At 73.0% G+C, this 56,958-nt stretch carries 48 protein-coding genes, 1 tRNA gene and 4 pseudogenes (1 of these 53 only partly in view); 31 read left to right on the top strand and 22 right to left on the bottom strand.

The window, feature by feature from the left end; genetic code table 11:
* From PV410_RS06190 to PV410_RS06165, 6 genes and pseudogenes are all read left to right on the top strand, one after another.
* Nucleotides 1–367 carry the 3' portion of a sugar ABC transporter ATP-binding protein gene (locus PV410_RS06190; RefSeq protein ID WP_499516839.1) on the top strand. The gene continues 1,154 nt to the left of window position 1, outside the view, so only the last 367 of its 1,521 coding nucleotides appear in the window; the start codon falls outside the window, past its left edge; the stop codon is at nt 365–367.
* A pseudogene (locus PV410_RS06185) lies at nt 357–1,328 on the top strand (ABC transporter permease); the annotation flags it as partial. The gene PV410_RS06190 and the pseudogene PV410_RS06185, both read left to right, overlap by 11 nt.
* A gap of 134 nt (nt 1,329–1,462) precedes the next feature.
* Nucleotides 1,463–2,326, top strand: a pseudogene (locus PV410_RS06180) (D-ribose ABC transporter substrate-binding protein); the annotation flags it as partial.
* 43 nt (nt 2,327–2,369) lie between these two features.
* Nucleotides 2,370–3,272, top strand: a complete 903-nt coding sequence (gene rbsK, locus PV410_RS06175; protein ID WP_500322824.1) for a ribokinase — start codon at nt 2,370–2,372, stop codon at nt 3,270–3,272.
* On the top strand, nt 3,269–3,658 hold the full coding sequence (gene rbsD, locus PV410_RS06170; RefSeq protein ID WP_499511972.1) for a D-ribose pyranase: 390 nt from the start codon (nt 3,269–3,271) through the stop codon (nt 3,656–3,658). Before rbsK ends, rbsD begins: the two co-directional genes overlap by 4 nt.
* A gap of 64 nt (nt 3,659–3,722) precedes the next feature.
* Nucleotides 3,723–4,166, top strand: a complete 444-nt coding sequence (locus tag PV410_RS06165) for a DUF937 domain-containing protein (protein ID WP_500322823.1) — start codon at nt 3,723–3,725, stop codon at nt 4,164–4,166.
* Nucleotides 4,167–4,410: 244 nt separating this feature from the next.
* Here PV410_RS06165 and PV410_RS06160 read toward each other — a convergent pair whose 3' ends face one another.
* The 3 genes from PV410_RS06160 to PV410_RS06150 are packed head-to-tail and all read right to left on the bottom strand — an operon-like array spanning nt 4,411 to nt 7,636.
* Nucleotides 4,411–5,262 carry a sugar phosphate isomerase/epimerase family protein gene (locus PV410_RS06160; protein ID WP_500322821.1) on the bottom strand — a complete coding sequence of 284 codons (852 nt, stop codon included), beginning with the start codon at nt 5,260–5,262 and terminating at the stop codon, nt 4,411–4,413.
* Between the two features lie 2 nt (nt 5,263–5,264).
* Entirely contained in the window at nt 5,265–6,476 is a 1,212-nt protein-coding gene (locus PV410_RS06155; protein WP_500322820.1) for a dihydrodipicolinate synthase family protein, read from the bottom strand.
* 2 nt (nt 6,477–6,478) lie between these two features.
* Complete coding sequence (locus PV410_RS06150) at nt 6,479–7,636, bottom strand: Gfo/Idh/MocA family protein (protein ID WP_500322818.1); 1,158 nt, start codon at nt 7,634–7,636, stop codon at nt 6,479–6,481.
* 611 nt (nt 7,637–8,247) lie between these two features.
* On the opposite strand from PV410_RS06150, the gene PV410_RS06145 reads away from it, so the two are divergent.
* From PV410_RS06145 to PV410_RS06135, 3 genes and pseudogenes are all read left to right on the top strand, one after another.
* Nucleotides 8,248–9,354 (top strand): LacI family DNA-binding transcriptional regulator, encoded by a 1,107-nt coding sequence (locus tag PV410_RS06145; protein ID WP_500322816.1) that lies wholly within the window; start codon nt 8,248–8,250, stop codon nt 9,352–9,354.
* A 105-nt stretch (nt 9,355–9,459) separates the two neighbouring features.
* A complete protein-coding gene (locus tag PV410_RS06140) occupies nt 9,460–10,371 on the top strand; it encodes a bifunctional helix-turn-helix transcriptional regulator/GNAT family N-acetyltransferase (RefSeq protein ID WP_500322815.1) in 912 nt (303 codons plus the stop codon).
* A gap of 10 nt (nt 10,372–10,381) precedes the next feature.
* Nucleotides 10,382–11,035, top strand: a pseudogene (locus PV410_RS06135) (sugar phosphate isomerase/epimerase family protein); the annotation flags it as partial.
* A 10-nt stretch (nt 11,036–11,045) separates the two neighbouring features.
* On the opposite strand, the gene PV410_RS06130 reads toward PV410_RS06135, so the two are convergent.
* Nucleotides 11,046–12,047, bottom strand: coding sequence for an EamA family transporter (locus tag PV410_RS06130; RefSeq protein WP_500322814.1), 1,002 nt, complete (start codon nt 12,045–12,047; stop codon nt 11,046–11,048).
* Nucleotides 12,048–12,158: 111 nt separating this feature from the next.
* Between PV410_RS06130 and PV410_RS06125 the strand changes: the two genes are divergently transcribed.
* From PV410_RS06125 to PV410_RS06110, 4 genes are all read left to right on the top strand, one after another.
* Nucleotides 12,159–13,064, top strand: a complete 906-nt coding sequence (locus tag PV410_RS06125; RefSeq protein WP_500322813.1) for a LysR family transcriptional regulator — start codon at nt 12,159–12,161, stop codon at nt 13,062–13,064.
* Nucleotides 13,065–13,125: 61 nt separating this feature from the next.
* Nucleotides 13,126–14,118, top strand: coding sequence for a hypothetical protein (locus PV410_RS06120; RefSeq protein WP_500322812.1), 993 nt, complete (start codon nt 13,126–13,128; stop codon nt 14,116–14,118).
* Nucleotides 14,119–14,197: 79 nt separating this feature from the next.
* The gene (locus PV410_RS06115; protein WP_500322810.1) at nt 14,198–15,991 is read left to right on the top strand and encodes a glycoside hydrolase family 3 protein; all 1,794 of its coding nucleotides are present in this window, start codon (nt 14,198–14,200) and stop codon (nt 15,989–15,991) included.
* A 98-nt stretch (nt 15,992–16,089) separates the two neighbouring features.
* Nucleotides 16,090–16,710, top strand: coding sequence for a hypothetical protein (locus PV410_RS06110; RefSeq protein ID WP_500322808.1), 621 nt, complete (start codon nt 16,090–16,092; stop codon nt 16,708–16,710).
* A gap of 7 nt (nt 16,711–16,717) precedes the next feature.
* On the opposite strand, the gene PV410_RS06105 is transcribed toward PV410_RS06110, so the two are convergent.
* The 5 genes from PV410_RS06105 to PV410_RS06085 all read right to left on the bottom strand — a co-directional run bounded on the left by PV410_RS06105 (nt 16,718) and on the right by PV410_RS06085 (nt 26,368).
* Complete coding sequence (locus PV410_RS06105) at nt 16,718–18,127, bottom strand: S28 family serine protease (protein WP_500322807.1); 1,410 nt, start codon at nt 18,125–18,127, stop codon at nt 16,718–16,720.
* 135 nt (nt 18,128–18,262) lie between these two features.
* Nucleotides 18,263–22,039: an ABC transporter ATP-binding protein gene (locus PV410_RS06100; RefSeq protein WP_500323049.1), complete on the bottom strand. Its 3,777-nt coding sequence runs from the start codon at nt 22,037–22,039 to the stop codon at nt 18,263–18,265.
* A gap of 237 nt (nt 22,040–22,276) precedes the next feature.
* Nucleotides 22,277–23,884, bottom strand: a complete 1,608-nt coding sequence (locus PV410_RS06095; protein ID WP_500322806.1) for a thiamine pyrophosphate-binding protein — start codon at nt 23,882–23,884, stop codon at nt 22,277–22,279.
* Nucleotides 23,881–24,843: an agmatinase gene (gene speB, locus PV410_RS06090; RefSeq protein ID WP_499511985.1), complete on the bottom strand. Its 963-nt coding sequence runs from the start codon at nt 24,841–24,843 to the stop codon at nt 23,881–23,883. The genes PV410_RS06095 and speB overlap by 4 nt, the downstream gene beginning before the upstream one ends.
* A 52-nt stretch (nt 24,844–24,895) precedes the next feature.
* Entirely contained in the window at nt 24,896–26,368 is a 1,473-nt protein-coding gene (locus PV410_RS06085; RefSeq protein WP_500322804.1) for a sodium:solute symporter family protein, read from the bottom strand.
* 128 nt (nt 26,369–26,496) lie between these two features.
* Between PV410_RS06085 and PV410_RS06080 the strand changes: the two genes are divergently transcribed.
* The 4 genes from PV410_RS06080 (at nt 26,497) to PV410_RS06065 (ending at nt 31,100) form a co-directional block, all read left to right on the top strand.
* The gene (locus tag PV410_RS06080; RefSeq protein WP_500322802.1) at nt 26,497–27,993 is read left to right on the top strand and encodes a PucR family transcriptional regulator; all 1,497 of its coding nucleotides are present in this window, start codon (nt 26,497–26,499) and stop codon (nt 27,991–27,993) included.
* Nucleotides 27,994–28,096: 103 nt separating this feature from the next.
* Nucleotides 28,097–28,906: a phosphatase gene (locus tag PV410_RS06075; RefSeq protein WP_500322800.1), complete on the top strand. Its 810-nt coding sequence runs from the start codon at nt 28,097–28,099 to the stop codon at nt 28,904–28,906.
* A 362-nt stretch (nt 28,907–29,268) separates the two neighbouring features.
* Nucleotides 29,269–29,919 carry a response regulator gene (locus PV410_RS06070; RefSeq protein WP_500322799.1) on the top strand — a complete coding sequence of 217 codons (651 nt, stop codon included), beginning with the start codon at nt 29,269–29,271 and terminating at the stop codon, nt 29,917–29,919.
* Nucleotides 29,916–31,100: a sensor histidine kinase gene (locus PV410_RS06065; RefSeq protein ID WP_500322798.1), complete on the top strand. Its 1,185-nt coding sequence runs from the start codon at nt 29,916–29,918 to the stop codon at nt 31,098–31,100. Before PV410_RS06070 ends, PV410_RS06065 begins: the two co-directional genes overlap by 4 nt.
* A gap of 17 nt (nt 31,101–31,117) precedes the next feature.
* Here PV410_RS06065 and PV410_RS06060 read toward each other — a convergent pair whose 3' ends face one another.
* From PV410_RS06060 to PV410_RS06050, 3 genes are read right to left on the bottom strand one after another with little or no spacing between them, the layout of a single operon-like run.
* Nucleotides 31,118–31,999, bottom strand: coding sequence for an acyl-CoA thioesterase (locus PV410_RS06060; RefSeq protein WP_499511991.1), 882 nt, complete (start codon nt 31,997–31,999; stop codon nt 31,118–31,120).
* A gap of 31 nt (nt 32,000–32,030) precedes the next feature.
* On the bottom strand, nt 32,031–33,188 hold the full coding sequence (locus tag PV410_RS06055; protein WP_500322797.1) for an acyl-CoA dehydrogenase family protein: 1,158 nt from the start codon (nt 33,186–33,188) through the stop codon (nt 32,031–32,033).
* A gap of 38 nt (nt 33,189–33,226) precedes the next feature.
* Nucleotides 33,227–33,850: a TetR/AcrR family transcriptional regulator gene (locus PV410_RS06050; protein ID WP_499511993.1), complete on the bottom strand. Its 624-nt coding sequence runs from the start codon at nt 33,848–33,850 to the stop codon at nt 33,227–33,229.
* Nucleotides 33,851–33,991: 141 nt separating this feature from the next.
* Between PV410_RS06050 and PV410_RS06045 the strand changes: the two genes are divergently transcribed.
* The 6 genes from PV410_RS06045 to glmS all read left to right on the top strand — a co-directional run bounded on the left by PV410_RS06045 (nt 33,992) and on the right by glmS (nt 41,978).
* Nucleotides 33,992–35,620, top strand: a complete 1,629-nt coding sequence (locus tag PV410_RS06045; protein ID WP_500322795.1) for a carboxyl transferase domain-containing protein — start codon at nt 33,992–33,994, stop codon at nt 35,618–35,620.
* Between the two features lie 22 nt (nt 35,621–35,642).
* Complete coding sequence (locus tag PV410_RS06040) at nt 35,643–37,643, top strand: acetyl/propionyl/methylcrotonyl-CoA carboxylase subunit alpha (RefSeq protein ID WP_500323048.1); 2,001 nt, start codon at nt 35,643–35,645, stop codon at nt 37,641–37,643.
* The gene (locus tag PV410_RS06035; protein ID WP_500322793.1) at nt 37,643–38,596 is read left to right on the top strand and encodes a hydroxymethylglutaryl-CoA lyase; all 954 of its coding nucleotides are present in this window, start codon (nt 37,643–37,645) and stop codon (nt 38,594–38,596) included. The genes PV410_RS06040 and PV410_RS06035 overlap by 1 nt, the downstream gene beginning before the upstream one ends.
* Before the next feature lie 8 nt (nt 38,597–38,604).
* The gene (locus tag PV410_RS06030; protein WP_499511996.1) at nt 38,605–39,771 is read left to right on the top strand and encodes an acyl-CoA dehydrogenase family protein; all 1,167 of its coding nucleotides are present in this window, start codon (nt 38,605–38,607) and stop codon (nt 39,769–39,771) included.
* Between the two features lie 73 nt (nt 39,772–39,844).
* Nucleotides 39,845–40,120 carry a hypothetical protein gene (locus PV410_RS06025; RefSeq protein ID WP_500322792.1) on the top strand — a complete coding sequence of 92 codons (276 nt, stop codon included), beginning with the start codon at nt 39,845–39,847 and terminating at the stop codon, nt 40,118–40,120.
* Nucleotides 40,121–40,163: 43 nt separating this feature from the next.
* On the top strand, nt 40,164–41,978 hold the full coding sequence (gene glmS, locus PV410_RS06020; protein WP_500322791.1) for a glutamine--fructose-6-phosphate transaminase (isomerizing): 1,815 nt from the start codon (nt 40,164–40,166) through the stop codon (nt 41,976–41,978).
* A 73-nt stretch (nt 41,979–42,051) separates the two neighbouring features.
* Here glmS and PV410_RS06015 read toward each other — a convergent pair whose 3' ends face one another.
* On the bottom strand, nt 42,052–42,648 hold the full coding sequence (locus tag PV410_RS06015) for an acetate uptake transporter (protein ID WP_500322790.1): 597 nt from the start codon (nt 42,646–42,648) through the stop codon (nt 42,052–42,054).
* A 107-nt stretch (nt 42,649–42,755) separates the two neighbouring features.
* Entirely contained in the window at nt 42,756–43,277 is a 522-nt protein-coding gene (locus PV410_RS06010) for a universal stress protein (protein WP_500322789.1), read from the bottom strand.
* 714 nt (nt 43,278–43,991) lie between these two features.
* Here PV410_RS06010 and PV410_RS06005 point away from each other — a divergent pair.
* From PV410_RS06005 to PV410_RS05995, 3 genes are all read left to right on the top strand, one after another.
* A complete protein-coding gene (locus tag PV410_RS06005; protein WP_500322787.1) occupies nt 43,992–45,512 on the top strand; it encodes a helix-turn-helix domain-containing protein in 1,521 nt (506 codons plus the stop codon).
* Nucleotides 45,513–45,517: 5 nt separating this feature from the next.
* Entirely contained in the window at nt 45,518–46,129 is a 612-nt protein-coding gene (gene orn / locus PV410_RS06000; RefSeq protein WP_500322786.1) for an oligoribonuclease, read from the top strand.
* Nucleotides 46,130–46,220: 91 nt separating this feature from the next.
* Nucleotides 46,221–46,293 (top strand) — tRNA-His (locus tag PV410_RS05995).
* 80 nt (nt 46,294–46,373) lie between these two features.
* On the opposite strand, the gene PV410_RS05990 is transcribed toward PV410_RS05995, so the two are convergent.
* Both PV410_RS05990 and PV410_RS05985 read right to left on the bottom strand, forming a co-directional pair.
* A complete protein-coding gene (locus tag PV410_RS05990; protein WP_499512003.1) occupies nt 46,374–46,883 on the bottom strand; it encodes a flavoprotein in 510 nt (169 codons plus the stop codon).
* 67 nt (nt 46,884–46,950) lie between these two features.
* Nucleotides 46,951–47,160: a hypothetical protein gene (locus PV410_RS05985; protein ID WP_499512004.1), complete on the bottom strand. Its 210-nt coding sequence runs from the start codon at nt 47,158–47,160 to the stop codon at nt 46,951–46,953.
* A gap of 108 nt (nt 47,161–47,268) precedes the next feature.
* On the opposite strand from PV410_RS05985, the gene PV410_RS05980 reads away from it, so the two are divergent.
* Nucleotides 47,269–48,045, top strand: a complete 777-nt coding sequence (locus PV410_RS05980; protein WP_500322784.1) for an isocitrate lyase/PEP mutase family protein — start codon at nt 47,269–47,271, stop codon at nt 48,043–48,045.
* 7 nt (nt 48,046–48,052) lie between these two features.
* Here PV410_RS05980 and PV410_RS05975 read toward each other — a convergent pair whose 3' ends face one another.
* The 3 genes from PV410_RS05975 to PV410_RS05965 form a co-directional block, all read right to left on the bottom strand.
* Complete coding sequence (locus PV410_RS05975; RefSeq protein WP_500322783.1) at nt 48,053–48,556, bottom strand: pyridoxamine 5'-phosphate oxidase family protein; 504 nt, start codon at nt 48,554–48,556, stop codon at nt 48,053–48,055.
* Nucleotides 48,557–48,611: 55 nt separating this feature from the next.
* Entirely contained in the window at nt 48,612–48,800 is a 189-nt protein-coding gene (locus PV410_RS05970; RefSeq protein WP_500322782.1) for a hypothetical protein, read from the bottom strand.
* Nucleotides 48,801–48,962: 162 nt separating this feature from the next.
* Nucleotides 48,963–49,991: a LacI family DNA-binding transcriptional regulator gene (locus PV410_RS05965; protein WP_500322780.1), complete on the bottom strand. Its 1,029-nt coding sequence runs from the start codon at nt 49,989–49,991 to the stop codon at nt 48,963–48,965.
* Nucleotides 49,992–50,149: 158 nt separating this feature from the next.
* Between PV410_RS05965 and PV410_RS05960 the strand changes: the two genes are divergently transcribed.
* From PV410_RS05960 to PV410_RS05945, 4 genes are all read left to right on the top strand, one after another.
* Nucleotides 50,150–51,496: an ABC transporter substrate-binding protein gene (locus PV410_RS05960; RefSeq protein WP_500322778.1), complete on the top strand. Its 1,347-nt coding sequence runs from the start codon at nt 50,150–50,152 to the stop codon at nt 51,494–51,496.
* A gap of 5 nt (nt 51,497–51,501) precedes the next feature.
* Nucleotides 51,502–52,533 carry a carbohydrate ABC transporter permease gene (locus PV410_RS05955; protein WP_500322777.1) on the top strand — a complete coding sequence of 344 codons (1,032 nt, stop codon included), beginning with the start codon at nt 51,502–51,504 and terminating at the stop codon, nt 52,531–52,533.
* A gap of 5 nt (nt 52,534–52,538) precedes the next feature.
* Nucleotides 52,539–53,456 carry a carbohydrate ABC transporter permease gene (locus tag PV410_RS05950; RefSeq protein WP_500322776.1) on the top strand — a complete coding sequence of 306 codons (918 nt, stop codon included), beginning with the start codon at nt 52,539–52,541 and terminating at the stop codon, nt 53,454–53,456.
* 76 nt (nt 53,457–53,532) lie between these two features.
* On the top strand, nt 53,533–55,005 hold the full coding sequence (locus PV410_RS05945; protein ID WP_500322775.1) for a GH1 family beta-glucosidase: 1,473 nt from the start codon (nt 53,533–53,535) through the stop codon (nt 55,003–55,005).
* Between the two features lie 22 nt (nt 55,006–55,027).
* Here PV410_RS05945 and PV410_RS05940 read toward each other — a convergent pair whose 3' ends face one another.
* The 3 genes and pseudogenes from PV410_RS05940 to PV410_RS05930 all read right to left on the bottom strand — a co-directional run bounded on the left by PV410_RS05940 (nt 55,028) and on the right by PV410_RS05930 (nt 56,852).
* The gene (locus PV410_RS05940) at nt 55,028–55,228 is read right to left on the bottom strand and encodes a DUF397 domain-containing protein (RefSeq protein ID WP_500322774.1); all 201 of its coding nucleotides are present in this window, start codon (nt 55,226–55,228) and stop codon (nt 55,028–55,030) included.
* A pseudogene (locus PV410_RS05935) lies at nt 55,225–56,039 on the bottom strand (helix-turn-helix domain-containing protein). Before PV410_RS05935 ends, PV410_RS05940 begins: the two are co-directional and overlap by 4 nt.
* Before the next feature lie 51 nt (nt 56,040–56,090).
* Complete coding sequence (locus PV410_RS05930; protein ID WP_500322773.1) at nt 56,091–56,852, bottom strand: GNAT family N-acetyltransferase; 762 nt, start codon at nt 56,850–56,852, stop codon at nt 56,091–56,093.
* Nucleotides 56,853–56,958 lie beyond the last annotated feature (106 nt).

Here is a 56,958-nt window from a genome sequence, read left to right as displayed (position 1 = left end):
GCGCACCCTGTCGGGCGGCAACCAGCAGAAGATCGTCATCGGCAAATGGCTGCTGGCCGACACCAAGGTGCTCATCCTCGACGAGCCGACCCGGGGCATCGACGTCGGCGCCAAGGTCGAGATCTACCAACTCGTCAACCAGCTCACGGCCTCCGGCCACGCGGTGCTGATGATCTCCAGCGACCTCCCCGAGGTGCTGGGCATGAGCGACCGCGTCCTGGTGATGTCCCAGGGCCGGATCGCCGGTGAACTCCCCGCGCACGAGGCCACCCAGGACTCCGTCATGGCCCTGGCCGTCGGCACAGCGCCCGCCGAGGGCGGCAACACAACAGCAACGAAGGATGTGGAGGGCTCCCGTGGCCACTGACACGATCAAAAGCAGTACGGACACGGGCGGCGTCGCCGCGGCGCGCCGTGTGCTCCTCAACAACGGCGCGCTCAGCGCCCTGGTGGTCCTGCTGGTGGCACTGTCGTTCCTGTCGGGCGACTTCCTGTCCACGCAGAACCTGCTCAACGTCGGCGTCCAGGCGGCCGTCGTCGCCATCCTCGCCTTCGGCTCCACCTTCGTGATCGTGGCGGCCGGCATCGACCTGTCGGTGGGCTCGGTCGCGGCGCTCTCCGCGACGGTGCTGGCCTGGAGCGCGAGTTCGGCGGGCCTGCCGGTGTGGCTGGCGGTCGTGCTGTCCGTCGCCACGGGTGTGGCCAGCGGTCTGCTGAGCGGCCTGCTGATCTCCTTCGGCAAGCTGCCGCCGTTCATCGCGACCCTCGCCATGCTGTCGATCGGCCGCGGCCTCACCCTGGTCATCTCCCAGGGCAGCCCCATCGCCTTCCCCGACTCCGTCTCCCACCTGGGCGACACCATCGGCGGCTGGCTGCCCGTCCCGGTCCTGGTGATGATCGTCGCGGGCGCCGCCACGGCGATCATCCTCGGCCGCACCTACATAGGCCGCGCCATGTACGCGATCGGCGGCAACGAGGAGGCGGCCCGCCTCTCCGGCATCCGCGTCAAGCGCCAGAAGATCATCATCTACGCGCTGTCCGGCCTCTTCGCGGCGGTCGCGGGCATCGTGCTCGCCTCCCGTCTCGCCTCGGCGCAGCCGCAGGCCGCCTACGGCTACGAGCTGGACGCCATCGCGGCGGTCGTCATCGGCGGCGCCAGCCTCTCCGGCGGCGTCGGCAAGGCGTCCGGCACCCTGATCGGCGCGCTGATCCTCGCCGTCCTCCGCAACGGCCTCAACCTGCTGTCGGTCTCCGCCTTCTGGCAGCAGGTCGTCATCGGCGCGGTCATCGCGCTGGCCGTCCTGCTCGACACCCTGCGCCGCCGCGCCTGACCGTGCCGCGCGCACCACAGACCCCCCTCCTCTTCTCCGCACCGCACCAGCAAGGAACCACCATGCGCACCAAGCTCATCTCCGCCACCACCGTCGCCGTCGCCGCCCTGGCGCTCACCGCGACCGCCTGCAACTCCGGCTCCGGCTCGTCCTCCGACGTGAAGGTGGGCCTGTCGGTCTCCACCCTCAACAACCCGTTCTTCGTGCAGCTGAAGGAGGGCGCGCAGGCCGAGGCGAAGAAGGAGGGCGTCGACCTGACCGTCACCGACGCGCAGAACGACGCGTCGCAGCAGGCCAACCAGCTGCAGAACTTCACCAGCCAGAACGTGAAGTCGATCATCGTCAACCCGGTGGACTCCGACGCGGCCGGTCCCTCGGTGAAGGCCGCCAACAAGGCCGGCATCCCCGTCGTCGCGGCCGACCGCGGCGTCAACAAGGCCGAGCTCGCCACCACCGTCGCCTCCGACAACGTCGAGGGCGGCCGGCTCGCCGCCAAGACCCTGGCCGATTCGCTGGGCGGCAAGGGCACCGTCGTGGTCCTCCAGGGCACCGCCGGCACCTCCGCGGCCAACGAGCGCGGCCAGGGCTTCAACGAGGGCATCAAGGCCTACCCGGGCATCAAGGTCGTGGCCCAGCAGGCCGCCGACTTCGACCGCACCAAGGGCCTGGACGTCATGACCAACCTGCTGCAGGCCCACTCCGACGTCACCGGCGTCTTCGCCCAGAACGACGAGATGGCCCTCGGCGCGATCAAGGCGCTCGGCGACAAGGCCGGCAAGTCGGTCAAGGTCGTCGGCTTCGACGGCACCCCCGACGGCCTCACCGCGGTCAAGGCCGGCACCCTGACCGCCTCCGTGGCACAGCAGCCGAAGGAGCTCGGCAAGCTGGCCGTGCAGAACGCGGTGAAGGCCGCCAAGGGCGAGAAGCTCGGCAGCCTGGTGAAGGTTCCGGTCAAGGTCGTCACCGAGAAGAACGTCGCCGACTTCTCCTCCTGACAGACCGCACCGGTACGGCAGGACCCCCGAAGGGAACACGCAGATGCACGGCTACGACCTGCTGGTCGTAGGGTCGGCCAACGCCGACCTGGTGATCCATGTCGACCGCCGCCCGGCGGCCGGCGAGACGGTCCTCGGCTCGGACCTCGCCACCCACCCCGGTGGCAAGGGGGCCAACCAGGCCGTCGCCGCGGCCCGCCTGGGCGCGCGCACGGCGCTCCTCGCGCGGGTCGGCGACGACGCCCACGGGCGGCTGCTCACCGGCTCGCTGAGATCGGCCGGCGTCGACACCACCGGCGTCCTCGGCGGCGACACCCCCACGGGGGTCGCGCTGATCACCGTGGACCCCTCGGGTGACAACAGCATCGTGGTGTCGCCGGGCGCCAACGCCCGGCTCACCGCGGCGGACGTGACCGGGGCGCGCGAGCTGCTGGCCGCCGCCCGGGTGATCTCGCTGCAACTGGAGATCCCCCTGGAGTCCGTGGCCGCCGCGGTGGCGACGGCCACGGAGGCCGGGACGCGGGTCGTACTGAACCCCTCGCCGCCCGCGGCACTGCCCCGGGAGGTGCTCGCCGGCTGCGACCCGCTCGTGGTCAACGAGCACGAGGCCCGCGTCCTGCTGGGCGCGGACGCCGGGGACACCCCTGAGGCGTGGGCGGCGGGGCTGCTCGCCCTCGGCCCGCGCTCGGTGGTCGTCACGCTCGGTGGAGCGGGCGCGCTCGCCGCGACGCCCGACGGCACCGTGCGCATGCCGAGCCCGCGAGTGGTGGCCGTCGACACCACCGGCGCCGGCGACTCCTTCACGGGGGCGCTGGCCTGGCGGCTCGGCGCGGGCGACGACCTGGTGACCGCCGTGCGGTTCGCGGTGCGGGTGGGCGCCGCCGCCGTCACGAAGCCGGGTGCGCAGGAATCCTTCCCCACCCTCGAAGAAGTGGGTCAGCTGTGAAGAAGTCCGGAATCCTCAACCGCCATCTCGCGGGCGCCCTCGCCGTGCTGGGCCACACCGACCTGGTCGTGGTCTGCGACGCGGGGCTCCCGATCCCTCCCGGGCCGATCGTCGTCGACCTCGCCTTCCGGGCCGGCACGCCGTCCTTCTCCGAGGTCCTCGACGGCCTGCTGGAGGAGCTCGTGGTGGAGGGGGCGATCGCGGCCAAGGAGGTCCGCGAGCACAATCCCGAGGTGACCGCCCAGCTCGACGGTGCCTTCCCGGACCTGGAACTGGTGCCGCACGAGGAGTTCAAGGCCCGCACCCGGCAGGCCCGCCTGGTCGTCCGCACCGGCGAGTCCCGGCCGTACGCCAACGTCATCCTGCGCTGCGGCGTGCCCTTCTAGCGCGTACATCCGTCCGGCTGCGGTCGGCGGGCCGGGCGGGCGATTCGCGCGTAGCGTCCCGACCATGAGCGACCGACCGCTGAAGGACGAGGTGCTGGAGGAGCTGGGGGACGACCGGCTCCGGGAGATCACCGAGCTGCTCGGGACCGACGCCGGACAGGCGCAGCGGGTCGTGGGGAGCGCGGTGGCCTCGATCACGGGGGTGCTGACCGACGACGCGGTGACGCCCGGCGGCACCGCGGAGCTGTGCCAGGCCATGGAGCAGGCCGCGAACGAGCCCGAGCCGCTGCCCGCGGCCGCCGTCGGCTTCGCCGGGGTGCAGGGCGGTACGGCACCGGAACCGGGCCGTGGGGTGCTGGCGGCCGTCCTGGCCAAGGTGGCCGCCCCGGCGGCGCGGGCGGTGGCCAAGCGGACCGGCCTCCCGGTCGAGGCGGTCACGGCGGCGCTGGAGACGCTGATCCCCGTGATGGCGTCCGTGCTGGCCCGGCGGGCCCGCGAGAAACGCTGAACCGCGGCGGAGCGGCGGACCGGGCGAGCGGCGGCAAGTGGTCGGACATGGCGAAAGGGGTCCGGCTGAGCCGGACCCCTTTGGCGTTCCCCTCCCTCTGCGCGAGACCCCGAGCCCCCTCCGGGTGCCGCGCTCTCCCCCACTCAAGACCCTTGCGAGGCCCCCCTCTGGGTCTTGACGCTACATAGACACACCGGCCCGGGGGATGGTTGCACGGCTTCCGGAAGAAATTTCCAGGGATTTCTCAGAGCACGTGCCGGCGGTACCTGTCGGCCGTCTCGGCCAGCACCTCGGCGCCGTCGCGCGCCCACAGCGCGGGGTTGAAGATCTCCACCTCGACGGCTCCCGCGTAGCCGGCGGCGTCCACCCGCTCGCGGAACCCGCGCAGGTCGACGCAGCCGTCACCGAGCTGGCCGCGGCCCAGGAGCACCCCCTTGGGGAGCGGGGTGACCCAGTCGGCGAGCTGGAACGAGGCGATCCGGCCGCCGGCGCCGGCCCGGGCGATGCCGCCGGCCGCCCGGTCGTCCCACCACAGGTGATAGGTGTCCACGACCACCCCGACCTGCTCCGCGGGGAAGCGCTCGGCGATGTCCAGTGCCTGGCCGAGGGTCGACACGACACAGCGGTCGGAGGCGTACATCGGGTGCAGCGGCTCGATCGCCAGGCGCACTCCGCGTTCCCGCGCGTACGGAGCGAGCTCGGCGACCGCGTCGGCGACGCGTTCACGGGCGCCGGCGATGTCGCGGTCCCCGGCCGGGAGGCCGCCGGAGACCAGGACGAGGGTGCCGGTGCCCAGGGCCGCCGCCTCGTCCAGGGCCGCCCGGTTGTCGGCGAGCGCAGCGGCGCGCTCGTCCGGGTCGGAGGCGGTGAAGAAGCCGCCACGGCAGAGCGTGGTGACCGTGAGCCCGGCTCCGCGCACCAGCTTCGCGGTCGCCTCGACGCCGTACTCCCGCACCGGCCCGCGCCACAGTCCGACGCCGGGGACACCGAGCGTCACCAGCCCCTCGACCAGCTCGGGGAGGGGCAGTTGCCGCACGGTCTCCTGGTTGATGCTGAGCCGGGCGAGGTCGCCGGAGGTCCGGTTGTCAGTGCGCAATGTCACACTCCGTACACGGAGAGGAGCCGGCTCATACGGGACGCGGCGAGCGCCGGGTCGGGGAACAGTCCGATCCGGTCGGCCAGTTCGTAGGCGCGGGCCAGATGGGGGAGGGAGCGTGCCGAGTGGAGACCACCGACCATCGTGAAGTGCGACTGGTGGCCGGCCAGCCAGGCGAGGAGGACGACACCCGTCTTGTAGTGGCGGGTCGGGGCGCCGAAGAGGTGGCGGGACAGCTCGACGGTGGGGTCGAGCAGCGCCCGGAAGCCCGCCGTGCCACCGGTGCCAGCGGGGTCGCCGGTGCCACCGGGGTCGCCGTCGTCCAGCAGGCGCACGGCCCGTGCGGCGAGCGGCGCGAGCGGATCGAAGACGCCGAGCAGGGCGTGGCTGAAGCCCCGGTCGTCGCCGGCGATCAGCTCGGGATAGTGGAAGTCGTCGCCGGTGTAGCAGCGCACGCCGTCGGGGAGGCGGCGGCGCAGCTCGACCTCGCGCCCGGCGTCGAGCAGGGAGATCTTGACGCCGTCGACCTTGCCCGGGTGGGCGGCGACCACCTCGAGGAAGGTGCTCGTGGCCGCGTCCAGGTCCGTGCCGCCCCAGTAACCCTCCAGTGCGGGGTCGAACATCGGGCCCAGCCAGTGCAGCACGACGGGCCCGGCGGCCTGGCGCAGGAGGTGGCCGTAGACCTCCAGGTAGTCGTCGGGCCCCTTGGCGACGGCGGCCAGCGCACGGGAGGCCATGAGGACGGCCCGCGAGCCGGCGTCCTCGACGACGGCGAGCTGCTCCTCGTAGGCGGCCCGGATCTCCGTGAGGCCGTAGGGGTGGCCGAACTCGGTGGACGCCAGTTGGTCGGTGCCCACGCCGCAGGCGATACGGCCGCCCTCGGCACGGGCCTCGGCCGAGGAGCGGCGGATCAGTTCGGCGGCCCCGGCCCAGTCCAGGCCCATGCCGCGCTGGGCGGTGTCCATGGCCTCGGCGACGCCGAGTCCGTGCGACCACAGGTGACGGCGGAAGGCCAGCGTGGCCTCCCAGTCCAGCGCGGCGGGCCGGTCGGCCGCGGTGCGGAAGGGGTCGGCGACGACGTGGGCCGCCGCATAGACGACGCGGCTGCCCGGCTCGTCCGCCGTCGCGGGGGCCCCGGCGTGGGCCGCGGGCTCGGTGCGCGGCCGGTAGGCGTACAGCTCGCCCGTCTCGGTGGGGAGGTGAAGGAGCGTCACGGTCACAGGGTCAGCTCCGGTACGTCGAGACGGCGGCCCTCGGCGGAGGACCTCAGGCCCAGTTCCGCGAGCTGTACGCCGCGGGCACCGGCCAGCAGGTCCCAGGTGTAGGGCTCGTCGAGGTGGACGTGGCGCAGGAACAGCTCCCACTGGGCCTTGAAGCCGTTGGCGAACTCGCCGTTGTCCGGGACCTCCTGCCACTGGTCGCGGAAGACCTCGGTGGCGGGCAGATCGGGGTTCCAGACCGGCTTGGGGGTGGCGGAGCGGTGCTGGGCACGGCAGGTGCGCAGCCCCGCGACGGCCGAGCCCTCGGTGCCGTCGACCTGGAACTCCACCAGCTCGTCCCGGTGGACGCGCACGGCCCAGGAGGAGTTGACCTGGGCGACCACGCCGCCCTCGAGCTCGAAGATCCCGTATGCGGCGTCGTCGGCCGTGGCGTCGTAGGGCTTGTGCTGCTCGTCCCAGCGCTGCGGCACGTGCGTGGTGGCGAGCGCCTGCACGGACAGCACGCGGCCGAACAGCTCGTGCAGGACGTACTCCCAGTGCGGGAACATGTCGACGACGATGCCGCCGCCGTCCTCGGCGCGGTAGTTCCAGGAGGGGCGCTGGGCGGACTGCCAGTCGCCCTCGAAGACCCAGTAGCCGAACTCGCCGCGGACGGAGAGGATCCGCCCGAAGAAGCCGCCGTCGACCAGCCGCCGGAGCTTGAGCAGGCCGGGGAGGAAGAGCTTGTCCTGGACGACGCCGTGGCGGACGCCGGCGGCGGTGGCCAGGCGGGCCAGCCGCAGCGCTCCGTCCAGACCGGTCGCGGTGGGCTTCTCGGTGTAGATGTGCTTGCCGGCGGCGATCGCCTTGGTGATCGCCTCCTCGCGGGCACCGGTGACCTGGGCGTCGAAGTAGATCTCGGTGGCGGGGTCGGCGAGCACGGCGTCCAGGTCGGTGGAGACCAGGGCGGGGTCCAGGCCGTGGCGGTCGGCGAGGGCGCGCAGCGCGTGCTCGCGGCGGCCGACGAGGACGGGCTCGGGCCACAGCACGGTGCCGTCGCCGAGGTCGAGCCCGCCCTGTTCGCGCAGGGCGAGGATCGAGCGGACGAGGTGCTGGCGGTAGCCCATACGGCCGGTGACGCCGTTCATGGCGATCCGCACGGTCCTGCGTGTCACGTGAGGTTCCTCTCTCCGGCGGGGCGCCGAGCGGCAGCAAGCGCTTTCCTCGCTCTACGCTAACCGCCGCCGAACACCTTCGACAAGGGGAAAGACTTCGGGAAGAAAGCGCTTGCCCACCGCCTGACGTGGAGACATCGTCCCGGTTGCGGGGACGCCGCCGCGTCCGGGGCACCCTCGCCCCGGCGGTCCCGCACACCCCGGCCCGCACGGTGGCCGGGGTGCGTGGGACCGCGACACGGGCGGGCGCCGGACGCCCCGGGGAGCCCTCGGCGAGGGTCGCCGGCAGGGCGCCGCACGGGCGCCCTGCCGCGGCCACCGCTCCCGAGCGCCAGCACGCCTCCCGGGCCGGGACCCTCGGCGCTACCGGATCGCGCGCGACGGGGGAGCCGGGACCGGGATCGCGAGCGGGGCAGGCCCCCGGCCCCGGTCGCACCTCTTGGCTCCCGAATGACGACAGAAAGCGCTTTCACCTAGAGTGACCCCAGGGCGGTGGAACGCCCTGCGCAAGGTGCTGTGCGACTCCGCTCCCCCACCGGCCCCCGAGGTGAGAGCATGTGCGGCTACGGGCGGACGGCCCGGGGAGGACCGACCCGGAGGAAACAGACAAGATGGCAGTGACCCTGGCCGACGTGGCGGCGCGCGCCGGAGTGTCCGCCGCAACCGTGTCGCGTGTCCTGAACGGCAACTACCCGGTCGCGGGCAGTACGCGCGAGCGGGTCCTGCGGGCCGTCGACGACCTCGACTACGTCGTGAACGGGCACGCCCGCGCACTGGCCGCCGCCACCTCCGACCTGGTCGGGGTACTCGTCAACGACGTCGCCGACCCCTTCTTCGGGCTCATCGCCAGCGCCGTGCAGAGCGAGATCAGCGGCGGCACCGAGCATCCGCCCGGGCTGCCCGCGGGCGCCGGGAAACTCGCCGTGGTCTGCAACACCGGGGGCTCCCCCGAGGCCGAGCTCAACTACCTGACCCTGCTGGAGCGGCAGCGTGCCGCGGGCGTGGTGCTCACCGGGGGCGCCGTGGAAGGCACCGGGCACAGCGCCGCCGTCGCCGCCCGCCTCGCCCGGCTCGCCGCCTCCGGCACCCGGATCGTCCTGTGCGGGCGCCCGCCCCTGCCGGAACTCGCCGAACTGGCCGGCCCCGCCGCGGACGCCGTGATGACCGTCGCCTTCGACAACCGCGGCGGCGCGCAGCGCCTCACCGAGCACCTGCTGGCCCTCGGCCACCGCACCATCGGCTACGTCGCGGGCCCCGCGGAGCGCAGCACCACCCGGCACCGCCTGGAGGGCCACCGTGCCGCCCTGGCCGAGGCCGGGCTCGCGGGCTCCCCCGCCGAGCTCGACCGCCTCACCGTGCACGGCTACTACGACCGCTCCTCCGGGTACGACGCGGCGCTGGAACTGCTGCGCCGCGAGCCGGGGCTGACCGCGGTCGTCGCCGCCAACGACACGGTGGCGCTCGGCGTCTGCGCGGCGCTGCGCGAGCGCGGGCTGCGCATCCCCGAGGACGTCTCGGTCGCCGGCTTCGACGACCTGCCCTTCAGCGTGGACGCCGCGCCCGCGCTCACGACGGTGCGCATACCGCTGCAGGAGGCGGGCGCCCGCGCCGGCCGCCTGGTCATGGGCCGCCAGGCACCGCCTCCGGGCGGCCTCGCGACCGTACGGACGGAGCTGATGGTGCGGGCCTCGACCGCGGCACCGCGAAGCGGCACATAAAAGATCCCGGGCCGGGCGGGACACCCGGCGCGCCGGCGCCTGTCCAGAACCACCCTCCACGGATACCTTTGACGCAGTCAAAGAATTTCCGCGAGGGGAACCGCCGTGGCCGTCCAGGAGATCCGGGCGTTCAACCGCTTCTACACCAACCTCATCGGCGCGCTCGACTACAGCCGCCATCTGCACACCCCGTACACCCTCACCGAGGCCCGCGTCCTGTACGAGCTCGCCCACGCCGCCGGCGGCGGGCTGGACGCCGCCGACCTGCGCACGGCCCTGTCCGTGGACGCCGGGCAGCTCAGCCGGATGCTGGCGGCCTTCGGGGAGCGGGGACTGGTGACCCGCGCGCCGTCACCACGGGACGCCCGGCGGCAGCGCGTGGAGCTGACCCCCGACGGCCGCGAGGCCGCCCGGCTCCTGGAGGACCGGTCGCGGGAAGCCGTCGCGACCATGGTCGGCGGGCTCGCCCCGGGCGACCGCGAACGCCTGACGGAGGCCATGCGCACCGTCCGCGACGTCCTCGGCGGTACCGCCGCGACAGGGACACCTCCCGGGCCGCGGGTCCGGCTGCGCGAGCCGCGGCCCGGTGACCTCGGCTGGGTGGTCCAGCGCAATGCCGAGGTCTACGCCGAGGAGTACGGCTGGAACGCCGAGTACGAGACCCTCGTCGCCCGGATCGTCGCGGACGGCCACGAGCGGGCGTGGATCGCCGAACTGGACGGCGAGCGCGCCGGCTGCGTCTTCTGCGTACGCACCGACGAGCCCGGCACGGCACGGCTGCGCCTGCTGCTGGTGGACCCGGCCGCCCGGGGCCACGGCATCGGCCGGCGGCTGGTCGACGCCTGCGTCGGGCACGCCCGCGCGACCGGTCGCCGCGAGCTGGTGCTGTGGACGAACGACGTGCTGGTCTCCGCCCGGCGGATCTACGAGGCGGCCGGTTTCGAGCTCGTCGGGGAGGAGCCGCACCGCAGTTTCGGCCGCGATCTCGTCGGGCAGGACTGGCGGCTGATGCTGTAACGTCCGAAAAGTGAAGCTCGCGTTCTCGACCCTCGGCGTGCCGGGGCTCCCCGTGCCGGACGTGGTCCGGCTCGCCGCGGAGCACGGTTACCACGGCGTGGAGCTGCGGGCGGGCCACGAGGAGCCGGTGCACAGCGGCCTGACGGAGCGGCAGCGCGCGGACGTGGCCGGGGAGTTCCGGGGCTCCGGTGTCGCGGTGCTGGCGGTCGCCTCCTACGTGCAGGTGGCAGCGCCGGGTGAGGACGCTCCGGCGCTGCGCGGCCTGCGCGACCACGTACGCCTCGCCGCCGACCTCGGCGCCCCCTACGTACGGGTGTTCCCCGGCGCCGGTGACGACGACGGGGACGCCGCCGACACCCGGGCGGCCCGCCGGCTGGCGGCGGTGGCCGCGGAGGCGGCGGACGCGGGCGTGCGGGTGCTGCTGGAGACCCACGACTCGCACCCGACCGGCGCGGACGTCGCGCGGATCCTGGGCCTGGTGGGTCATCACCACGCGGGTGCGCTGTGGGACGTGATGCACCCCTGGCTGGGTGGCGAACAGCCCGAGCACACCTACCCGGTGCTCGCCCCCTACCTGGGCTACGTGCAGGTCAAGGACGTCTCCTCGGCGCAGGACACCGCCCCGCTGCCGCTCGGCCACGGGGCGCTGCCGCTGGCCGGCACGGTGGAGGTGCTCAGCCGCGCGGGCTGGGACGGCTGGCTGTGCTGGGAGTACGAGAAGCTCTGGTACCCGCAGGTCCGGGCGCTGCCGGAGCTGCTGTCGCGGGGGCGTTCGCACCTGCTGCAGCTGCTCGGCGAGTCGGCCTGAGCCCGGCGCCCGCCCGGAGCGAGCCCAGCGACGTCACGGCGACGCCGCCCACCAGCAGCACGGCGGCCGCCCAGCGCAGCGGGCCGACGCCCTCGTCCAGCAGCAGGGCCGCCGAGGTCATGCCGAAGACCGGGACGAGCAGGGAGAACGGGGCCACCGCGGAGGCGTCGTACGTCCGCAGCAGGAAACCCCAGGCGCCGAAGCCGAAGACGGTGGTGACCCAGGCGACGTAGACGATCGCGCCGGCGCCGCTCCAGTCGAGGCCGCGCAGCGCGGCGGCGTCCGCGGCGGGGCCCTCGAAGACCAGGGAGAGGGCGAGCAGCGGCAGCGGCGGGACGAGGCTGACCCAGACCATCCAGCTCAGCGCGTCCGGCGGGGCGGCGCGCCGGGTGAGGACGTTGGACAGCCCCCAGAAGGCGGCGGCCGCGACGACCAGCACGAACGCGCCGAGCGGCCCCGAGGTGCCCTCGTCGTACGCGGCGACGCCGATCCCCGCGAACGCGACGCCCATGCCCGCGATCCGCAGCCGGCCGGGCCGCTCGCCCAGCAGGGCGACCGCGAGGAGGGCGGTGAAGACCGCCTGGACCTGCAGCACCAGGGAGGACAGCCCGGCGGGCATGCCCTGGTCCATGCCGATGAAGAGCAGGCCGAACTTGGCGACGCCGAGGACGAGCCCGACGGCCACGATCCAGCGCAGCGCGACGCCGGGCCGGCGGACGAAGAAGACCGCGGGCACGGCGGCGACGAGGAAGCGCAGGGCGCAGAAGAGCAGCGGCGGGAAGTGGCCCAGCCCGACCTCGATGACCACGAAGTTGACGCCCCAGACCGCGGCGACGAGGACCGCGAGGGCGAGGTGTACCGGTCGCATCGCTCCAGCATCGGGCACCGTACCCTTAAGCACCAGCGAGCATTACTGCACTGTCGGCTTCAGCGTTGCTGAATGGTGCGCCTCCGGCGCACGGGATGACGAGGTGAACGGATGCTGGACCTGGCCCGGCTGCGGGCGCTGCACGCCGTGCATGTGCACGGATCGGTGGGGGCGGCGGCCACGGCCCTCGGCTACACCGCGTCCGCGGTGTCCCAGCAGATCGCGAAGCTGGAGCGGGAGACCCGCACGACGCTCCTGGAGCGGCAGGGCCGCGGCGTGGCGCTCACCGAGGCCGCCCAGTTGCTGGCGGAGACCGCGCAGGAGCTGATGGCGATCGTGGAGCGGGCCGAGGTGGCGCTGGAGGAACGGCGCGGCCGCCCCACCGGGCGGCTGACCATGGCCGCCTTCCCGACCGCCGCGCGCGGTCTGCTCCCGCAGGTGCTGGCCGGGCTGACGGCCGCCCACCCGTCGCTGGAGCTGCGGCTGGTGGAGGAGGGTGCGCACCTGTCGGTCGACCTGGTCTCCCGCGGCGTCGTCGACCTGGCCGTGGTGCACGACTGGGACATCGCCCCGCTGCCCGCGCCCGAGGGCCTGGAGCGGGTGGTGATCGGCGAGGACCGCTGCGACGTGCTCGTCCCCGCCGGGCATCCGCTGGCGGCCCGCGCGGCACTGGTCCGCGAGGACGTCGTCGACCAGCGGTGGATCTGCCAGCCGCCCGGACACGTGTGCCACGACTGGCTGGTGCGGACCCTGCGGGAGGCGGGCACCGAGCCGGACCTGGCGTTCCAGGTCGCCGAGTACCAGACGCAACTGGCGCTGGTGGCGGCCGGGCTGGGGATCGCGCTGGTGCCGCGGCTGGGGCGCGGGCCGGTACCGGACGGGGTGGTCGTGGTGCCGCTGGAGCCGGCGCCCGTGCGGCGCCTGTACGCCTTGTGGCGGACCGGGGCGTCGCGACGTCCGGCCATCACGGAGACGGTTCGGGCGTTGCGCGTCCACTACCCCCGGGTCGTTGCCTGACCATGGGCGGATGTCATCCACCCGCAGGGAACCGTTTCCGTACCGATCCCGTCCAACCGGCGTGCTGCTGGGAAGCTTCCGCAAAGCGGTGTCGGTCGCGCTGCTGGCTGCGTCACTGACGACGCTCTCGGCCGCATGCGGCCGGCAGCAGCCCGCCACCGGTCTGCCCCCCTCCGACAGCGCCGGTGGCGGCCCCGCCCCCTCCGCGATCACCACCGTGCCCGCCGGCCCGGGCACGGCGGCCTCCGCACCCGCGGACCCGGCACCGTCCACCGCGGCGTCCCCGCCTGGGAACGGGGCGGTCTCCACCCGGCGCGTGTACTTCACCGAGACCACGCGCGGGGTGCCCGCGGTGCACACGGTCCTCGACGGCGAGCGCGACCTGAGCCGGTTTCCCGGCTACTTCATGAAGTCGGCGCCGCAGATCGCCGACGCCATCGCCCAGCGCGCCGCACGGACCGACTTCTCGCGCTCGGTCCTGGTCGCCTGGAGCCGCACCACCGGCTGCAACAGCACGAAGGACGCGATCCTCTTCCGCAGCGGCGACCGGCTGGTGCTCGGTCTCGCGCAGACCCCGATGGGCCAGTGCCTGGTCGCCAACCAGGTGGTGGCCGTGTTCGAGGTACCGCGCGACCGGATGCCGAAGCGGCCGCGCTTCGCGCAGGAGACGGACCCGCGGGCCGATCCGCCCGCCCCGGGGAGCACGCTGGCGTTCGGCGGTCTCGAGGACACCCGGGAGCCCGGCGGCCGCCGCAGCACCGAGGTCACCTCGTCCCGGCAGCTCGAGGCCTTCCTCGCCGGTCTGCCCCGCAAGGGGGCCGCCGCTCTGCGCGAGCAACTGGCACGGCATCCGCGGCGCGGTGACGAGCGGCGCTTCGGTTTCCTGCTGACGGGCTGCCGGCCCACCGGAGCCGTCCTGACCATCGGCCGGCGGGAGCTGTCGGCGTCCCCCACCGGGGACGAGACCATCCGCTGCATCCAGACCCAGCGCTACGCGGCGGTGCTCGCGGTGCCGTCCCGGCTCGTCCCGGCGCGTGCCCAACTCATTGACTGACAATAACTTTCCGGCTAAGCGTGTCTGCTTGAAGGTTTCTTTCAGCACGCCCCCCACCTCCTGCCGGAAGGAGTCCGTCATGCACAGCAGTCCCCATCCGTCCCGCCGTACGGTGCTCGGTGCCGCCGCGGCCGCCTCCACCGCCCTCGCCCTCGGCGTCCCGGGCACCGCGAACGCGGCCGCGACGGACCGCAGACGCGTCCGTGCGCTCATCGACCGCATGAGCATCGAGGAGAAGATCGGCCAGCTCTTCGTCATGCGCGTGTACGGCCATTCGGCCACCGCCCCCGATCCGGCCGACGTCGCCGCGAACCAGGCCGAGATCGGGGTCTCCAACGCGGCCGAGCTGATCGCCAAGTACCACGTCGGCGGCATCATCTACTTCGCGTGGGCCCACAACACCCGCGATCCGCACCAGATCGCCGACCTGTCCAACGGCATACAGCGGGCCTCCAGGATCCCCCTGCTGATCTCCACCGACCAGGAGCACGGCGCCGTCGCCCGGGTCGGCTCCCCCGCCACGCTCTTCCCCGGCGGGATGGCGCTCGGTGCGGGCGGCAGCACCGCGGACGCCCGGCGGGCCGCGGCCGTCGCCGGGGCCGAACTGGCGGCGATGGGCATCACCCAGGACTACGCGCCGGTCGCCGACGTCAACGTGAACCCCGCCAACCCCGTCATCGGGGTGCGCTCCTTCGGCGCCGACCCGAAGGCCGTCGCCGCGCTCGTCGCCGCCCAGGTGGAGGGTTACCAGCGGGCCGGGATCGTCGCCACCGCCAAGCACTTCCCCGGTCACGGTGACACCGGCACCGACAGCCACTTCGAACTGCCGGTCATCACGCACTCGCTCGAGGAATGGCGGCGTCTGGACGCCCCGCCCTTCCGCGCGGCGATCGCCGCCGGCATCGACTCGATCATGACCGCGCACATCCTGGTGCCCGCACTCGACGACTCCGGTGACCCGGCCACGCTGTCCCGGCCCATCCTCACCGGCATCCTGCGCGAGGAACTCGGTTACGACGGCGTGGTCGTCACCGACTCCCTCGGCATGGAGGGCGTGCGCCAGAAGTACGGCGACGACCGGGTCCCGGTGCTCGCCCTGAAGGCCGGCGCCGACCAGCTGCTCAACCCGCCGGTCCTGGAGACCGCCTGGCAGGGCGTCCTGGCCGCCGTGAAGTCCGGCGAGCTCACCGAGGAACGCCTCGACGAGTCCCTCACCCGGGTCCTCATGCTCAAGGCGCGGCGCGGGCTGCTCGACGACCCGTACGTCACCCACCGCGGCGTGGACCGGGTGGTCGGCACCCGCGGCCACCTGGCGGAGGCCGACCGGATCACCGGACACACCGTCACCCTGCTGGCGAACCAGGGGGCGCTGCCGCTGCCCGCGCACCGCCGGCTGCTGGTCGTCGGCGCCGACCCTGCCGCGCCCTCGGGCACCGGCGGGCCGCCCACCGCGGTGCTCGGCGCGGCCCTGGCCGGCCTCGGGCACACCGCGCAGGTCCTGTCGACCGGGACCGCGCCGGGCCAGGCCGTGATCGACCAGGCGGTGGCCGCCGCGCGGGACAAGGACGCCGTGGCGGTGGCCACGTACAACGTCACCGGGGCGTCGACGGGTCAGATCGCGCTGGTGGCCGCGCTCGTCGCCACAGGTGTGCCGGTGGTGCAGATCGCGATCCGCAACCCCTACGACGTCGCCCGGCTGGACGGGGTGGCCGCCGCGCTGGCCACCTACGGCTGGACGGACGTGTCGATGCGTGCGGCCGCACGGGTGCTGGCGGGCAAGGTACGGCCGAGCGGCAAGCTGCCGGTGGCCGTTCCGGCGGCGGACGACCCGGCGCGGACGCTCTACCCCGTCGGCTGGGGCCTGCGGTACTGAACCCGCCGCGCGCGGGGCGGCCCCTCCCGGGAACGGGTCACGCCACCTATCCTGCCGAAAACGGGCAACTCGCCCGGGGGGACGGGTGGGGGGCCGCCATGCGCGTGTTGTCCGGGCAACTCCTGGGTGCGGCATGGCTGGTCGCCGTGCTGCTCGCCGCCTGCTCGCCGGGCGCGGGCGGCACGGGCAGCAGCGCCGCCGGCCCGGACGTCCCGCCCGCCACGCACGCCGCGGTCTTCCTGGACCAGGGGGAGTGCGCGGCCGGCGACCCGGTGGGCTCCTACCGGGAGGTGGCGTGCTCGGACCCGGGCGCCCGGGCCCGGTTCGTCGGCCGGCTGTACGGGCTGCTGCCCGCCTCGCCGTCGCCCGCTCCCCCGCCCACCACACGGGCCGGCGACCGCTGCCCGCCGACCACGGACTTCCTGCTCACCGTCACCGCCGCCCGTCCCCAGGGGTACGCCTGCATGCGCAACCTGAAGGCCCCGCACCCAGGGGATCCCGGCGGGGGCGGCGGGCCCCGGACGATCGCGGGCGACTGCCTCTACAGCTCCCGGAAGGGACAGGTGAAGGAGACGCCCTGCGACGGGTCCGGGCCGCACGCCCCGCAGTTCCGGGTCGTGGAGCTGGCCCGCGAGCGCCGGTCCTGCCCCCGGGGGACGGCGCTGTACGTCGGGGTGGGCGGCGGGCCGGCGGGCGTGGGATGCGCCCGCCGGCTCTGACACCCGATCAGAAGGGCAGCCGGCCGGCGGCCTCGGTGCTCCGGTCGAGCTTGGCGTCGTAGGCCGCCAGCGGCTTGGCCGCCTCGGGGTCGGCACGTACGGCCGCGGGGGCGACACCGGCCCACTCCAGCACCTCGGCGGTGGCCTTCGCCTTGTCGGCCGCGCCCAGCGCGCCGATGACCGCGCCGTGGTTGGCGCCGGGCGCCCACATCACGTACGAGTCGTGCGCCCCTCGCGAGAGGCGGAACGGCTCGGCCCCCCAGGGGTCGTTCTGCCCGTAGACGAAGAGCATGCGCTCGGCGTGGTGGCGCACCCAGGTGTCGACGTCGTGCATCGCGCGGGGCTGGAAGCGCATCGGGATGGAACGCGGCACGTAGGAACGCGGCTGGTAGATCCCGGGGTAGCGCAGCAGGCCCTTCAGGTGCGGGGTCGCGAAGGTCGGAGCGCCGAGCTGCGTGCCCGCCTGGTAGTAGTACGGCGTGTAGTACTCCAGGCCCTGGTCGGTGTAGAAGTCGAAGCCGGAGACGGAGTCGACGAAGGAGTAGAGGGCGTCCGTGGTGGCGGTCGCCGCGGGCACGTCCGCGCATTCCGACTGCTGGTGGTACTGCCAGAAGGCCCACACCAGGTCCAGCACCACGTTCTCGTACGCCTTGTCCGCGCTGCCGACGGTGGTGAAGGTCAGCCCGTTGTCGGCGGCGTACTGCTGGTAGCGGGCGACGATCTCGCCGCGGCGGACGAGTGCCTCGCGCTGCACGGCGTTCAGCCGCGCCCGGCAGTCGGCGGTGCCGACGGTGCGGAAGAAACGGGTGTAGGCGGAGTCCTCGTCGTTGACCACGTCGTTGGGGGCGACGTAGGCGACGGTGCCGGCCATGTCGTGCGGGTAGAAACGGCGGTAGTACGTGGCCGTCATGCCGCCCTTGCTGGCGCCGGTGGCGAGCCAGTTCCCGGCGTAGATCCGGCTCAGCGCCCGGTGGATGCGGTGCTGGTCGCTGGCGGCCTGCCAGATGTCGAGCTTCGACCAGTCGGCGGGGGCGGGACGGGACGGGGTGAAGAAGCGGTACTCCATGGAGACCTGGTTGCCGTCCACGATCTGCGTCGGCTCGCGGCGGGAGGGGGTCGTGGAGAGGCCGTAGCCGGAGGTGTAGAACACGGTGGGCCGGTCGGTCCCCTTGTGCAGCACGGTGATCCGCTGCTGGAACGTCCCCTTGGACGGGTGCCGGTGGTCCACCGGCTGCGTGTAGTCGAGGACGAAGAAGCGGTATCCGGTGACCGGCTTCTCCTCGATCAGGCTCATCCCGGGTATCGCCAGGATGCGGTCCTTGATGTCCGGCTCGTCAGCGGTCGCGGTGGCGGCTCCACCGCCGGCGGTGCCTATGAGCAACACCAGCGCCAGCAGCCATCTGAGCGCGTTGCGCATGCCCCCTCCTTCGGGGTTCGACGGGCGTCGCCCGTGAACCTATGAGGAGGAAGTGGCCCGCCGCCAGGGGGCGTTGGGCAAAGAGCGGCGGCCCGGACCACCGGGGTCCGGGCCGCAAAAGCGCGAAGGCGGTGCCTAGGCGACGGCCTCGCTGCTCTCGTCCTCGCCGACGAAGGTGCGCCACAGCTCGGCGTAGCGGCCGTCGGCGGCGAGGAGCTGCTCGTGCGTGCCGTCCTCGACGACCCGGCCGTGGTCGAGGAGGACGACCCGGTCGGCGCGGGCGGCGGTGGTCAGCCGGTGGGCGACGACCAGGGTGGTGCGGCGTACGGCGAGCCGGTCGGCGGCCCGGTTGACCAGGGCCTCGGTGGCCAGGTCCAGGGCGGCCGTCGCCTCGTCGAGCAGCAGGACGTCGGGGTCGACCAGCTCGGCGCGGGCCAGGGCGATCAACTGCCGCTGTCCGGCGGAGAGGTTGCGGCCCCGCTCGGAGACCGCGTGCAGGTAGCCGCCGTCCAGCGTGGCGATCATGTCGTGGGCGCCGACGGCCCGGGCCGCGGCCTCGACCTCGGCGTCGGTGGCGTCCATCCGCCCGTAGGCGATGGCGTCGCGGACCGTCCCCTCGAAGAGGTAGGCCTCCTGCGGGACGACGCCGAGCCGCTGACGGTAGCCGGTCAGGTCGAGCTCGCGGATGTCCTGGCCGTCGACGAGGACCGCACCCGAGGTCGGGTCGTAGAACCGGGCCACCATCTTGACCAGGGTCGACTTGCCCGCGCCCGTCTCGCCGACGAAGGCCACCGTCTGGCCCGCGGGGATCCGCAGGTCGATCCCGGACAGCGCCTCGGCGCCCTCCTCGGTGTAGCGGAAGTGCACGTCGTGGAAGGCGATCTCGCCGCGCAGCCGGCCGACGCCGCGCGGGGACCCGGCGGGCGGGGTGGCGGTCGGCGTGCGCAGCAGCTCGCGGATGCGGCCCAGGGACACCGACGCCTGCTGGTAGCCGTCGAAGACCTGCGAGAGCTGCTGCACGGGCGAGAAGAACAGGTCGATGTAGAGCAGGTAGGCCACCAGGGCGCCTGCGGTGAGCGTGCCCGCGCCGACGCGGTGGGCGCCGACGATCAGCACCAGGGCGGCGGCGACGCTGGACAGCAGCTGCACGAAGGGGAAGTACACCGAGATCAGCCACTGCCCGCGCACACGCGCCCGACGGTAGGCGTCGCTGCGGTCGGCGAAGCGCTCGGCGCCACCGCGCTCGCCCCGGAAGGCCTGCACGACGCGGAGCCCGGCGACGTGCTCCTGCAGGTCGGCGTTGACGACGCTGACCCGTTCCCGGGCCAGCTCGTAGGCCTTCACGGACTTGCGGCGGAAGACCCAGGTGGCGACGAAGAGCACCGGCAGGGTGGCGAAGACGATCAGCGCCAGCTGGACGTCGATCACCAGCAGCGCGACCAGGATGCCGAGGAAGGTGAGCACGCTGACGAGCGCGGTGACCAGTCCGGTCTGCAGGAACGTCGACAGCGCGTCGACGTCGGTCGTCATCCGGGTCATGATGCGGCCGCTCAGCTCGCGCTCGTAGTAGTCGAGCCCGAGCCGGTGCAGGTGGGAGAAGATCTTCACCCGGAGCGTGTAGAGCACGCGCTCGCCGGTACGGCCGGTCAGGCGCGTGGAGCCCCACTGCGCGCCCCACTGCGCGGCGACCACGGCCAGCCCCAGCAGCGAGGCGGCCCAGACGGCGCCGAGCGCGGCCTGCCGCACACCGGAGTCGATGCCGTGCCGGATCAGGACCGGCAGCAGCAGCCCGGCCAGCGCGTCGACGGCGACGAACAGCAGGCTGAGCAGCAGGGGGCCGCGGAAGCCGCGCAGCAGACTGCGCAGGCCGAAGTCCTTCTCGACGGAGGCCGCCTGGTCCTCGTCGACGTCCGGGGTGTCCAGGGCCGGGGGCAGCGCCGCCACCTGCGCGAGCAGCTCGGGGGTGGCGGGCATCCCGGCCATGGCCGAGGCCATGCCGCCCGGGCCGCCGCGCGCGGCGGCCGGGGAGGGCGCCGACTGCGTCCGCCCGGTGTCCTCGTCGCGGTGCCGGCGGTCCTGCGGCCACAGGGCCGCCGTCACGCCGCCCTCCGCGGGCGCCTCGGCGGCGGGACGTGCCGCCGGGGCCGCGATCGCGCCCTCGCCGGGCCACTCGGTCAGCGGCACGACCTCGCCCGCGGGGTCGTGGGTGACGACGTCCGAGCCGAGCTCGTCGGGGTCGGTGAGCAGCCGCCGGTACAGCGCGCAGCGGGCCTCCAGCTCCTCGTGGGTGCCCACGTCGACCAGCCGGCCGGCCTCCAGCACGGCGATCCGGTCGGCGAGGGCGAGGGTGGAGCGCCGGTGGGCGATGAGCAGCGTCGTGCGGCCCGCCATCACCTCGCGCAGCGCGTCGTGGATCTCGGCCTCGACGCGGGCGTCCACGGCGGAGGTCGCGTCGTCCAGGACGAGCAGCCGCGGGTCGGTGAGGATGGCGCGGGCCAGGGCGACGCGCTGGCGCTGGCCGCCGGAGAGGGTCAGTCCCTGCTCGCCGACGACGGTCGCGTACCCCTCGGGCAGGGCGCTGATGAACTCGTCCGCCTGGGCGTGCCGGGTCGCGGTGAGGATCTGCTCGTCGGTGGCGTCGGGGTGGCCGTAGGCGATGTTGGCGCGGACGGTGTCGGAGAACAGGAAGCTGTCCTCCGGGACGAGCCCTATGGCGTCGCGCAGGGAGTCGAAGGTGAGCTCGCGCACGTCGCGGCCGCCGACGCGGACGGCGCCGCCGGTCACGTCGTAGAAGCGGGGCAGCAGCAGCGAGACGGTCGACTTGCCGCTGCCGGAGGCGCCGACGACGGCGACGGTCTCGCCGGGCTCGACGGTCAGCGAGAAGTCGTCCAGCACGGGACGGGTGCGGTCGTAGCCGAAGCTGACGTGGTCGAACTCGACGGTGGCCGGGGCCTCGCGGGGCAGCTGCCCGGCGCCCTCCTCCAGGCTGGGCCGGGTGTCGATGAGCTCGGTGACGCGCTCGACCCCGGCCCTGGCCTGCTGGCCGACGGTGAGCATCATCGTGAGCATGCGCACCGGGCCGGTCAGCTGGGCGAGGTAGGTCGAGAACGCGACGAAGGTGCCCAGGGTGATCTGGCCCTTCACGGCCATCCAGCCGCCGAGCGCCAGCATGCCGACCTGCCCGAGCGAGGGCACCGCCTGGAGCGCGGGACCGTAGCGCGCGTTGAACCTGATGGTGCGCAGCCGTCCGGCGAAGAGGCGCTCGCTGACCGAGCGCAGCTTGGACATCTCCTGCTGCTCCTGGCCGAAGCCCTTCACGACGCGGACGCCGGTCACCGAGCCGTCCACGATCCCGGCGACGGCGGCGGCCTGGCCCTGGGCGTACCAGGTGGCGGGGAAGAGCCGCTTGCGGCTGCGGTCGGCCAGGAACCACAGGGCGGGCGCGACGGCGAGGGCGATCAGGGTCAGCATCGGCGAGAGCACGAACATCACGACGATCGACAGGACGAAGAGCAGGACGTTGCCGATCATCATGGGCGCCATGAAGAGCAGGCCCTGGATGAGCTGCAGGTCACTGGTGGCCCGGCCGACGACCTGGCCGGTGTTGAGCTCGTCCTGGCGCGCGCCGTCCAGCCGGGTGAGCGAGTGGAACATGTCGGTGCGCATGTCGTGCTGCACGTCGAGGGCGAGCCTGCCGCCGTAGAAACGCCGCAGGAAGGTCATCAGGTAGACCACGACCGCGGCGGCGATCAGCACGGCCGCCCAGGGGGCGAGCGGCTTGTCGTGCTTGACGATGACGTCGTCGATGATCAGCTTGGGGACGAGCGGCACGAGGGCCATCACGGCCATGCCGGCGAGCGAGGAACCGAGCGCGAGGCCCACGTTCCCCCGGTAGCGCCAGCAGTACCCCATCAGCCGCCGCAGCCAGCCCTCGGCCCTCACGGCCTCGCCGGCCTTCGCTTCGTCGTCCTTCGCCGCCACCCGGTGTCCTCCCGTCCCGTCCTTTTCGCCGGAGGATCACAACGCCCTGGAGTGCGGATTTCATCCTCCCGCAACAAAACTACGACGAGGGTCCGACAACGCTCGGGCGGAGGCCTCGGGACAAAGTCTGACGAAACGTTTCCCCCTTGGCCGGGACCGGGCGCCGGTTCACCCCAGGTGCGTCGGCGCGAACATCCGCAGCAGCACGGGGAGCACGACCACGCAGGGGCCGGGCGCCGCGAGGGCGTCCGCGAGGTCGTCCCGGAGCCGCTCGGGGCTCGTGCGGACCGCCGGGACGCCGAAGGCGCCGGCGAGTGCGACGAAGTCCGGCCGGGCCAGCTCGGTGCCGGTGGCCTCGCCGAAGGCGTCCGTCATGTACTCGCGCAGGATGCCGTAACCGCCGTCGTCGACGATCAGCCAGGTGACGGGCAGGCCGTACTGCCGGGCCGTGGCGAGCTCGGCGATCGAGTACATCGCGCCGCCGTCGCCCGACACGGCCAGCACCGGCCGGGTGCGGTCCGCGGCGGCAGCGCCCAGCGCGGCGGGGAAGCCGTAGCCGAGACCGCCGGCGCCCTGGGCGGAGTGCATCGGGCCGGGCCAGGCGGACCAGGCCCAGTAGGCGAGGATCGTCATGTCCCAGAAGCTGGGGGCGTCCTCGGGGAGGGCGTCGCGGACGGCGGCGAGGACGCGCTGCTCCAGGCCGAGGTCCTGGCCGTCGAGACGCTCCCGGACCCGCTCCAGCAGTGCCGCCACCGCCTCGGGCGCGCCCGCGTCGCGGCGCTCGTCCACGGCCGCGGCGAGCGCGCCGAGGGCGAGCCGGGCGTCGGCGTGGATGCCGAGCGCCGGGTGGTTGGACTCCAGCTTGCCGAGGTCGGCCTCGACCTGGATCACCCGGCCGCGCGGGCGGAAGGTGTGGTAGTTCGAGGAGAGCTCGCCCAGCCCGGATCCGACGACCAGCACGACGTCGGCCTCCTCCAGGAAGTCCGTGGTGTGCCGGTCCTCCAGCCAGCTCCGCAGCGACAGCGGGTGCTCCCACGGGAAGGCCCCCTTGCCGCCGAAGGTGCAGGCGACCGGGGCGTCGAGCCGCTCGGCGAGGGCGCGCAGCTCGGCCTCGGCCCCCGCGCGCACGACACCGCCGCCGGCCAGCACGACCGGCCGCTCGGCGCGGGACAGCAGCGCCGCCGCCTCGGCGATCAGCTCGGCGCGAGGACGCAGCGGCCGGGGCCCGGCCGCCAGTTCCCCGACCGGCGGCACCGTGACGGGGGCGAGCAGCACGTCCTGCGGGATCTCCACCCAGACCGGCCCGTACGGCGCGGTCAGCGCCGACTCCCAGGCGGCGGCGAGGGCCGAGGGGATCTGGGAGGCGGTGCGGACGGTGTGCACCGACTTGACGATGTCGCGGAACGACGCCTTCTGGTCGGCGAGCTCGTGCAGGTAGCCGTGGCGGCCGCCGCCGAGCCCGGCGACCGGCACCTGGCTGCCGATGGCGACGACCGGCGCCGAGGCGGCGGCCGACTCCTGCAGGGCGGCGAGCGTCATCAGCGCGCCGGGGCCGGTGGAGACCAGCAGCGGCGCGGCGCCGCCCGTGACGCGGGCGTACGCGTCCGCGGCGAAGCCCGCGTTGTTCTCCACGCGCAGGCCCACGTACTCCAGCTTCGAGCGCCGCAGCGCGTCGAAGGCGCCCAGCGCGTGCTGCCCGGGCAGGCCGAAGACCGTCGTCGCGCCGAGCGCCGTCAGGGATTCGACGACCAGGTCGCCGCCGTTGCGCCCGCTCATGCGCGGCCGGCCGCGATCTGCCGGGTCATGATCGTGGTCAGCTCGTACGCGGTGTGGGAAGCCGCGACGCTGGTGATCTCGGCGTGGTCGTAGGCGGGGGCGACCTCGACGACGTCGGCGGAGATCAGGTGGCAGGAGGCCAGGCCCCGCAGGATCTCCAGCAGCTCGCGGGAGGTGATGCCGCCGGCCTCGGGGGTGCCGGTGCCGGGGGCGTGGGCCGGGTCGAGGACGTCGATGTCGATGGAGATGTACAGGGGGCGGTCGCCGATGCGCTCGCGCAGCTGCTGGGCGACCTCGTCGGCGCCGCGCCGGTAGACGTCGGCGGAGGTGACGATGCCGAAGCCCATCTTCTCGTCGTCGGTGAGGTCCTGCTTGCCGTACAGCGGGCCGCGGGTGCCGACGTGGGAGAGCGCGGAGGTGTCGAGGACGCCCTCCTCCACGGCCCGGCGGAACGGGGTGCCGTGGGTGTACTCGGCCCCGAAGTAGGTGTCCCAGGTGTCGAGGTGGGCGTCGAAGTGGAGCAGGGCGACCGGGCCGTGCTTGCGGGCCATGGCGCGCAGCAGGGGCAGTGAGATGGTGTGGTCGCCGCCGAGGGTCATCAGGCGGGCGCCGGTGTCGAGCAGGTCGTCGGCGGCGGCCTGGATCGTCTCGACGGCCTCGTTGATGTTGAACGGGTTGGCGGCGATGTCACCGGCGTCCGCGACCTGGGCGAGGGCGAAGGGCGAGGCGTCCTGCGCCGGGTTGTACGGGCGCAGCAGACGGGAGGCCTCGCGGATCGCGTTGCCGCCGAAGCGGGCGCCGGGGCGGTAGGAGACGCCCGCGTCGAAGGGCACGCCGACCACGGCGACGTCGGTGGTGCCGACCTCGTCGAGGCGCGGGAGCCGCGCGAACGTGGCGGGACCGGCGTACCGCGGGGTGCGGGAGGAGTCGATGGGGCCGCGCGGTTCGGTGCTGCTCATGGGTAACTGCCTTCTTTCGTACGCTTCGTTGCGCTCTGCTCGCTTTGTGACTTTATCCGACCGGAACGGTCCCCTCGGCGGCCGGGACGGGAGTCCGTCCGGCCAGCCGCTCCCGCCAGGCCGCCAGCACGGCGGCATCGGTCGGCTTGGTGGCGAGGCTCACCGCGACGTAGACGACGAGGGAGGCCAGCAGGCCGTAGTAGACCGGCTCGTTGGCCAGGATGCCCTTCCAGACCATCAGGCCCACGACGGCCAGGCCGCCGACGGCCACCGAGGCGAGGGCGCCCGCCGCGGTGCCGCGCCGCCACAGCAGACCGCCGAGGATCGGTACCAGCAGCCCGCCGACGAGCAGGTTGTACGCCACGGTCAGCGCCTCGACGACGTTGTTCAGCGCGATGGCGGTGACGATGACGACCACGCCCATGATCAGGATGAAGACGCGGTTGCCCGAGACCTCGTCGTGCGCGCTCTCTTCGCCGTCCCGCCCGCGGCCGACCACGCCGCGCAGCCGCGACCAGATGTCGTTGTTGGCCACGGTGGCGCAGGCGATCAGCGCGCCGGAGGAGGTGGACATCACCGCGGAGAGCGCGGCGGCCAGCACCAGGCCGCGCACGCCCACCGGCAGCGCGTCCTTGACGATGGTGGCGAAGGCGTCGTCGGCCGCGGCCAGGTTCGGGTACAGCACCTTGGCGGCGGTGCCGATGACGGCGCCGGCGATCGCGTAGACGAGGCAGTAGACACCGGCGACGGTGCCGCCGAGCTTGGCGATCCTGTCGCTGCGGGCGGTGAACACGCGCTGCCAGATGTCCTGGCCGATGAGCATGCCGAAGGTGTAGATCAGCACGTAGGTGAAGATCGTCTGCCCGCCGATGCCCAGGGGCGCGAAGTACTCGCTCGGCAGCTGCGCCTTCATCTCCGCGAAGCCGCCCGCCTTGATCACCGCGATCGGCAGCAGCAGGACCAGCACGCCGAGGGTCTTGACCACGAACTGCACCATGTCGGTGAGCGTGATCGACCACATGCCGCCCAGCGTGGAGTACGCCACCACGACGGCGCCGCCCAGGATGATCGCCAGGGTGCGGTCCATCCCGAACAGGACGTCGAAGATCGTCGCGTAGGCGATCGTCGAGGTCACCGCGAGCATCAGCGTGTACGCCCACATGACGATGCCGGAGATGACGCCGGCCGAGCCGCCGTAGCGCAGGTCGAGCATCTCGGAGACGGTGTAGACCTTCAGGCGGGCGATGCGGGCCGAGAAGAAGACGCTCAGCGCCAGCAGGCCGAGGCCGATGGTGAAGACCATCCAGGCGCCGGACAGGCCGTACTGGTAGCCGAGGCCGACGCCGCCGATGGTGGAGGCGCCGCCGAGGACGATCGCGGCCATGGTGCCGGAGTACATCGACGGGCCCAGCCTGCGGCCGGCGACCAGGAACTCGCTCTTGGACCTGGCGCGGCGCATGCCCCACCAGCCCACGGCGAGCATGCCGGCCAGATAGCCGATGATCACGGCGTAGTCGACGGCCATGAACCCTCCTCCATCGGTCGCGCGGGCGGAGCCGCGGGCTTTCCTTTGCGGCGACGATAGGCGGCCGGGAAGAAGCGCTGAAGTGTACGTTTCATCCATCGCACCCGGTCCGGATGGAGGAAACGCACATGACTCCCCCGCGTCAGGACCTGGCGCCGCCCACGCCGCCGATCCCGCTCGCCACCCTGCTCGCCCTGCCCGACCTCGGGCTGCGCCAGGTCGCGGGACCGTCCGCGGCCGACCGGGACGTCCGCGTCCAGTGGGTGCACACCAGTGAGATGGAGGACCCCTTCCCGTACCTGCTCGGCGGGGAGCTGCTGCTGACCGCGGGGGTGCACTTCGCGTCGGCGGCGGGCGCCGGCGCCTACCTGGACCGCTACGTGGCCCGCACGGTCGAGGCGGGGGCGGCGGCGCTCGGATTCGGTCTCGCCCCGGTGCACGACGAGACCCCGGCGGCGCTGGTCGCCGCCTGCGACCGGCACGCCCTGCCGCTGGTGGAGGTGCCGCCGCGGACCCCCTTCACCGCCGTCGCGCGGGCCGTCTGGCAGGCCATGGGCGAGGCCCGGGTCCGTGAACTGCGGCACGTCACCGAGGCACAGCAGGCCCTCGCCGCGGCCGCCGGGCGCCCGGACCCCGTGCCCTCGGTGCTGCGCAGGCTCGCCGGCCGCCTGGGGGCGTGGGCCGCGCTGATCGCCCCGGACGGTTCCGAGGTGTACGCGGCGGGCACCGCCCCGGACCCGCAGGCGCGTGCGGCGGCGGCACGGCTGGCCGGGGTGGTCCTGCCGGCGACGGACGCGCACGCGCCCTCCTCGGCGACCGACACCCACGGCGGGACGCGCCTGTCGGCGTACGCGCTGGCCGGCGGCCCCCCGAGCGAGCGGCCGGCGCTCGTCCTGGTCACGGGCCGCCCCGATCCGGGCGACCACGCGGTCGCCAACGTCGCCGCGGTCCTGCTCTCCCTGCTCACCGGCCCGCACCTGGGCAGCGCGGAGGCGGGCCGGTCGGCGGCGCTGGTGCGGCTGCTGCTGGGCGCGGAGCCGCAGGAGGTGGCCCCGCTGCTGGGACCGGAGTCCGGCTGGGCCGTCGTGCACGCCCGCAAGCGCGGCGGCCCGGCCGGACCGCTGGCGGCGGCCGCGCTCGGCGCGGCGCTGGGCACCGCGCTGATCGAGCCGGGCGGCACCGTCGTACGCCTGCTCCTGCCGGCCGGCCGCGAGGTGACCGCCCAGCCGGGGTGGACCCTCGGGGTGAGCGGCCCGGTCGCGGTGGCCTCCCTCGTCACCGGGGACGGCCAGGCCGCGGGCGCGCTGCGCCGGGCGGTCGCCACCCGTGCGCCGCTGGTGATCCATCGCGGAGCCGGGCCCGGCATGAGCGGACTGGTCACCCCGGACGACGCCCGGTCCAGGGCGCGGGAGCTGCTGGCGCCGGTGGCGGACTCGCCCGCCCTGGTGGAGACGCTGCGCACCTGGATCGGCCTGCACGGGAGCTGGGACCGTACGGCCGTCGCCCTGGAGGTGCACCGCAACACCGTGCGCCAGCGCATCGGGCGCGCGGCGGCCCTGCTGGAGGCGGACCTGGACGACCCGGACGTACGCATGGAGCTGTGGTTCGCGCTGCGCTGGCTGTGAACCCGTACGCCCCGCCGCGGCGGGCTTTCTGACGTCCCGGCAGGAGGTAACGGACCGGCGTCGATCGGCGGCCCCCCGCACGCACGTCCGACAGCAGGCGACAATGGGGGTCATGCTGCCCCATGTCACCGTGCCGTCCCGCAAGGCCCTCGCCGACCACCTCGTACGCACGCGCATCGCGGGCGACGTCGCCACCCCCCGCGAGAACAACCGCTCTCACTACCGCAGACTCGCCGAGGGCGACCGCCACTACTGGTTCGGCCTGGAGTTCGGCGAGCGCTGGACGGACGAGGAGGCGGTGCTGGCGGTCATGGCCGAGCGCTGCGGGGTCGTGGCCGACCCCGGGTACCTCCTGGGGCAGGACACCATCGACCCCGAGCTGACGATCAGCGCCCTGGACCGGGCCGCCCGGATGCTCTGCAAGGCCGTGGAGGGCGGGCAGCGGGTGCTGTTCGCCACCGGCCACCCCGGCGGCCTGCTGGACGTCCACCGCACCCTGGCCGCGGCCGTGCGGGCCGCCGGCGCCGAGGTCGTCGCGATCCCCGGCGGGCTGTCCACCGACGAGGGCGGCGTCTTCCAGTTCTGCGACGTGGCCATGCTGGAGCGCGGCGCCACGCTGTGGCACACCCACTCCCCCGGCCCGATGGCGGCGGTCCTCGACGCGCTGGCCGCACAGGGCCGGCCGCTGCCCGACCTGGTCGTCGCCGACCACGGCTGGGCGGGGTGCGCCGGACAGCGCGGCATCGACGCGATCGGCTTCGCGGACTGCAACGACCCGGCCCTTTTCCTCGCCGAGGCGGAGGGCACGGTCTCGGTGACCGTCCCGCTGGACGACCACGTCACCGACCCGCGCCACTACGACGCGATGACCGCCTACCTGCTGGACGCGGCGGGCCTGACCGGCTCCGCATGACAGGGGGCCACGCCCCCGAGGGGGCGTGGCCCGCCACTCCCGACGGGCCCCGGGCCGCCGTCCTTCCGGCGACCCGGGGCGCGATGTCGACAGGCCGGGGCCTTCGCCCCCGCCCTTGGTCCGCGACATGAGAACCCCCGTTCCCCGTGAGCCCCCGTTTTCCCCCGTGAGCCCCCGTTTCCCCCGTCGACCGACGGGCGCGGCCGCCCGGACATGCGACCCGGCGGCGTGCTCGTTACGATCGCCGTCGATTCTTCCGGTCCGGCGCCGCCGGTGGATCACCCCCGGGATGGAGTTCGCGGTCCACCCTCGGGTGGAGTGGAAGGCCGTCCGGAGAAAGGCGCGGGATCGTGATACGGGTCGTGATCGTCGACGACGAGACACTGGTCAGGACCGCCCTGCGGCGCATCCTGGAGTCCGCGGGCGACATCGGTGTGGTCGCGGACTGCGACAGCCGCGCGGCACTGGCCGCCGTCCGCGCGCGCAAGCCCGACCTGGTGCTCCTGGACACGGTGATGCCGGAACCCGACGGGCTGACCGTGCTGCGGGCCGTACGGGCGCTGCCCGATCCGCCGGCCGTCGCGATGCTCACCGGATTCGACACCAGCGCCCACATCACCGCCGCCATGCGCGCGGGCGCGACCGGCTTCCTGCTCAAGGACACGGCGGTCGCCACCCTCATCGACGCCGTCCGCGTGCTCGCCTCCGGCGGGACGGTCTTCACGCCCACAGTCAGCCGCGCCGTGGTCGACGGCTACCTGGGCACGGCCGACGCCCAGGAGGCCGACCCCGCCGGGGCGCCCCTGGACCGGCTGACCGGACGGGAGCGGGAGGTGCTGCTGCTGGTCGCCGGGGGCCTGTCGAACCTGGAGATCGCCGAGCGGCTGCACATCACCGTCGCCACGGTGAAGGACCACGTCCGCGCCCTGCTGCGCAAGCTCGACGCGCCGAACCGGGTGTCGCTGGCGATCCTGGCGCACCGGGCCGGGCTCTCGCCGGGGAGCGCCGCGTGAGGCTCCCCCGGGCCGTCGCCGACGGGTGCCTGGTCGCCGTCGCGGCGACCGAGGCCTGGGCGACCCGCTCCCTGGGCGGTCCCCTCGCGCTGTCGGCGGCGTACCTGGCCGCCGGCGCCCTCGCGCTGCGCCGCCGGCTGCCGCTGACGGTGCTGCTGGCGACGCTGCCCGCCCTGTCGCTGGGCTATGTGTGGCTGGCCCCCATGGCCGCGCTGTACACGATCGCCGCCGACGGCGGCGCCCTGACCGTGGCCCGCGCCCGGCGGCTGCTGCGGCGGGGGCCGCAGCCGCTCCCCGGCCGGAGGCGGATCCCGCCGCCCATGGTGGTGACGCTGGGCAGCGCGGCAGCCGTCGCCTTTGTGTCGTTCTTCCCCTGGCCGTGGATCGGGGAGGTCGACTGGGCCCCCGCCGCGACCGTGCTCGCGGTGCTGCTGTCGGCACTGCTGGCCGTGGCCCCGACGGCGCTGGGGCTGCTCGCCGCGTCACGCCGGGAGCTCGCGGCGCGGCTCGCCGAGCTGGCGGAGAGCCGGGAGCGGGAACGGCGGCTGGCCGCGGAACGGGCGGTGGTGCGGGAGCGCACCCGGCTCGCGCGGGAGATGCACGACACCGTGGCCCACCACATCAGCCTGATCGCCGTGCAGTCGGGCGCGCTGGAGGCGACCGCCCGGGGCGAGGAGGCGCGGGTCGCGGCCGGTACGGTGCGGCAGCTCAGCCGCGACGCCCTGGACGAACTGCGGCATATGGTGGGGCTGTTGCGGATGCCGGTGGCGGTGGGCGGCGAGGACGCCGGCCCGGGCCTCGCGGATCTGCCCACCCTCCTCGCCGCGGCCGGGCCGCAGGTGTACGGCGATCTGACCGCCCTGGGCCGGCCCGGGTGCCCGCCGCCGGTGCAGCACGCGGCGTACCGCACCGTGCAGGAGGCCCTGACCAACGTGCGCAAGCACGCTCCCGGCGCGCGCACCGAGGTGACCGTACGGCTCGCCGCCGACGCGCTGCACGTCGCGGTGCGCAACGCGCCGTGCGGCGGGGGCGCGCCCGGCCCGGCGCTGCCGTCCGGCGGCCACGGCCTCACCGGGCTGCGCGAGCGCGCCGCCCAGCTGGGCGGCACCCTGGACGCGGGTCCGGAGCCGGACGGCGGCTTCCTGGTGCGGGCGACACTGCCGCTGGCCGCGGACCGGTGACCCGGTGACCCGGCGGCTCAGTCCCGCGGTACGCGGACCACACCCTCCTGGATGACGGAGACGGCGAGCCGCCCGTCCTGGGTGTAGATGCGCGCGGTGCCGAGCCCGCGCCCGCCGGAGGCCGACGGGCTCTGCTGGTCGTACAGCAGCCACTCGTCGGCGCGGAACGGCCGGTGGAACCACATGGCGTGGTCCAGGCTGGCGCCCACCACGTCGCCGACCGCCCAGCCGCCGCGCCCGTGGGCGAGCAGCACGGAGTCCAGCAGCGTCATGTCCGACACATAGGTGGCGAGGCAGACGTGGAGCAGCGGGTCGTCGGCGAGCTTCCCGTTGGTGCGGAACCACACCTGGGAGCGGGGCTCACGCGGCCCGGCCCCGGCGGCGAGGAAGGGCGGGGCGTCGACGTAGCGCAGGTCGACGGCGGCGCGGGCCTCCAGGAGGCGGTCCACGACCGAGGGGTCGGGGAACCGGTCCCTGTGCGGCCGCAGCAGCTCCTCGCCGGTAGGCAGGCTCTCCGGGTCGGGCGCCGGCGGCATCGGCTCCTGGTGCTCCAGCCCGTCCTCGTACGTCTGGAAGGACGCGGACAGGTGGAAGATCGGCTGCCCGTGCTGCACCGCGACCACCCGGCGGGTGGTGAAGGAGCGGCCGTCGCGGATGCGGTCGACCTGGTAGACGATCGGCGCGCCCGGGTCGCCCATGCGCAGGAAGTAGGCGTGCAGGGAGTGGGCGTCGCGTCCTTCCGGGACCGTGCGCCCCGCCGCGACCAGCGCCTGTGCGGCGACCTGGCCCCCGAAGACGCGGGGGACGACGGCGGGGCGGCTGGCGCCGCGGAAGATGTCCTGCTCGATCCGCTCGAGGTCGAGGAGATCGAGCAGGGACTGCAGTGCGTGGTTGGTCACGTGTGTCTCTCGGGGTCGGCGGACCGTCCGGTCACAGCCCCATCGACTTGGCGATGATCGACTTCATGACCTCGCTGGTGCCGCCGTAGATGCGGTGCACGCGGTTGTCCGCGTACAGGCGGGCGATCGGGTACTCCAGCATGTAGCCGTAGCCACCGTGCAGCTGGAGGCAGCGGTCGATGACCTTGGCCGCGGTCTCGGTGCAGAAGAGCTTGGCGCGCGCGGCGTCGGCGGCGGTGAAGTCACCGAGCTCGTGGGCCTCCAGGGCGCGGTCGACGACGGCCTGCATGGCGTCGACGTCGGAGGCGCACTCGGCGAGCACGAACTTGGTGTTCTGGAACTCGGCGACGCTCTTGCCGAAGACCTTGCGGTCGCGCACGTACTGGGCCGCGAAGCGGACGGCGGCGTCGGCCTGGGCGTAGGAACCGAAGGCGATCGCCAGGCGCTCGACCGGCAGGTTGTGGGCGAGGTAGGAGAAGGCCTTGCCCTCCTCGCCGAGCAGGTCCTCGACGGGGACCTTGACGTCGGTGAAGGACAGCTCCGCGGTGTCGGAGGTGCGCAGGCCGATCTTCTCCAGCTTGCGGCCGACGGCGTAGCCCTCGCTCGTGGTGTCGACCGCGAGGATCGACAGACCGCGGCGGCGGTCCTCCGGGGTGGCCGGCGAGGTGCGGCAGACCACCAGCACGCGGTCGGCGACCACGCCGCCGGTGATGAAGGTCTTGGCGCCGTTGAGGACGTAGTGGCTGCCGTCCTCGGAGAGCTTCGCGGTGGTGGTCATGCCGGCCAGGTCGGAGCCGGTGCCGGGCTCGGTCATGGCGATGGCGGTCATCATGTCGCCGCTGATGAAGTCGGGCAGCCAGCGCTTCTTCTGCTCCTCGTTGGCGAACTCCAGGAGGTACGGGAGCACCAGGCCGGTGTGCACGCCGCTGCTGCCGAAGCTGACGCCGGCGCGGGCGCACTCCTCGGTCACCACGGCGCTGAACTTCCAGCCCGTGATGCCGGCGCCGCCGTACTCCTCGGGCACCTCGATGCCGAAGATGCCCAGCTCGCCCAGGCGCCGGTAGAAGTCGCGGGGCGGGTACCCCGCCTCCTCCCACTCGGGGTAGACGGGCACGACCTCGTTGGCGATGAAGTCCCGGATCGTCTCCCGGAAGGCCTCGTGGTCCTCGTTGAATACCGTGCGACGCACTTGGCGCCTCCTCTGCACACTGGGCGATAAGCAAGCGCTCAGTAAGTTACTTCCCGGTTGTGCGCGCTGTCCAGAGCGGCGAAGGCGCCCAGGGCCAGCCGGTGCAGCAGCACGGCGGTCGCCGCGCGGCCGGGCAGCCCCCCGTGCGGGCCGAGGTGCGGGGTGGAGTTGAGCAGGCCGAAGACGGCGTGCACGGCCGCGCGGACCTCGGGCTCGGCCGCCCCCGGGTGGACCTCGCGGACGACCGTGACCCACTGCTCGACGTACTGGCGCTGCAGCTGGCGCACGAGCTTGCGGTCGGAGTCCCGGAGCCGGTCCAGTTCACGGTCGTGGAGGGTGATCAGCGCCCTGTCGTCCAGGGCGAAGTCGATGTGCCCGCGGACCAGGGCGTCCAGCGCGGCGGCCGCGCCGTCGGCCTCGGCCACCCGCATGCGGCCCGCGGAGTGCAGCCGGCCGCTGATCCCGACGAGCAGCTCGGCGAGCATCGCGTCCTTGCCCGCGAAGTGCCGGTACAGCCCGGGGCCGCTGATGCCGACGGCCGCCCCTATCTCGTCCACGCCGACCCCGTGGAACCCGCGCTCGGCGAAGAGCCGCGCGGCCTCCCTCAGGATCTGGTCGCGCCTGCCGCTGGCCGCCTTGGCCGCCGTCCTCGTGGGCTCCACACCGCACCTTTCCGCGAGGCGTCCGGTCTGCGGATGCCCCCCGCGATCTCATCGTCCTACCATTCTAGACAGCCGTGTTAACGACCGCTAACGTGGTCGACAACACGTTAACGACCGCTAACTCCTCCGGGGGCCCGTGACATGGAAGCACCCGTCCTCGCCAGCGCCGCGGATCCGGCGAGCGAGGCCTACCGCGCCAACGAGAAGGCGCACGCCGAGCTGTCCGCGCGGCTGCGCGAGAAGCTCGCCGCCGCCGCGCTCGGCGGCGGCGAGAAGGCCCGCGCCCGGCACACCGCGCGCGGCAAGCTGCTCCCCCGCGACCGCGTGGACGGGCTGCTCGACCCCGGATCGCCCTTCCTGGAGCTCGCCCCGCTGGCCGCCGACGGCATGTACGACGGCCAGGCCCCGGCCGCCGGCGTCGTCGCCGGGATCGGCCGGGTCTCCGGCCGCGAGGTCGTGATCGTCGCCAACGACGCCACCGTCAAGGGCGGCACGTACTACCCGATGACGGTCAAGAAGCACCTGCGCGCCCAGGAGATCGCCCTGGACAACCGGCTGCCGTGCGTCTACCTGGTCGACTCCGGCGGCGCCTTCCTGCCGAAGCAGGACGAGGTCTTCCCCGACCGCGACCACTTCGGGCGGATCTTCTTCAACCAGGCCACCCTGTCCGCGCACGGCATCCCGCAGGTGGCCGCCGTCCTCGGCTCGTGCACGGCGGGCGGCGCCTACGTCCCCGCGATGAGCGACGAGGCGGTGATCGTCCGCGGCCAGGGCACGATCTTCCTGGGCGGCCCGCCGCTGGTGAAGGCCGCCACCGGCGAGGTGGTCACGGCCGAGGAGCTCGGCGGCGGCGAGGTGCACTCCCGCACCTCCGGCGTCACCGACCACCTGGCCGAGGACGACGCCCACGCGCTGCGCATCGTGCGGAACATCGTGGCGACCCTGCCCGCCCGCGGCGCACTGCCGTGGACGGTCGGACCCGTCGAGGAGCCCGCCGTCGACCCGGCCGGGCTCTACGGCGCGGTCCCGGTCGACTCGCGCACCCCCTACGACGTCCGCGAGGTCATCGCCCGCCTCGTCGACGGCAGCCGCTTCGCGGAGTTCAAGGCCGAGTACGGCACGACGCTGGTCACCGGCTTCGCCCGGATCCACGGCCACCCGGTCGGGATCGTCGCCAACAACGGCATCCTGTTCTCCGAATCGGCCCAGAAGGGCGCGCACTTCATCGAGCTGTGCGACCAGCGCGGCATCCCGCTGCTCTTCCTGCAGAACATCTCGGGCTTCATGGTGGGCCGTCAGTACGAGGCGGGCGGCATCGCCAAGCACGGCGCCAAGATGGTCACCGCGGTGGCCACGACCCGGGTGCCCAAGCTGACCGTGGTCATCGGCGGCTCCTACGGCGCGGGCAACTACTCGATGTGCGGCCGCGCCTATTCGCCGCGCTTCCTGTGGATGTGGCCCAACGCCAAGATCTCCGTCATGGGCGGCGAGCAGGCCGCCTCGGTGCTGGCCACCGTCAAGCGCGACCAGATCGAGGCGGCCGGCGATACCTGGGCGGCGGAGGACGAGGAGGGCTTCAAGGCCCCCATCCGCGCCCAGTACGAGGAGCAGGGCAACGCCTACTACGCGACGGCCCGGCTGTGGGACGACGGGGTCATCGACCCCCTGCAGACCCGCCAGGTGCTGGGACTGGCCCTGACCGCGTGCGCCAACGCGCCGATTCCGCAACGCGATCCGCAGGCGCCGGGCTTCGGCGTCTTCCGGATGTAGGGGGAGCACTCAGATGTCAGCGATGTTCGACACCGTCCTGGTGGCCAACCGCGGCGAGATCGCGGTCCGCGTCATCCGCACCCTGCGGCGGCTCGGGATCCGTTCGGTCGCCGTCTTCAGCGACGCCGACGCCGGGGCCCGCCATGTGCGCGAGGCCGACACCGCCGTGCGCATCGGCCCGGCGGCGGCATCCGAGAGCTACCTGTCGATCGAGCGGCTGCTGGAGGCGGCCGCCCGCACCGGCGCCCAGGCCATCCACCCCGGCTACGGGTTCCTGGCCGAGAACGCCGCCTTCGCCCGTGCCTGCGCGGAGGCGGGGCTCGCCTTCATCGGGCCACCCGCCCGGGCCATCGAGCTCATGGGCGACAAGATCCGCGCCAAGGAGACCGTCCGCGAGGCCGGGGTCCCGGTGGTGCCGGGCAGCAGCGGCAGCGGGCTCACCGACGAGCAGCTGACGGCCGCCGCCCTGGAGATCGGCACCCCCGTGCTGCTCAAGCCCTCCGCGGGCGGCGGCGGCAAGGGCATGCGCCTGGTGCGCGACACGGCCCTGCTCCCCGAGGAGATCGCGGCCGCCCGCCGCGAGGCGCGCGGCTCCTTCGGGGACGACACCCTGCTGGTGGAACGGTGGATCGACCGTCCCCGGCACATCGAGATCCAGGTGCTGGCCGACGGCCACGGCAACGTGGTGCACCTCGGCGAGCGCGAGTGCTCCCTGCAGCGCCGCCACCAGAAGGTGATCGAGGAGGCCCCCTCGGTCCTGCTGGACGAGGCGACCCGGGCCGCCATGGGCGCCGCCGCCGTGCAGGCCGCGCTGTCCTGCGGCTACGTCGGCGCGGGCACCGTGGAGTTCATCGTCCCGGGCGCCGACCCGTCCGCCTACTGCTTCATGGAGATGAACACCCGCCTCCAGGTCGAGCACCCCGTCACGGAACTGGTGACCGGGCTGGACCTGGTGGAGTGGCAGCTGCGGATCGCCGCGGGCGAGCGGCTGTCCTTCGGACAGGACGGGGTCGCCCTGACCGGGCACGCCGTCGAGGCCCGGATCTGCGCCGAGGTGCCCTCCCGCAACTTCCTGCCGTCGGCGGGCACCGTGCTGGCGCTGGACGAGCCCGTCGGCGAGGGCGTGCGCGTCGACTCCGGGCTCAGTGCGGGCAGCGAGATCGGCACGTCCTACGACCCGATGCTCGCCAAGGTCATCGCGTACGGCCCCGACCGCCCGACGGCGCTGCGCCGGCTGCGGGCCGCCCTCGCCGGGACGACCGTGCTGGGCCTGGAGACCAACACCGGCTTCCTGCGCCGCCTCCTGGCCCATCCCGACGTCGTCTCCGGCGAGATGGACACCGGCCTGATCGACCGGGAGCTGGCGGGCCTGGTGCCCTCCGAGGTGCCCGTCGAGGTGTACGCGGCGGCCGCGCTGCTGCGCCACGCGGCCCTGGAACCGGCGGCGGCCGGCGGAGCCTGGCGGGACCCCTTCTCCGTGCCGAGCGGCTGGCGGCTCGGCGGGGAGCCCGCCTGGACCGACCACTGGCTGCGGGTACCCGGGGGCGAGGCCGTGCGGGTCCGCGTCCGCGGCAGGGCTCCCGAGGCCGAGGTGCGGATCGATGAGGCCCCCGCGGTGCGTGCCCGGCTGCTGCCCGGCTCCGGACAGCGGATCACCGTCGAGTGGGACGGCGTCACGCACGCCTTCGGCCACGCCGGCGACTGGCTGGGCAGGGACGGCGACGGCTGGCGCCTGCAGCCGTACGACCCGGTCGAGGCCGCGCTGCGCGGCGCGGCGGGCGCGGGCGGGGTGGACACCCTGGCCGCGCCCATGCCGGGCACGGTGACCGTGGTCAAGGTCGCCAAGGGCGACGAGGTCACCGCGGGCCAGAGCCTGCTCGTGGTGGAGGCGATGAAGATGGAGCACGTCATCACCGCCCCGCACGACGGCACCGTCACCGAGATCGACGTGACCCCGGGCAGCACCGTCGCCATGGACCAGGTGCTCGCGGTCGTCGCCCCGCACCAGCAGGAGGCCGGGTGATGGCCGTCGAGCGAACTCCCGGGCTGCCCATGTCCGTGCCCCTGGACGGACTCCCGCGGCGGGTGCGCATCCACGAGGTCGCCGCACGCGACGGGCTGCAGAACGAGAAGGCCACGGTGCCCACCGAGGTCAAGGCGGAGTTCGTGCACCGCTTGGCCGACGCCGGGCTGACCACCATCGAGGCGACCAGCTTCGTGCACCCCAAGTGGGTGCCCCAGCTCGCCGACGCCGAGCAGCTGATGCCGCTGCTGGACGACCTGGGCGACGGGATCCGGCTGCCCGTGCTGGTGCCCAACCAGCGCGGGCTGGAGCGGGCCCTGGCCCTGGGGGTGCGCGAGGTCGCCGTCTTCGGCAGCGCGACCGAGTCCTTCGCGAAGGCCAACCTCAACCGCACGGTCGACGAGTCGCTGGAGATGTTCGCTCCCGTCGTCGCCGCCGCCAAGGAGGCGGGGGCGAGGGTGCGCGGCTACCTGTCGATGTGCTTCGGCGACCCGTGGGAGGGCCCCGTGCCCGTGCCTCAGGTGGCCGCGGTGGCCCGCCGGCTCTACGACCTGGGCTGCGACGAGCTGAGCCTCGGCGACACCATCGGCGTCGCCACCCCCGGCCACGTCGTGGCGCTGCTCGACACCCTGGCCGGCCTGGACGTGCCCGTCGAGCGGCTCGCCGTCCACTTCCACGACACCTACGGCCAGGCACTGTCCAACACCCTGGCCGCCCTCCGGCACGGCGTGGGCGTCGTCGACGCCTCCGCCGGCGGCCTCGGCGGCTGCCCGTACGCCAAGAGCGCCACCGGGAACCTCGCCACCGAAGACCTGGTCTGGATGCTCGACGGCCTCGGCGTCGAGACCGGGGTCGACCTCAGCCGCCTCACCGCCACCAGCGTGTGGATGGCGGAGCAATTGGGCCGACCGAGCCCGTCCCGTACCGTCCGCGCCCTCTCCCACCAGGAGTGACCACAGCCATGACGACCGCCCACCGGCTCCCCGCCGAGTACGAGGAACTCCGCCGCACCGTGGAGGAGTTCGCGCACGACGTCGTCGCGCCGAAGATCGGCGAGTTCTACGAGCACGACGAGTTCCCCTACGAGATCATCCGCGAGATGGGCCGCATGGGCCTGTTCGGCCTGCCCTTCCCCGAGGAGTACGGCGGCATGGGCGGCGACTACTTCGCCCTCTGCATCGCCCTGGAGGAGCTCGCCCGGGTGGACTCCTCCGTGGCAATCACCCTGGAGGCGGGGGTCTCGCTCGGCGCCATGCCGGTCTTCCGCTTCGGCACCGAGGAGCAGAAGCGGCAGTGGCTGCCCCAGCTGACCTCCGGCGAGCAGCTGGGCGCCTTCGGGCTGACCGAGCCGGACTGCGGCTCCGACGCCGGCGGCACCCGCACCACCGCCCGGCTGGACGAGGCGACCGGCGAGTGGGTGATCAACGGCACCAAGAGCTTCATCACCAACTCGGGCACCGACATCACCTCGCTGGTCACGGTCACGGCCGTCACCGGCCGCAAGGAGGACGGCCGCCCGGAGATCTCCTCAATCATCGTGCCCTCCGGCACCCCGGGCTTCACGGTGTCGAAGAAGTACAGCAAGGTCGGCTGGAACGCCTCCGACACCCGCGAGCTGTCCTTCTCCGACTGTCGTGTGCCGGCCGCCAACCTGCTGGGCGAGCGGGGCCGGGGCTACGCCCAGTTCCTGCGCATCCTGGACGAGGGCCGGATCGCCATCGCGGCACTGGCCACCGGTCTGGCGCAGGGCTGTGTGGACGAGTCGGTGGCCTACGCCAAGGAGCGCACCGCCTTCGGCCGCCCGATCGGGAGCAACCAGGCGGTCGCCTTCAAGCTCGCCGACATGGAGATGCGCGCCCACACCGCCCGGCTGGCCTGGCGGGACGCGGCGTCCCGGCTGGTCGCAGGGGAGCCCTTCAAGAAGGAGGCGGCGATGGCCAAGCTCTACTCCTCGGAGATCGCGGTCACCAACGCCCGCGAGGCCACCCAGGTGCACGGCGGCTACGGCTTCATGAACGAGTACCCGGTCGCGCGCATGTGGCGGGACTCCAAGATCCTGGAGATCGGCGAGGGCACCAGCGAGGTGCAGCGCATGCTGATCGCGCGCGAGCTCGGCCTTCCGGCGTAGTTTTCGCCACCTCCCTGCCCGATATCGGGCAGAAATCTTGCGATCAGCCTCCTCCTTCCCTCAGTATCGACCGGTGCTCGAACGCCAGACGACACATGACGACCTCGTCGACCACCTGGTGCGGACCACGCCGCTGCAACGCGGTGAGGCCGCCCGGGTGGTCCTCGACATCCTGGCGTACTTCGACGAGACGGCCGAGGACTTCGTACGGCGCCGCCACCGCGAGCTGCAGGCCAAGGGTCTGCAGAACGCGGAGATCTTCGAACGGATCACGGCCGAGCTGCCGTACCGGGCGGTCACGCCGCCCGGGTACTCACTGCGGCAGCTGCGCCGCATCGTCTACGGCTGACAGCGAGACCGGGCCGCCTCGAGCGACCGGGAGGGACGGAAACATGTGTGGAATCGTCGGCTACATCGGGAAGCGTGATGTCGCCCCGCTGCTACTGGAGGGCCTGCAGCGGCTGGAGTACCGCGGTTACGACTCCGCGGGCATCGTGGTCGCCGGCAAGTCCGGCGGGCTCAAGGCCGTCAAGGCCAAGGGCCGGGTCCGTGAGCTGGAGGCACGGGTCCCCAAGCGCTTCGCCGGCACCACCGGCATAGCCCACACCCGCTGGGCCACCCACGGCGCCCCCAGCGACGAGAACGCGCACCCGCACCTCGACACCGAGGGCAAGGTCGCCGTCGTCCACAACGGGATCGTCGACAACGCCGCCGAGCTGCGCGCCAAGCTGGAGGCCGACGGTGTGGTCTTCGCCTCCGAGACCGACACCGAGGTGATCACCCACCTCGTCGCCCGCTCCCAGGCCGAGTCCCTGGAGGAGAAGGTCCGCGAGGCGCTGAAGGTCATCGAGGGCACGTACGGCATCGCCGTCATGCACGCCGACTTCCCCGACCGGATCGTCGTGGCCCGCAACGGCTCGCCGGTGGTCCTCGGCATCGGCGAGAAGGAGATGTTCGTCGCCTCCGACGTCGCCGCGCTGATCTCCCACACCCGCCAGGTCGTCACCCTCGACGACGGCGAGATGGCCACCCTGAAGGCCGACGACTTCCGCACCTACACGACCTCGGGCACCCGCACCACGGCCACCCCCGAGACCGTGGAGTGGGAGGCCGCCTCCTACGACATGGGCGGTCACGACACGTACATGCACAAGGAGATCAGCGAGCAGCCCGACGCGGTCGACCGCGTGCTGCGCGGCCGGATCGACGACAAGTTCTCCACCGTGCACCTGGGCGGCCTGAACCTCGACGCCCGCGAGGCCCGCGGCATCCGCCGCGTGAAGATCCTCGGCTGCGGCACCTCGTACCACGCCGGGATGATCGGTGCCTCGCTGATCGAGGGCCTGGCCCGCATCCCCGCCGACTCCGAGCCGGCCTCCGAGTTCCGCTACCGCAACCCGGTCGTGGACCCCGACACCCTCTACATCGCCGTCTCGCAGTCCGGTGAGACGTACGACGTGCTGGCGGCGGTCCAGGAGCTCAAGCGCAAGGGCGCCCGCGTCCTCGGCGTGGTGAACGTGGTGGGTTCCGCGATCGCCCGTGAGACCGACGGCGGCATGTACGTCCACGCCGGCCCCGAGGTCTGCGTCGTCTCCACCAAGTGCTTCACCAACACCGTCGTCGCCTTCGCGCTGCTCGCCCTGCACCTGGGCCGCATCCGCGACCTGTCGGTGGCCGACGGCAAGCGGATCATCGAGGGCCTGCGCAGGCTGCCCGAGCAGATCCAGGAGATCCTCACGCAGGAGGAGGACATCAAGAAGCTGGCGGCCGAATACGCGGACGCCAAGTCGATGATGTTCATCGGCCGGGTGCGCGGCTACCCGGTGGCGCTGGAGGCGTCCTTGAAGCTCAAGGAGATCTCCTACATCCACGCCGAGGCCTACCCGGCCTCCGAGCTCAAGCACGGCCCGCTGGCCCTGATCGAGCCCGCGATGCCGACGGTCGCGATCATCCCGGACGACTCGCTGCTGGAGAAGAACCGCGCCGCGATGGAGGAGATCAAGGCCCGCAGCGGCCGGATCCTGGCGGTCGCGCACCAGGAGCAGGCGAAGGCGGACCACACGATCGTCGTCCCGAAGAACGAGGACGAACTCGACCCGATCCTGATGGGCGTCCCGCTCCAGCTGCTGGCCTACCACACGGCGCTGGCCCTGGGCCGGGACATCGACAAGCCGCGCAACCTCGCGAAGTCCGTGACGGTCGAGTAGCCGACGGCCCCGGCACGCACGAGGCCCCCCGCGCCCTTCGGCGCGGGGGGCCTCGCCGTTGCCTCCCCGGACGTCAGGCCGCGTGCCCGCGGTGCGGCATGGCCAGCCGCCAGCCGTCGGCGAGGGCGCGCCGGCCCCACGTGGCGTTGGTGAGCAGTGCGGTCCCGCCGTGCCAGGCGACCGCGCCGGCCGCGAGGCCGACCCAGCCGCCCGCCTTGCCGAGGCCGCTGTTGGAGGCGAGTGCCGCGATGCCGGACAGGGCCGTGGCCACGGTCAGCAGCCCGAAGACCGCCTGCGCCACGCCGCCCATCTGCCACGCGGCCATGGTCAGGCTGAGCGCCAGCAGCGCCCACAGGAGCATGAAGAGCCCGGCGGCCTCCTTGCTCGCGCCCGCGCCGGACCCCGCCGACCAGGTCACCCAGAAGGCGCCCAGTGAGGCGAAGGCGGTGCCGGTGAAGCCGTTGCCACCGTAGAACTCCCACATGCCGGCGACGAATTGCGTGACGCCGCCGACGACCAGCGCGAGCCGCGCGGCGTCCGCCGCCGCGGTGTTGTCGAATACGCCGGTGCTGAGCAGCCCGTAGGCGATCAGCGTCAGGCCGAGTGTCAGATATCCCAGAGCCGTAGCACCGGCTCCTGCCGTGCGCGCCGTGGAGACGTCGTTGTCCACCGCGGGCCCCCTTCGTGTACGAGGGAAGAAACTGCTGATGAGATACCCTTCACAAGGGCACAAGCAATCCTGCGGAGGCCGTATTCACGGCGGCGTGCACCGAATCGTTATGGAATGACCACGACAGGCCGCTGGGCGCGCCGCGCGAGCCGTCCGGCGACCGACCCGAAGATCTTGCCGATGATCCCGTGCGTCCCACCCACCACGATGGCGTCGGCCTCGTACTCCCGGCCGACCTCCTCCAGCTCGTGGCAGATGTCGCCGCCGCGCTCGACCAGGATCCACGGGACCTCCGACAGGTGGTCGGCGCAGGCGAGTTCCAGGCCGAGCACCTCGGTGCGGTGGTCGGGGACGTCGACGAAGACGGGCGGCTCGCAGCCCGCCCACACGGTCGCCGGGAGCCTGTTGGCGACGTGCACGATGATCAGCGCAGAACCGGACCGGCGTGCCATGCCGATGGCGTACGCGAGGGCCCGTTCACTCGACACGGAGCCGTCGAAACCGACGACCACGCCGTGCCGGAAGGCGGGATCACAGGAAGTGCGCGGCTCGCAGGCCGCCTCCGGGGCCGCCGCCGATTCGGCGAGCGGCTTTCCGTCGGCGGGCTCGGGGAGCTCGTAACCGGCCATGATGCGGTTTCTCGGCAAGGTCGGCGCCGGGAGCGCCGAGTGGGCGGACAACAACAGTGCGGGGGCCGCGGGACCGGCCTGATTTCGACCGGTAAGGGGCTGCCCTTCCCGCTGACTCCAGAGTACGGCGACTGGGGGCCCCTGCACAGATGCGCAGGCGCCCTCACAGCGTCCCCCTACCCCGGAGTTTCCAGGAGAATGCCGGAGCCGGCCGTCGAGCGCAACGCCCCGCCGCCAATCGGACAAGGCACCTCGCGCCCGGCCCTCTCCCGCTGTCCGCCTCCGGCCATATCCGGAATCGTCCTCCCGGCCGTACGAGGCATAGGGGGCGCACTCGTTCTCCGGCCACACAAGGGGCGTACGACGGAGCGCTGACCAGGGGTGCGTACAGGACTTCCCATCATTTTCGGCCAACTTCCCTATCCCCAGGGGGACTTGGGATCATGTGCCACAACCCCCGCCGCCACCAGGGCGGAAGCGGAATGAGGGGGCGCACGGGCGTTGTGCGCCGGTTCCCCTCGCGGAAGGCACACTTCACGAGGGGAACGCTTCGTGATCGAATGCTTCACGCCACGTGGTCATGTCGACATACCGGCAGGTGGTGAACTTGCCACTGCGGGTACAGCGGAACCAGTAGATTCGATCTTGGGTGACAACGGCGGGGGACCCGTGCAGGACCGAGAGGACCAGACGACCGAGGGGGGCTTGAGCTCCATGACACAGGAGTCCAGGACCGGCACCATGGCGGAGATCCAGTCGGCCGCCGGCATGTCCACCGCACCGTCCGCGTCGACGGGGGCACCGGGCGTCCCGCACGTCCCGGGAGCGTCCGGCGTCCCGGTGAGCACCTCCGTTCCGTCAGGCCCGGCCGGCCCGTCCGCCACCACCCAACAAGGCCGCGGACCACGGAAGTTGTCGGCACGACGCCGCCAGGAGGTCGTCGCCGTACTGCTGTTCAGCGGCGGCCCGATCTTCGAGAGCTCGATCCCGCTCTCCGTGTTCGGCATCGACCGCCAGGACGCGGGCGTGCCGCGCTACCGGCTGCTGGTCTGCGCCGGTGAGGACGGCCCGCTGCGCACCACCGGCGGGCTGGAGTTGTCGGCCCCGTACGGGCTGGAGGCGCTGTCGCGGGCCGGCACGGTCGTCGTGCCCGCCTGGCGCTCGATCTCGCAGCCGCCGCCCGCCGAGGCGCTGGACGCGCTGCGCCGCGCGCACGAGGAGGGCGCGCGCATCATCGGGCTGTGCACCGGCGCCTTCGTGCTCGCCGCCGCGGGGCTGCTGGACGGCCGCCCGGCCACCACGCACTGGATGTACGCGCCGACCCTCGCCAAGCGCTACCCGTCCGTCCACGTCGACCCGCGCGAGCTGTTCGTCGACGACGGCGACGTCCTCACCAGCGCGGGCACCGCCGCCGGCATCGACCTGTGCCTGCACGTCGTACGCAGCGACCACGGCGGCGAGGCCGCCAACGCGCTCGCCCGCCGGCTGGTCGTGCCGCCGCGGCGCGGCGACTGGGGCGGCCAGCCCCGGCACCTCGACCGCTCTTTACCGGAGGAGATCGGCGGCGATCCGCTCGCCGAGGTCGTCGCCTGGGCGCTGGAGCACCTACACGAGCAGTTCGACGTGGAGACCCTCGCCGCCCGCGCCTACATGAGCCGCCGCACCTTCGACCGCCGCTTCCGCACGCTGACCGGCAGTGCGCCCCTGCAGTGGCTGATCACCCAGCGCGTCCTGCAGGCGCAGCGGCTGCTGGAGACCTCCGACTACTCCGTGGACGAGGTCGCCGCGCGCTGCGGCTTCCGCTCGCCCGTCGCGCTGCGCGGTCACTTCCGCCGCCAGCTCGGCTCCTCCCCCGCCTCGTACCGGGCGGCCTACCGGGCCCGGCGCCCGCAGGACGACCCGGACAACGCACTCGCCGCCGCCCGGGAACCACGCGGCGGCGAGGCGGCAGGCGGCCCGGTGCCGGCCCCGCGCCGCAGCCCCGTGCCCACCGCGGACCGCGGTCACGGCGCGGTGCTGCAGATCGCGGGGCAGGCCGGTCCCGGCGGTGGCCCGGGCACGGCCAAGACCGACGCCGAGCCGCCCTACGCGACGCGCATCCCGGAGCAGCCCGGCAGCCGTTTCGACGCCCGCGAGCCGCACGGCGCACGGCGGCCGCGCGGTGACCGGGACGGCCGTGACGGACGCAGCCGCAGCGCGACTATGCCTGCTCCGCGGGATCGCCCCGTAGGGTGAGACGTATGAACGACCGGATGGTGTGGATCGACTGCGAGATGACCGGGCTCTCCCTGGCCCAGGACGCTCTGATCGAGGTGGCGGCGCTCGTCACCGACTCGGAGCTCAACGTGCTCGGCGAGGGGGTGGACATCGTCATCCGTCCGCCGGCCGAGTCACTGGGGAGCATGCCGGAGATCGTCCGCACGATGCACACCACCTCCGGCCTGCTGGAGGAGCTCGACGGCGGGGTGACGCTGGAGGAGGCGGAGAAGCTGGTCCTGGACTACGTCCGCCAGTACGTGGCCGAGCCCCGCAAGGCGCCGCTGTGCGGGAACTCGGTCTCCACCGACCGCGGTTTCCTCGCCCGGGACATGCCCACGCTCGAGCAGCACCTGCACTACCGCATCGTGGACGTCTCCTCCATCAAGGAGCTGTCCCGGCGCTGGTACCCGCGCGCCTACTTCGCCAGCCCGGAGAAGAACGGCAACCACCGCGCCCTCGCCGACATCCGCGAGTCCATCGCGGAGTTGCGCTACTACCGCGAGGCGGTCTTCGTGCCCCAGCCCGGGCCGGACACCGACACGGCGCGCTCGATCGCCGCGAAGTACGTCCTGCCTGCGGAAACCTCGGACTGAGCGACCCACGGAAAACGTGGCAGCGAGCACCCCTCCGGACCCTGTACACTTTTTCTCGGCCGGTGGGAAGCAGTAGCAATCACCGGTCATGGTGGGTGTAGCTCAGCTGGTAGAGCACCTGGTTGTGGTCCAGGATGCCGCGGGTTCGAGTCCCGTCACTCACCCTCACCAGGGAAGGCCCGGTCTGCGGAAGCAGACCGGGCCTTCCTCGTCCCCGGGCCCTCGTGACCCCGGGCGGGGCGGATCAGCCCGCGACCGCCTCGGCGGCGGCGAGCGCCGGCTGCCAGGGGTACTCCGGGCCGGACCCGGCGTCGCCGAAGAGCACCGTGACCCCGGCGGCGCGCAGGGTCTCCAGCGAGCGCTCGTACTGCGGGTGCTGCATGAGCGCCGCGTTCACGGACGGCATCGCCACCATCGGGACGCGCTTGCCGATGCCCTCGGCGAGGGTGCCGGCCACGAACGTCTCCGTCAGGCCCAGTGCCCACCCGTTGATCGTGTTGAAGGTGGCCGGGGCCACCAGGATCACGTCGGCCGGCGGCCAGACCTCGGGCCGGCCGGGCAGCGGGTACTCGTGGCGCACCGGGCGGCCGGTCAGCGCGGCCAGTCCGTCCAGGCTCGGCTCCAGCCAGCGGGCCGCGGTGGGCGTCAGGCCGAGGCAGACGTCCCAGCCGCGCACCTGGGCGTCCTCGATGACGCGCGCGACGTCGAAGACGGAGGGGGCGGCACCGGCGAAGAGGTAGAGGGTCCGAGTCATGCGGACCACCCAATCGCGGGAAGTGGATCTTACGCAACCATACGGAGGACCGGACGTCCGGAGGGCCTCACGGGGCCCAGTGGTACTTGCCCCCGCCGAGCCAGCGCACGGCCTGGGGGTCGTCGAAGTCGACGTGCTCCCGCCCGGCGTCGAGGGCGATGCGGACGACGTCGAGCAGGTCATGGGCGATGCCGACGGGTTCCCCGTCGATCTGCACGATGCGGAAGGGCGGGTCCCCTGCCTGGACGGGGGACACGACGATCGGGGTGGTGCTCACCCGTCCAGCTTGCGGCACCCCGGCGCCCGGCGCACCCGAAGTGGCCCTGGCGCACGACGGGTGAATGGCCCTCGTCGGGTCCGGACCCGCGCTCGTAGCGTGGAGGGCATGAGCACCGAGCCCTCCCGTACGGCCCTCGCCTCCCGACTCCGCGCCCTGCACGTGCCGGGCGACCCGCTGGTCCTGCCGAACGTCTGGGACGCCGCCTCGGCACGTGCCGTGGCCGACGCGGGCTTCCCGGCGGTCGCCACCGGGAGCGCGGCCGTGGCGCCCACCCTGGGCTACCAGGACCAGGAGGACACCCCCGCGGACGAGATGTGCGCCGCGGTCGCCCGCATCGCCCGTGCCGTCCCCGTGCCGGTGACCGCCGACATGGAGCGGGGCTACGGGCTGCCGCCCGCGGAGCTGGCGGAGCGGCTGGCCGCGACCGGTGCCGTGGGCTGCAACCTGGAGGACACCGACCACCGCACGGGGCTGCTGGCCGACCCCGGGGAGCAGGCGGCGTACATCGCCGCCCTGCGCGCGGCGGCCCCGGAGCTGGTGATCAACGCCCGGACGGACTGCTTCCTCCGCGGCGGCGCCGGTGCCGCGGAGCGGCTGGCGGACGCGGCGGGCCGGGCACGGGCGTACCTGGAGGCGGGCGCGGACTGCGTCTACCCGATCGGGGCGCTGGACGAGGCCACCGTCCGGGCCGTCGTCGAGGCCGTGGACGGCCGCCCGGTCAACGTGCTGTCCCGGCCGGGCGGGCCCTCACCGGCCCGTCTGGCGGAGCTGGGGGTGGCGCGGATCAGCTTCGGCCACCAGCTCCATCAGATGGTCCAGCGGTACTTCTCCGGGCTCCTCGCGACCGTGGCGCGCGGGGACAGTCCCTTCCCCGAGGACTGACGGCACCTCAGCCGTCCGTGCGCGGGGGCGACTCGTCGTTGCCGCGGCGCACGGTGCGCAGCGGACCGCCGGGCCGCCACACCTGCAGGACGAGGTCGGGGTCCTCGACGCAGGTGCGCACGACCTCGGCGATGTCGGCGCGGAAGAGGTGGAAGGGCCCCTCGGGCACCGTCACCTCGCCGGTGAAGCGGGCGATCGCCGCCGGGTCGGTGACCTCGACGGCGCGCCCGGAGATCCGCACGTCGCCCCCGTCCATGGAGGTGTCGGGACCGGGGTTGACGTGGAGCGCGAAGCGCGAATCGCGGCGCAGGTCGAGGGCCTTGCGGGAGCCGGGCATCATGCCGAGCCACAGCTCGCCGAGCCGGAACTCGGCCTCGATGCCGCTGAGCCGGGGTGAGCCGTCGGCACGGAGGGTGCCGAGGACGTGGTGCTTGTAGCCGCCGAATCGGGTGCGCACGGCCTCGGCGAGGCCGGGCTGTGCTTCCTGGAAGTCTGTCCAGCTGGTCGTCATGCCGCCATGCTCCCCGGCATACCCGACATCCTCTGTCGGCATTGCCGGGGCGGTGTCAGTCCTCGCCCGGAAGGCGGCGGGCCGGGGCGTCGCCCTGTCCCTGGCGGGCGGCCTGCCAGATCCCGCGGAGGCGGTCCAGCTCGGCCAGTTCGGCGCGCGACCAGGTGCGCCGGCCCGCGACGTACCGCCGTATGGCCTCATTGGCGGCTTCGACGGAGCGGCGGTCCAGAACGGTCGGTGGCATGTCTTGATTTTAGGAGAGGGGTGTGACAAAGAGCCGCGGATGGCGCCCCGTGGGCCCATGTCACACGTGACCCTCCTCACGTGACGGGGCTCACCCCCGGCATCCGGGCCAACTCTTCAGGTCGTAGGCGTCACTTGGCACTGCGCTCCGCCGGGGCGGCGGTCACGCGGACTCGCGGCGCACGAGCTCGGTCGACAGCACGACGTGCCGACGGGTGGCGGTGCTCGCCGCGATCTCCTCCAGCAGCACCCGCGCCATGGTGCGGCCCATCTCCTCGATCGGCTGCCGCACGCTGGTCAGGGGCGGGTCGGTGTGGCGCGCGATGGCGGAGTCGTCGAAGCCGATCAGCGCCACGTCGTCGGGCACCCGCCGGCCCCGCTCGCGCAGCACCTGCAGCGCGCCGCCGGCCATGACGTCCGAGGCCGCGAAGACCGCGTCGACGTCGGGGCGGCGCTCCAGCAGCGCCCGCATCGCGGCGCGGCCGCCCTCCTCGGTGAAGTCGCCGGCCGCTACCAGCGCGTTGTCGTGGACCAGCCCGGCGGCCTCGACCGCCTGACGGTAGCCGTCGAGGCGGCAGCGGGCGACGTACATGTCCAGGGGGCCGGTGATGGTCGCGACGCTCCTGCGCCCGAGCCCCAGCAGGTGCGCGACCGCCGAACGGGCGCCGCCGACGTTGTCGGAGTCGACGTACGACACCGACTCCAGGTCGGAGCGGCGGCCGCTGAGCACTGTCGGCATCTCCAACTGCTCCAGCAGGTCGGGCAGCGGGTCGTCCTCGTGCACCGAGGCCAGCAGGACGCCGTCGACCCGGTGGGCGGTGAGGTACTGGGCGAAGCGCTGCCGTTCCTTGGGCGTCCGCAGCAGCGTGAGCAGCAGCTGCATGTCGGTGTCGGCGAGCTCGGCGCCCACGCCCCGGATGATGTCGGAGAAGTACGGCTCCGCGAAGAGCCTGGTCTCGGCCTCCGGGATGACCAGGGCGATCGCGTCCGTCCGGTTGCCCGCCAGGGCGCGCGCCGCGCGGTTGGGGACGTAGCCGAGCTCGGCGATGGCGGCCTCGACCGCGGCCTTGGCATGGTCGCTCACCCGAGGTGATCCGTTGATCACCCGGGAGACGGTGCCCCGGCCCACTCCGGCCCGCGCGGCGACCTCTTCGAGCGTCGGCCTGCCGCTGCGCCGTCCGCCGATCACCATTGCGGCCTCCCAATCACGAGGTGGTAACTGCGCCAACTTAGAGCGTCTGCTCCCTTGACACCTCATCGGGGAACGGAGACTCTTCAACACATCACATGTGGGAGCGCTCCCACACTAGCGAACACGTACACTTCCCGCACGTATCCCGGAGGACCCGAATGCGCACGACAAGGAAGTCGTCCCGGCCACGAGGCCGTACCGCTGCCGTAGCGATAACCGCGGTGGCCGCGCTCGGAGTGAGCCTGCTCGCCGGCTGCTCCAAGGACAGCGACGAGCCCGCCAAGGCCGGTGGCTCGGAGGGTGACGGCAAGGGCAAGATCACCCTCACGGTCGGCACCTTCGGTGTCTTCGGCTACAAGCAGGCCGGTCTGTACGAGGAGTACGAGAAGGCGCATCCGAACATCACGATCAAGGAGAACGTGATCGAGCGGAACGACGCCTACTACCCGCAGCTCCTCACCCACCTCGCCGCCGGCAGCGGCCTGAGCGACATCCAGGCCATCGAGGTCGGCAACATCAACGAGATCGTCACCACCCAGGCGGCGAAGTTCGAGGACCTCTCCAAGGCCGAGGGCGTCGAGAAGTCGAACTACCTCGACTGGAAGTGGGCCCAGGCCAGCACCTCCGACGGCAAGACCATCGGCCTCGGCACCGACATCGGCCCGATGGCCATCTGCTACCGCACCGACCTGTTCAAGAAGGCGGGGCTCCCCACCGACCGCGCCGAGGTCGGCAAGCTGTGGGCCGGTGACTGGAGCAAGTACCTGGACGCGGGCAAGACCTACACCGAGAACGCGCCCAAGGGCACCACGTTCCTGGACTCGTCCGCCGGTCTCTACCAGGCGATCAGCAACTCCGCCTCCGAGCGCTACTACGACAGCAGCGGCAAGGTCATCTACAAGACCAGCCCCTCCGTGAAGGAGGCCTGGGACCTGGCCATGGAGGCCACCACCGGCAAGATGACGGCCAAGCTGAAGCTGTTCGACAAGGCCTGGGACCAGGGCTTCGCCAACGGCCGCTTCGCCTCGCTCCCCTGCCCGTCGTGGATGCTCGGCTACATCCAGGAGAAGGCCGGCGACGCGGGCAAGGGCAAGTGGGACGTCGCCGCCGCGCCGAAGCCCGCCAACTGGGGCGGCTCCTTCGTCGGCGTGCCCTCGGCCGGCAAGAACAAGGAAGAGGCCGTCAAGCTGGCCGCGTGGCTGACCGCCCCGGCGCAGCAGGCCAAGGTCTTCGCCAAGCAGGCGAGCTTCCCGAGCGCCCCGGGCGCCTATGACCTGCCCGAGGTCAAGGACGCCAAGCACGAGTACTTCAACAACGCGCCGATCGGCCAGATCTTCGCCGACGCGGCCAAGAGCATCCCGACCCTGGTGATCGGTCCGAAGGACCAGCAGATCTACACGGCCATCACCGACGTCGGCATCCTGCAGGTCGAGCAGCAGGGCAAGACCCCTGCTCAGGGCTGGGCGGCTGCCGAGAAGGAAATCGACAACGCACTGGACCAGTGACCCGCATGGCTTCGGAGATCTCCGACATGACCGCAGTGACCGCGCCCCCCTCCGAGGGGGGCGCGGCCCCGCGCGGCGGCTCCGGCCGTCCGCGCGACGCACGTGACGAGCGACGCGGCCGCTGGCGCAGCCGCCGCTACCGGTGGGACGTCAAGGCGATGCCGTACGCCTTCGTCTCGCCCTTCTTCCTGTTCTTCGCCGCCTTCGGCCTCTTCCCGCTGATCTACACGGGCTGGTCCTCCTTCTACCGGGTGGAGCTGACCAACCTCGACGCGCGGGAGTTCGTCGGCTTCCACAACTACACCCGCCTGCTTGAGGACGAGTTCTTCTGGAACGCCCTGAAGAACACGTTCACCATCGGTGTGATCTCGACCGTCCCGCAGCTGCTCATCGCACTGGGCCTGGCCCACCTGCTCAACTACAAGCTGCGCGGCTCGACCTTCTTCCGGGTCGCGATGCTCACCCCGTACGCCACGTCGGTGGCCGCCGCCACGCTGGTCTTCACGCTGATGTTCGGCACCGACTACGGCATGATCAACTGGGTGCTGGAGCACCTCGGTTTCAGCCACCACATCGACTGGCGGGCGGGCACCTGGTCCTCCCAGATCGCCGTCTCGTCGATCGTGATCTGGCGCTGGACCGGTTACAACACCTTGATCTACCTGGCCGCGATGCAGGCCGTGCCGCACGACCTGTACGAGTCCGCCGCGCTGGACGGCGCCTCGCGCTGGCAGCAGTTCCGCCACGTGACGATCCCGATGCTGCGGCCGACGATCCTCTTCACGATCGTGGTCTCGACGATCGGCGCCACCCAGCTGTTCGGCGAGCCGTTCCTCTTCGGCGGCCCCGGCGGCGAGAAGGGCGGCTCCTCCCACCAGTTCCAGACGCTGGGCCTGTACCTGTACGAGCAGGGCTGGACGAACTACCACCTCGGGCGGGCCTCGGCCATCGCCTGGGCGATGTTCCTGCTCCTGCTGCTGATCGCCGCCGTCAACGGGCTGGTCGCCCGCTGGCTGCGCAAGAACCACGAGGGGTGACGACGATGGCCACCATCTCGACCAACCCGGCGGATCAGGCGGCCGGCGCAGCGGACGCGCCCCGCAAGGCGAAGCGCCGCACCCCCGGGGCGCCCAAGGCCGGACGGCAGCTGCACGCGGGCCCGTTCACCTACATCGTGCTGATCGTCTTCACGGCGATATCCCTCTTCCCCCTGGTGTGGACCGCGATCGCCGCCTCCCGGACGAACTCGCGGCTGGCACAGACCCCGCCACCGTTCTGGTTCGGCTCGAACCTCTTCAGCAACCTGCAGACCGCGTGGACCGAGGCCAACCTCAGCACAGCGCTGCTGAACACGACCATCGTCGCCGGCAGCATCACCATCGGCACGGTGCTGTTCTCGACGATCGCCGGCTTCGCCTTCGCCAAGCTGCAGTTCAAGATGAAGAACTTCCTGCTGATGCTGACCATCGGCACCATGATGGTGCCGCCGCAGCTGAGCGTGGTGCCGCTGTTCCTGTGGATCGCGGACCTGGACTGGACGAACCACCTCCAGGCGGTCATCCTGCCGACCTTCGTCAGTGCCTTCGGTGTCTTCTTCATGCGGCAGTACCTCTCCCAGGCCCTGCCCACCGAGATCATCGAGGCCGCCCGCGTCGACGGCGCCAGCAGCCTGCGGATCGTCTGGCACGTGGTCTTCCCGGCCGCCCGGCCCGCGATGGCGGTCCTGGGCATGCTGACCTTCGTCGCGGCCTGGAACGACTTCTTCTGGCCGATCATCGCGCTGACCCAGGAGAACCCGACCGTGCAGGTCGCGCTCACCAGCCTCGGCCGCGGCTACATCCCCGACGAGTCCGTCATCATGGCGGGCGCGCTGCTCGGCACGCTCCCGCTGCTGCTGGTCTTCGTGATCTTCGGCAAGCAGATCGTCGGCGGCATCATGCAGGGCGCGGTCAAGGGCTGAGCCCTCCCCCGGCCGCGGCCGCGCCCCTTCCCCCTCTCTTCCTCTTGTTCACTCGTTCCGATGGGAGCGCTCCCGTATGACAGCGTCCGACATCCGTCCCGCAGCGAGCGGCACCGCCGCGGCAAGCGGCCACCAGTTCCCGCCCGGCTTCCTGTGGGGCGCGGCCACCGCCGCGTACCAGATCGAGGGCGCCGCTGCCGAGGACGGGCGCACCCCGTCGATCTGGGACACCTTCAGCCACACCCCCGGCAAGGTCTTCGAGGGCCACAGCGGCGACGTGGCCGCCGACCACTACCACCGTTTCCGTGACGACGTACGGCTCATGGCCGACCTCGGCCTGAGCGCCTACCGGTTCTCCGTCTCCTGGTCCCGTGTCCAGCCCACCGGCCGCGGGCCGGCGGTGGAGCGGGGCCTCGACTTCTACCGCGCGCTCACCGACGAGTTGCTGGAGCACGGCATCCAGCCGGCCGTCACCCTCTACCACTGGGACCTGCCGCAGGAGCTCGAGGACGCCGGCGGCTGGCCCGCCCGCGACACCGCGGAGCGCTTCGGCGAGTACGCGCGGATCGTCGCCGAGGCCCTCGGCGACCGCGTCCAGCTGTGGACCACCCTCAACGAGCCCTGGTGCAGCGCCTTCCTCGGCTACGGCTCCGGCGTCCACGCCCCGGGCCGCACCGACCCGGTCGCCGCCCTGCGCGCCGCCCACCACCTCAACCTCGGCCACGGCCGCGCCGCCGAGGCGCTGCGCTCGGTCCTCCCGGCCCGCGCCCAGCTCGGCATCACGCTCAACCTGCACCAGGTCCGCGCGCTCACCGGCACCCCCGCCGACGTGGACGCCGCCCGCCGCATCGACGCCGTGGGCAACCGGGTCTTCACCGGCCCCCTGCTCAACGGCGCCTACCCGAAGGACCTGCTCGAGGACACCCGCGGCCTGACCGACTGGTCCTTCGTCCAGGACGGCGACCTCGCCGCGATCAAGCGCCACCCGCTGGACGTGCTGGGCATCAACTACTACACGCCCACCCTGGTGTCGGACGGCGCTTCCGTCGACGGGCCGCGCAGCGACGGCCACGGCTCCAGCGCGTTCTCCCCCTGGCCGGGCGCGGACGACGTCGCCTTCCACCAGCCCCCTGGCGAGCGGACGGCGATGGGCTGGTCCGTCGACCCCACGGGCCTGTACGACCTGCTGATGCGGATGAACCGCGAGTTCCCCGACCTGCCGCTGCTCATCACCGAGAACGGCGCGGCCTACGAGGACTCCGTGGGCCCCGACGGTGCCGTGCACGACCCCGAGCGCGTGGAGTACCTGCGCGTCCACCTGGAGGCGGTCCACCGCGCGATGCGCGACGGCGCCGACGTGCGGGGCTACTTCCTGTGGTCCCTGATGGACAACTTCGAGTGGGCGTACGGGTACAGCAAGCGCTTCGGCGCGGTCTACGTCGACTACGAGACGCAGGAGCGCATCCCGAAGTCCAGCGCCCACTGGTACGCGGGCGTCGCCCGCGCGGGCGCGCTCCCCGACGCGGCGGAGGCGGACACCGCGTCCTGACGGACCGGCGGGACGCGGCGCACTACTCGGAGGGGGGTGCCGCGTCCCGTCCCACGCCGCGGAGGAACTGCGTCCACGCGGCGGGGGTGAAGGAGAGGGAGGGGCCGTCCGGGTCCTTGCTGTCCCGGAGGTGCACGCGGTGGGGGGTGGCGGCGACCTCGACGCAGTTGCCGCCCTGGTCGTCGCTGTAGCTGGACGTGGACCACACCAACCGGCTGTTCATAGGGCCTCCGCCACCTCGCCGATGAACCGCGCCGACTCCTCGACGCCGAGGGCCTGCATGCGGATGGTCCCATGACGTTGCGACAGCCGGCTGACCTTCGTCGGGTCGGTGCAGAGGGCGCTGGTCTCCTGCGCCTCCACGTAGGCGAGGTGTTCGTGCTCCTCCGTCTCCATCAGCACCAACGACCCGCTGAGCGCCGGATACGCGACACGGTCGGCAGGCAGCACCGGGACGGAGACGTTGCGCAGTGAGCCCGCGGTCAGCAGGTCCTGCAACTGCCGCTTCATCACCTCCGGGCCGCCGACGTTCGTCCTCAGGGCCGCCTCATAGAGCACGAACCCGAACAAGGCCGTGGGCTTCCGCCGCAGCTTCTCCTGCCGCTCAAGACGCGCCGCGACCCGTTCCTCGATGGTCTCGTCGTCGAGCGGCGGACAGCTGTTGCCCATCAGCGCACGGGCGTACGCCTCGGTCTGCAACAGCCCGGGAACCAGCAGGGGCTCGTACCCGTACAGCGCGATCGCCTCGGCTTCCGCCTGCATGAACTCACGCGTGCGCTCGGGGAACTTCTCCGGTTCCAGGAACTCCTGCGCCGCCGTGAGCTTCCCCCGGCCCCGCAGAGCTGGTCCGCGACCTGGAGCAACCGGGAACTGGGCCGGCGGCGGCCCTGCTCCATGGACTTCACGGTCTCGTCGCCGTACGCCGCCTCACGCGCCAGCTGCTCGCGCGTGACGCCCGCTTGCTCACGCCAGAGCTTGACCTGGTTGCCGCAGTACCGCCACGCCATCGGCGGCTGGGTCACCTCGCCGGTCATCCGCACCCACCCCCGCACTCTCCGTGGTCACCAGACTACGGAACGGCGCTGTCAGCCGCGTCCGAAGCTGTGGAAGCGGCCGATGACAGTGAAGCCGCGGCGCGCGTACCAGTGCCGGGGCCAGTCGTCCGCGTCGGCGACGAGGAAGCGGGTGGCGCACCCGGCGTCGACGGCCTGGCGCAGCGCCGTGGACAGGACGGCGTCGGCGTGGCCGCGGCCGAGGTGGGCCTCGGAGGTGATGAGGTCCTCGATCTGGGCGGTGCCGGACGCGGGGTCGATGTAGAGGTCCGCCCAGGAGGCGACGTCTCCCTCGGGCGCCCGCGCGCCGATGAAACGGACGACGTCCGCACCGCGCCGGCGGGCCTCGCGGCGGTCGACGAGCTGGCGGATGACCTCGTCGTCGGCCTCCGGGAGGAAGCCGCGCCAGCGCCGGGCGAGGGGGGCGCGGAAGGCGTCGAGGTCCACTTCCGCCGCGGGGCCGCCGTCCGGCACAGGGCCGGTGTGCAGCATGACGAGCTCGGCGGAGTGGTGGTAGCCGGCGCGGATCAGGGGCGCGGCGCAGGCGGTGCCCGTGGCGTCGTCCAGGACGGTGATCGCGCGGTGCTTCAGGTGGCCCAGCGCCTCGTCGGCGAGGGCGGGCAGCGCCTCGGGATCCGAGGTGCCGTCCACGACCACGTGGTTGTTGCCGTGCGAGTACGCGTAGGCGTCGTCGAGGACGGCGAAGCCACCGGGGAGGTCGACGGTGCGCGCGGCCTGGCGGCGGGCGAAGGCGGTGACGAAGGCGCGGATCTGCGGCATTTGCGGTCCTGACATGGGGGCAGCCTAGGTGTTCTGTCCCGGGAGGTTGTGGACGGGTGATGCAGGTCTCGGTTGAGGGATCTTGAAATGGGTGAGGGCCTTCTGGCCTGGTGTGGATTGC

Origin of the sequence: Streptomyces sp. PA03-5A, from assembly GCF_033792725.1 — a bacterium.
Classification (GTDB): Bacteria; Actinomycetota; Actinomycetes; order Streptomycetales; family Streptomycetaceae; genus Actinacidiphila.
This window is presented reverse-complemented; position numbering and strand designations above follow the sequence as displayed.

Excerpts from the sequence above, each read along its gene's own strand:
- rbsK (WP_500322824.1), top strand. The coding sequence starts at position 2,370 with ATGCACGGCTACGACCTGCTGGTCGTAGGGTCGGCCAACGCCGACCTG.
- PV410_RS06165 (WP_500322823.1), top strand. The coding sequence starts at position 3,723 with ATGAGCGACCGACCGCTGAAGGACGAGGTGCTGGAGGAGCTGGGGGAC.
- PV410_RS06145 (WP_500322816.1), top strand. The coding sequence starts at position 8,248 with ATGGCAGTGACCCTGGCCGACGTGGCGGCGCGCGCCGGAGTGTCCGCC.
- PV410_RS06130 (WP_500322814.1), bottom strand. The coding sequence starts at position 12,047 with ATGCGACCGGTACACCTCGCCCTCGCGGTCCTCGTCGCCGCGGTCTGG.
- PV410_RS06125 (WP_500322813.1), top strand. The coding sequence starts at position 12,159 with ATGCTGGACCTGGCCCGGCTGCGGGCGCTGCACGCCGTGCATGTGCAC.
- PV410_RS06115 (WP_500322810.1), top strand. The coding sequence starts at position 14,198 with ATGCACAGCAGTCCCCATCCGTCCCGCCGTACGGTGCTCGGTGCCGCC.
- PV410_RS06110 (WP_500322808.1), top strand. The coding sequence starts at position 16,090 with ATGCGCGTGTTGTCCGGGCAACTCCTGGGTGCGGCATGGCTGGTCGCC.
- PV410_RS06105 (WP_500322807.1), bottom strand. The coding sequence starts at position 18,127 with ATGCGCAACGCGCTCAGATGGCTGCTGGCGCTGGTGTTGCTCATAGGC.
- PV410_RS06100 (WP_500323049.1), bottom strand. The coding sequence starts at position 22,039 with ATGGGGTACTGCTGGCGCTACCGGGGGAACGTGGGCCTCGCGCTCGGT.
- PV410_RS06095 (WP_500322806.1), bottom strand. The coding sequence starts at position 23,884 with ATGAGCGGGCGCAACGGCGGCGACCTGGTCGTCGAATCCCTGACGGCG.
- speB (WP_499511985.1), bottom strand. The coding sequence starts at position 24,843 with ATGAGCAGCACCGAACCGCGCGGCCCCATCGACTCCTCCCGCACCCCG.
- PV410_RS06085 (WP_500322804.1), bottom strand. The coding sequence starts at position 26,368 with ATGGCCGTCGACTACGCCGTGATCATCGGCTATCTGGCCGGCATGCTC.
- PV410_RS06080 (WP_500322802.1), top strand. The coding sequence starts at position 26,497 with ATGACTCCCCCGCGTCAGGACCTGGCGCCGCCCACGCCGCCGATCCCG.
- PV410_RS06075 (WP_500322800.1), top strand. The coding sequence starts at position 28,097 with ATGGGGGTCATGCTGCCCCATGTCACCGTGCCGTCCCGCAAGGCCCTC.
- PV410_RS06045 (WP_500322795.1), top strand. The coding sequence starts at position 33,992 with ATGGAAGCACCCGTCCTCGCCAGCGCCGCGGATCCGGCGAGCGAGGCC.
- PV410_RS06040 (WP_500323048.1), top strand. The coding sequence starts at position 35,643 with ATGTTCGACACCGTCCTGGTGGCCAACCGCGGCGAGATCGCGGTCCGC.
- PV410_RS06035 (WP_500322793.1), top strand. The coding sequence starts at position 37,643 with ATGGCCGTCGAGCGAACTCCCGGGCTGCCCATGTCCGTGCCCCTGGAC.
- PV410_RS06030 (WP_499511996.1), top strand. The coding sequence starts at position 38,605 with ATGACGACCGCCCACCGGCTCCCCGCCGAGTACGAGGAACTCCGCCGC.
- glmS (WP_500322791.1), top strand. The coding sequence starts at position 40,164 with ATGTGTGGAATCGTCGGCTACATCGGGAAGCGTGATGTCGCCCCGCTG.
- PV410_RS06010 (WP_500322789.1), bottom strand. The coding sequence starts at position 43,277 with ATGGCCGGTTACGAGCTCCCCGAGCCCGCCGACGGAAAGCCGCTCGCC.
- PV410_RS06005 (WP_500322787.1), top strand. The coding sequence starts at position 43,992 with ATGACACAGGAGTCCAGGACCGGCACCATGGCGGAGATCCAGTCGGCC.
- orn (WP_500322786.1), top strand. The coding sequence starts at position 45,518 with ATGAACGACCGGATGGTGTGGATCGACTGCGAGATGACCGGGCTCTCC.
- PV410_RS05990 (WP_499512003.1), bottom strand. The coding sequence starts at position 46,883 with ATGACTCGGACCCTCTACCTCTTCGCCGGTGCCGCCCCCTCCGTCTTC.
- PV410_RS05980 (WP_500322784.1), top strand. The coding sequence starts at position 47,269 with ATGAGCACCGAGCCCTCCCGTACGGCCCTCGCCTCCCGACTCCGCGCC.
- PV410_RS05975 (WP_500322783.1), bottom strand. The coding sequence starts at position 48,556 with ATGACGACCAGCTGGACAGACTTCCAGGAAGCACAGCCCGGCCTCGCC.
- PV410_RS05970 (WP_500322782.1), bottom strand. The coding sequence starts at position 48,800 with ATGCCACCGACCGTTCTGGACCGCCGCTCCGTCGAAGCCGCCAATGAG.
- PV410_RS05965 (WP_500322780.1), bottom strand. The coding sequence starts at position 49,991 with ATGGTGATCGGCGGACGGCGCAGCGGCAGGCCGACGCTCGAAGAGGTC.
- PV410_RS05960 (WP_500322778.1), top strand. The coding sequence starts at position 50,150 with ATGCGCACGACAAGGAAGTCGTCCCGGCCACGAGGCCGTACCGCTGCC.
- PV410_RS05955 (WP_500322777.1), top strand. The coding sequence starts at position 51,502 with ATGGCTTCGGAGATCTCCGACATGACCGCAGTGACCGCGCCCCCCTCC.
- PV410_RS05950 (WP_500322776.1), top strand. The coding sequence starts at position 52,539 with ATGGCCACCATCTCGACCAACCCGGCGGATCAGGCGGCCGGCGCAGCG.
- PV410_RS05945 (WP_500322775.1), top strand. The coding sequence starts at position 53,533 with ATGACAGCGTCCGACATCCGTCCCGCAGCGAGCGGCACCGCCGCGGCA.
- PV410_RS05940 (WP_500322774.1), bottom strand. The coding sequence starts at position 55,228 with ATGAACAGCCGGTTGGTGTGGTCCACGTCCAGCTACAGCGACGACCAG.
- PV410_RS05930 (WP_500322773.1), bottom strand. The coding sequence starts at position 56,852 with ATGTCAGGACCGCAAATGCCGCAGATCCGCGCCTTCGTCACCGCCTTC.